This window comes from Pseudomonadota bacterium (genome assembly GCA_039815145.1).
Taxonomy (GTDB): domain Bacteria; phylum Pseudomonadota; class Gammaproteobacteria; order Steroidobacterales; family JBCBZW01; genus JBCBZW01.
In genome coordinates, this window is record JBCBZW010000019.1 from 1 (window position 1) to 56,651 (window position 56,651).

Annotated in this window: 54 protein-coding genes (1 of these 54 running past the window's edge); 33 read left to right on the forward strand and 21 right to left on the reverse strand. The window is 66.3% G+C overall.

The window, feature by feature from the left end; translation table 11 throughout:
- Positions 1–158: 158 nt before the first annotated feature.
- The 3 genes from AAF184_07450 to AAF184_07460 are packed head-to-tail and all read right to left on the reverse strand — an operon-like array spanning position 159 to position 4,051.
- The gene (locus AAF184_07450; GenBank protein ID MEO0422154.1) at positions 159–1,745 is read right to left on the reverse strand and encodes a beta-galactosidase; all 1,587 of its coding nucleotides are present in this window, start codon (positions 1,743–1,745) and stop codon (positions 159–161) included.
- Positions 1,732–2,688, reverse strand: coding sequence for a hypothetical protein (locus AAF184_07455; GenBank protein ID MEO0422155.1), 957 nt, complete (start codon positions 2,686–2,688; stop codon positions 1,732–1,734). Before AAF184_07455 ends, AAF184_07450 begins: the two co-directional genes overlap by 14 nt.
- Positions 2,689–2,701: 13 nt before the next feature.
- Complete coding sequence (locus AAF184_07460) at positions 2,702–4,051, reverse strand: lipopolysaccharide biosynthesis protein (GenBank protein ID MEO0422156.1); 1,350 nt, start codon at positions 4,049–4,051, stop codon at positions 2,702–2,704.
- A gap of 190 nt (positions 4,052–4,241) precedes the next feature.
- On the opposite strand from AAF184_07460, the gene AAF184_07465 reads away from it, so the two are divergent.
- Complete coding sequence (locus tag AAF184_07465) at positions 4,242–5,177, forward strand: alpha/beta hydrolase (protein ID MEO0422157.1); 936 nt, start codon at positions 4,242–4,244, stop codon at positions 5,175–5,177.
- A 42-nt stretch (positions 5,178–5,219) separates the two neighbouring features.
- Here the strand turns inward: AAF184_07465 and AAF184_07470 are convergent, their stop codons facing one another.
- Together AAF184_07470 and AAF184_07475 are read right to left on the reverse strand one after the other, a co-directional pair.
- Positions 5,220–5,558, reverse strand: coding sequence for a hypothetical protein (locus AAF184_07470; protein MEO0422158.1), 339 nt, complete (start codon positions 5,556–5,558; stop codon positions 5,220–5,222).
- Positions 5,559–5,586: 28 nt separating this feature from the next.
- Complete coding sequence (locus AAF184_07475) at positions 5,587–6,648, reverse strand: XdhC family protein (GenBank protein MEO0422159.1); 1,062 nt, start codon at positions 6,646–6,648, stop codon at positions 5,587–5,589.
- Between the two features lie 117 nt (positions 6,649–6,765).
- On the opposite strand from AAF184_07475, the gene AAF184_07480 reads away from it, so the two are divergent.
- The 11 genes from AAF184_07480 to AAF184_07530 all read left to right on the forward strand — a co-directional run bounded on the left by AAF184_07480 (position 6,766) and on the right by AAF184_07530 (position 14,750).
- On the forward strand, positions 6,766–7,383 hold the full coding sequence (locus AAF184_07480) for a hypothetical protein (protein MEO0422160.1): 618 nt from the start codon (positions 6,766–6,768) through the stop codon (positions 7,381–7,383).
- Positions 7,384–7,457: 74 nt separating this feature from the next.
- Positions 7,458–8,030 carry a cytochrome c biogenesis heme-transporting ATPase CcmA gene (gene ccmA, locus AAF184_07485; protein ID MEO0422161.1) on the forward strand — a complete coding sequence of 191 codons (573 nt, stop codon included), beginning with the start codon at positions 7,458–7,460 and terminating at the stop codon, positions 8,028–8,030.
- Positions 8,031–8,046: 16 nt separating this feature from the next.
- Positions 8,047–8,712 carry a heme exporter protein CcmB gene (gene ccmB / locus AAF184_07490; protein MEO0422162.1) on the forward strand — a complete coding sequence of 222 codons (666 nt, stop codon included), beginning with the start codon at positions 8,047–8,049 and terminating at the stop codon, positions 8,710–8,712.
- A gap of 118 nt (positions 8,713–8,830) precedes the next feature.
- Positions 8,831–9,661 carry a heme ABC transporter permease CcmC gene (gene ccmC / locus AAF184_07495; protein ID MEO0422163.1) on the forward strand — a complete coding sequence of 277 codons (831 nt, stop codon included), beginning with the start codon at positions 8,831–8,833 and terminating at the stop codon, positions 9,659–9,661.
- Between the two features lies 1 nt (position 9,662).
- Positions 9,663–9,827, forward strand: a complete 165-nt coding sequence (gene ccmD / locus AAF184_07500; protein ID MEO0422164.1) for a heme exporter protein CcmD — start codon at positions 9,663–9,665, stop codon at positions 9,825–9,827.
- Positions 9,824–10,261, forward strand: a complete 438-nt coding sequence (gene ccmE, locus AAF184_07505; GenBank protein MEO0422165.1) for a cytochrome c maturation protein CcmE — start codon at positions 9,824–9,826, stop codon at positions 10,259–10,261. Before ccmD ends, ccmE begins: the two co-directional genes overlap by 4 nt.
- Positions 10,258–12,240 (forward strand): heme lyase CcmF/NrfE family subunit, encoded by a 1,983-nt coding sequence (locus tag AAF184_07510; GenBank protein ID MEO0422166.1) that lies wholly within the window; start codon positions 10,258–10,260, stop codon positions 12,238–12,240. Before ccmE ends, AAF184_07510 begins: the two co-directional genes overlap by 4 nt.
- Positions 12,240–12,794 (forward strand): DsbE family thiol:disulfide interchange protein, encoded by a 555-nt coding sequence (locus tag AAF184_07515; GenBank protein ID MEO0422167.1) that lies wholly within the window; start codon positions 12,240–12,242, stop codon positions 12,792–12,794. The genes AAF184_07510 and AAF184_07515 overlap by 1 nt, the downstream gene beginning before the upstream one ends.
- Complete coding sequence (locus tag AAF184_07520; protein MEO0422168.1) at positions 12,791–13,285, forward strand: cytochrome c-type biogenesis protein; 495 nt, start codon at positions 12,791–12,793, stop codon at positions 13,283–13,285. Before AAF184_07515 ends, AAF184_07520 begins: the two co-directional genes overlap by 4 nt.
- Positions 13,282–14,439: a hypothetical protein gene (locus tag AAF184_07525; protein MEO0422169.1), complete on the forward strand. Its 1,158-nt coding sequence runs from the start codon at positions 13,282–13,284 to the stop codon at positions 14,437–14,439. Before AAF184_07520 ends, AAF184_07525 begins: the two co-directional genes overlap by 4 nt.
- Before the next feature lie 44 nt (positions 14,440–14,483).
- The gene (locus tag AAF184_07530; protein ID MEO0422170.1) at positions 14,484–14,750 is read left to right on the forward strand and encodes an acyl-CoA-binding protein; all 267 of its coding nucleotides are present in this window, start codon (positions 14,484–14,486) and stop codon (positions 14,748–14,750) included.
- Positions 14,751–14,787: 37 nt separating this feature from the next.
- Here AAF184_07530 and AAF184_07535 read toward each other — a convergent pair whose 3' ends face one another.
- Entirely contained in the window at positions 14,788–15,717 is a 930-nt protein-coding gene (locus AAF184_07535) for a PDZ domain-containing protein (protein MEO0422171.1), read from the reverse strand.
- Between the two features lie 10 nt (positions 15,718–15,727).
- Positions 15,728–17,569 (reverse strand): retropepsin-like aspartic protease, encoded by a 1,842-nt coding sequence (locus AAF184_07540; protein ID MEO0422172.1) that lies wholly within the window; start codon positions 17,567–17,569, stop codon positions 15,728–15,730.
- A 120-nt stretch (positions 17,570–17,689) separates the two neighbouring features.
- Here AAF184_07540 and AAF184_07545 point away from each other — a divergent pair, with 120 nt between their 5' ends.
- A complete protein-coding gene (locus AAF184_07545; GenBank protein ID MEO0422173.1) occupies positions 17,690–18,592 on the forward strand; it encodes a DUF72 domain-containing protein in 903 nt (300 codons plus the stop codon).
- 142 nt (positions 18,593–18,734) lie between these two features.
- On the forward strand, positions 18,735–19,025 hold the full coding sequence (locus AAF184_07550) for a hypothetical protein (protein ID MEO0422174.1): 291 nt from the start codon (positions 18,735–18,737) through the stop codon (positions 19,023–19,025).
- Positions 19,026–19,036: 11 nt separating this feature from the next.
- On the opposite strand, the gene AAF184_07555 is transcribed toward AAF184_07550, so the two are convergent.
- Entirely contained in the window at positions 19,037–19,876 is an 840-nt protein-coding gene (locus tag AAF184_07555) for a M23 family metallopeptidase (GenBank protein MEO0422175.1), read from the reverse strand.
- A gap of 342 nt (positions 19,877–20,218) precedes the next feature.
- On the opposite strand from AAF184_07555, the gene AAF184_07560 reads away from it, so the two are divergent.
- On the forward strand, positions 20,219–21,562 hold the full coding sequence (locus tag AAF184_07560) for a hypothetical protein (GenBank protein MEO0422176.1): 1,344 nt from the start codon (positions 20,219–20,221) through the stop codon (positions 21,560–21,562).
- Between the two features lie 4 nt (positions 21,563–21,566).
- Here the strand turns inward: AAF184_07560 and AAF184_07565 are convergent, their stop codons facing one another.
- The gene (locus tag AAF184_07565) at positions 21,567–22,163 is read right to left on the reverse strand and encodes a sigma-70 family RNA polymerase sigma factor (GenBank protein MEO0422177.1); all 597 of its coding nucleotides are present in this window, start codon (positions 22,161–22,163) and stop codon (positions 21,567–21,569) included.
- Between the two features lie 231 nt (positions 22,164–22,394).
- Here AAF184_07565 and AAF184_07570 point away from each other — a divergent pair, with 231 nt between their 5' ends.
- A complete protein-coding gene (locus AAF184_07570) occupies positions 22,395–25,325 on the forward strand; it encodes a DUF349 domain-containing protein (GenBank protein ID MEO0422178.1) in 2,931 nt (976 codons plus the stop codon).
- 10 nt (positions 25,326–25,335) lie between these two features.
- Here AAF184_07570 and AAF184_07575 read toward each other — a convergent pair whose 3' ends face one another.
- Both AAF184_07575 and aceA read right to left on the reverse strand, forming a co-directional pair.
- A complete protein-coding gene (locus AAF184_07575; protein MEO0422179.1) occupies positions 25,336–26,289 on the reverse strand; it encodes a M23 family metallopeptidase in 954 nt (317 codons plus the stop codon).
- Between the two features lie 232 nt (positions 26,290–26,521).
- Entirely contained in the window at positions 26,522–27,823 is a 1,302-nt protein-coding gene (gene aceA / locus AAF184_07580; GenBank protein MEO0422180.1) for an isocitrate lyase, read from the reverse strand.
- Between the two features lie 257 nt (positions 27,824–28,080).
- Here aceA and AAF184_07585 point away from each other — a divergent pair, with 257 nt between their 5' ends.
- The 5 genes from AAF184_07585 (at position 28,081) to AAF184_07605 (ending at position 32,861) form a co-directional block, all read left to right on the forward strand.
- Entirely contained in the window at positions 28,081–29,673 is a 1,593-nt protein-coding gene (locus AAF184_07585) for a DUF3612 domain-containing protein (GenBank protein MEO0422181.1), read from the forward strand.
- A gap of 194 nt (positions 29,674–29,867) precedes the next feature.
- Entirely contained in the window at positions 29,868–30,332 is a 465-nt protein-coding gene (locus AAF184_07590) for a hypothetical protein (protein MEO0422182.1), read from the forward strand.
- A gap of 210 nt (positions 30,333–30,542) precedes the next feature.
- Positions 30,543–30,968: a GtrA family protein gene (locus tag AAF184_07595; protein MEO0422183.1), complete on the forward strand. Its 426-nt coding sequence runs from the start codon at positions 30,543–30,545 to the stop codon at positions 30,966–30,968.
- A 157-nt stretch (positions 30,969–31,125) separates the two neighbouring features.
- Positions 31,126–32,040 (forward strand): DMT family transporter, encoded by a 915-nt coding sequence (locus AAF184_07600; protein MEO0422184.1) that lies wholly within the window; start codon positions 31,126–31,128, stop codon positions 32,038–32,040.
- An 89-nt stretch (positions 32,041–32,129) separates the two neighbouring features.
- Positions 32,130–32,861, forward strand: coding sequence for an aspartyl/asparaginyl beta-hydroxylase domain-containing protein (locus AAF184_07605; GenBank protein MEO0422185.1), 732 nt, complete (start codon positions 32,130–32,132; stop codon positions 32,859–32,861).
- 5 nt (positions 32,862–32,866) lie between these two features.
- Here the strand turns inward: AAF184_07605 and dmeF are convergent, their stop codons facing one another.
- Both dmeF and AAF184_07615 read right to left on the reverse strand, forming a co-directional pair.
- Entirely contained in the window at positions 32,867–33,832 is a 966-nt protein-coding gene (dmeF, locus tag AAF184_07610) for a CDF family Co(II)/Ni(II) efflux transporter DmeF (GenBank protein MEO0422186.1), read from the reverse strand.
- Positions 33,833–33,885: 53 nt separating this feature from the next.
- Positions 33,886–34,482 (reverse strand): molybdopterin-dependent oxidoreductase, encoded by a 597-nt coding sequence (locus tag AAF184_07615; GenBank protein ID MEO0422187.1) that lies wholly within the window; start codon positions 34,480–34,482, stop codon positions 33,886–33,888.
- A 298-nt stretch (positions 34,483–34,780) separates the two neighbouring features.
- Here AAF184_07615 and lon point away from each other — a divergent pair, with 298 nt between their 5' ends.
- Positions 34,781–37,216, forward strand: a complete 2,436-nt coding sequence (lon, locus tag AAF184_07620) for an endopeptidase La (GenBank protein MEO0422188.1) — start codon at positions 34,781–34,783, stop codon at positions 37,214–37,216.
- Positions 37,217–37,352: 136 nt separating this feature from the next.
- Here lon and AAF184_07625 read toward each other — a convergent pair whose 3' ends face one another.
- The gene (locus AAF184_07625; GenBank protein ID MEO0422189.1) at positions 37,353–37,961 is read right to left on the reverse strand and encodes an NAD(P)H-dependent oxidoreductase; all 609 of its coding nucleotides are present in this window, start codon (positions 37,959–37,961) and stop codon (positions 37,353–37,355) included.
- 241 nt (positions 37,962–38,202) lie between these two features.
- Here AAF184_07625 and AAF184_07630 point away from each other — a divergent pair, with 241 nt between their 5' ends.
- Positions 38,203–38,481, forward strand: coding sequence for a hypothetical protein (locus AAF184_07630; protein MEO0422190.1), 279 nt, complete (start codon positions 38,203–38,205; stop codon positions 38,479–38,481).
- A gap of 99 nt (positions 38,482–38,580) precedes the next feature.
- Here AAF184_07630 and acs read toward each other — a convergent pair whose 3' ends face one another.
- The 3 genes from acs to AAF184_07645 form a co-directional block, all read right to left on the reverse strand.
- Positions 38,581–40,527, reverse strand: a complete 1,947-nt coding sequence (gene acs, locus AAF184_07635; protein ID MEO0422191.1) for an acetate--CoA ligase — start codon at positions 40,525–40,527, stop codon at positions 38,581–38,583.
- 119 nt (positions 40,528–40,646) lie between these two features.
- A complete protein-coding gene (gene cydB / locus AAF184_07640; GenBank protein MEO0422192.1) occupies positions 40,647–41,654 on the reverse strand; it encodes a cytochrome d ubiquinol oxidase subunit II in 1,008 nt (335 codons plus the stop codon).
- A gap of 4 nt (positions 41,655–41,658) precedes the next feature.
- Positions 41,659–43,065, reverse strand: a complete 1,407-nt coding sequence (locus AAF184_07645) for a cytochrome ubiquinol oxidase subunit I (protein MEO0422193.1) — start codon at positions 43,063–43,065, stop codon at positions 41,659–41,661.
- 137 nt (positions 43,066–43,202) lie between these two features.
- Here AAF184_07645 and AAF184_07650 point away from each other — a divergent pair, with 137 nt between their 5' ends.
- Complete coding sequence (locus AAF184_07650; protein ID MEO0422194.1) at positions 43,203–44,078, forward strand: hypothetical protein; 876 nt, start codon at positions 43,203–43,205, stop codon at positions 44,076–44,078.
- A gap of 7 nt (positions 44,079–44,085) precedes the next feature.
- On the opposite strand, the gene AAF184_07655 is transcribed toward AAF184_07650, so the two are convergent.
- Positions 44,086–44,715 carry a glutathione S-transferase family protein gene (locus tag AAF184_07655; GenBank protein MEO0422195.1) on the reverse strand — a complete coding sequence of 210 codons (630 nt, stop codon included), beginning with the start codon at positions 44,713–44,715 and terminating at the stop codon, positions 44,086–44,088.
- A gap of 22 nt (positions 44,716–44,737) precedes the next feature.
- Positions 44,738–45,754 (reverse strand): tryptophan--tRNA ligase, encoded by a 1,017-nt coding sequence (gene trpS, locus AAF184_07660; GenBank protein MEO0422196.1) that lies wholly within the window; start codon positions 45,752–45,754, stop codon positions 44,738–44,740.
- Here trpS and AAF184_07665 point away from each other — a divergent pair.
- The 9 genes from AAF184_07665 (at position 45,710) to AAF184_07705 (ending at position 54,903) form a co-directional block, all read left to right on the forward strand.
- Positions 45,710–46,822 carry a PaaX family transcriptional regulator C-terminal domain-containing protein gene (locus tag AAF184_07665; protein ID MEO0422197.1) on the forward strand — a complete coding sequence of 371 codons (1,113 nt, stop codon included), beginning with the start codon at positions 45,710–45,712 and terminating at the stop codon, positions 46,820–46,822. The two genes, trpS and AAF184_07665, sit on opposite strands and share 45 nt — an antisense overlap.
- A gap of 47 nt (positions 46,823–46,869) precedes the next feature.
- Positions 46,870–47,655 (forward strand): 2-(1,2-epoxy-1,2-dihydrophenyl)acetyl-CoA isomerase PaaG, encoded by a 786-nt coding sequence (paaG, locus tag AAF184_07670; GenBank protein MEO0422198.1) that lies wholly within the window; start codon positions 46,870–46,872, stop codon positions 47,653–47,655.
- 109 nt (positions 47,656–47,764) lie between these two features.
- Positions 47,765–48,766, forward strand: a complete 1,002-nt coding sequence (paaA, locus tag AAF184_07675; GenBank protein MEO0422199.1) for a 1,2-phenylacetyl-CoA epoxidase subunit PaaA — start codon at positions 47,765–47,767, stop codon at positions 48,764–48,766.
- Between the two features lie 36 nt (positions 48,767–48,802).
- Positions 48,803–49,105: a 1,2-phenylacetyl-CoA epoxidase subunit PaaB gene (paaB, locus tag AAF184_07680; protein ID MEO0422200.1), complete on the forward strand. Its 303-nt coding sequence runs from the start codon at positions 48,803–48,805 to the stop codon at positions 49,103–49,105.
- Positions 49,105–49,896 carry a 1,2-phenylacetyl-CoA epoxidase subunit PaaC gene (gene paaC, locus AAF184_07685; protein MEO0422201.1) on the forward strand — a complete coding sequence of 264 codons (792 nt, stop codon included), beginning with the start codon at positions 49,105–49,107 and terminating at the stop codon, positions 49,894–49,896. The genes paaB and paaC overlap by 1 nt, the downstream gene beginning before the upstream one ends.
- Entirely contained in the window at positions 49,893–50,405 is a 513-nt protein-coding gene (gene paaD, locus AAF184_07690) for a 1,2-phenylacetyl-CoA epoxidase subunit PaaD (protein ID MEO0422202.1), read from the forward strand. Before paaC ends, paaD begins: the two co-directional genes overlap by 4 nt.
- Positions 50,406–50,429: 24 nt before the next feature.
- Complete coding sequence (locus AAF184_07695) at positions 50,430–51,518, forward strand: 2Fe-2S iron-sulfur cluster-binding protein (GenBank protein ID MEO0422203.1); 1,089 nt, start codon at positions 50,430–50,432, stop codon at positions 51,516–51,518.
- A gap of 11 nt (positions 51,519–51,529) precedes the next feature.
- Positions 51,530–53,647, forward strand: coding sequence for a 3-hydroxyacyl-CoA dehydrogenase NAD-binding domain-containing protein (locus AAF184_07700; protein MEO0422204.1), 2,118 nt, complete (start codon positions 51,530–51,532; stop codon positions 53,645–53,647).
- Between the two features lie 47 nt (positions 53,648–53,694).
- Positions 53,695–54,903 (forward strand): amino acid aminotransferase, encoded by a 1,209-nt coding sequence (locus AAF184_07705; GenBank protein ID MEO0422205.1) that lies wholly within the window; start codon positions 53,695–53,697, stop codon positions 54,901–54,903.
- Between the two features lie 24 nt (positions 54,904–54,927).
- Here the strand turns inward: AAF184_07705 and AAF184_07710 are convergent, their stop codons facing one another.
- Both AAF184_07710 and AAF184_07715 read right to left on the reverse strand, forming a co-directional pair.
- Positions 54,928–56,247 carry a dihydrolipoamide acetyltransferase family protein gene (locus AAF184_07710; protein ID MEO0422206.1) on the reverse strand — a complete coding sequence of 440 codons (1,320 nt, stop codon included), beginning with the start codon at positions 56,245–56,247 and terminating at the stop codon, positions 54,928–54,930.
- Positions 56,248–56,249: 2 nt separating this feature from the next.
- Positions 56,250–56,651 carry the end of a transketolase C-terminal domain-containing protein gene (locus AAF184_07715; GenBank protein ID MEO0422207.1) on the reverse strand. It continues 1,617 nt past the right edge of the window, so the window shows 402 of its 2,019 coding nt (coding positions 1,618–2,019); the start codon falls outside the window, past its right edge — the gene reads right to left on this strand; the stop codon is at positions 56,250–56,252.

Genomic DNA, 56,651 nt, shown 5'->3' on the forward strand with positions numbered 1-56,651 from the left:
CGGTGGTACGCCGAAGTCGTGGTCAGGGCGGGCGAGGGTAGCTTTCACCTGCTCGCCCGCGAGGAGCGGCGGAGGCAGCACGCGCTGTGCCACCTGATCCGTGCCGATGGTGGCTGCCAGTAGCCGTTCCAGCGGGTCGCGGTGCGTGCGCTTGCTCGTCATGGCGGTGATTGCGCTCGGGTGAGTTCGATCAGGTGGAGATCGACGGGGTGATCCAGGGTCTCCACGTGCAGGGGCCATAGAGCGGCCTCTGCATTGTTTGGAATTAACGTGATCCGCAGGGCGTGCCAAGCGCCGCCACCGGGCACGGTCAGTTGTGCCGAGCGTTGGCCGAGACCGCTCAGTCCCAGCGAGGCGGGGCCGTCCTGCGTAGCGCGTGCGAGGACGGTGAGTTGGAGGGCGTCGGTCCCCGCGTCGGCCAGGAAGTCCTCGTTGAAGTGCACCTCGCAGGTATCGCGCGAGCGCAATCGCGTCGCCCACAGGCCGTAGGGCTGGTCCGCGGGGCCGACCCCGGTGACGCGTTCGCCACAGCCTCGGGCGAGGGCGAGCACGCCGTAGTCACCTGGGATGAAATCGCCGCGGCGAAAGGCGATCCAGGCGCCGCCGCTAGCACTGGGACTCAGGTGGGCGCCCAAGTGGCGCCGCGCGAAGGCGAGGCCGAGGGCGACGCCTGGGTCCTGCGAGCGAATGAGATCCAAGCGATTGACCGCGAGTCGGCTCACGCCGAGGTGCAGATCGGACAGCACTCGCCAATAAAACCATTGGGTAGCCGAGGGGGCGGCCGTGGCGGGGTAGTCCGTGCGTCGATCGGCGGCGAGGGTGATGGCCTCGGCGTAGCAGATGCGTCGGCCCTCGCGGCATTGGGTGCGCATGGTCTCGTACACGTCTCGGCTGAAACCAGAATTGCGCGGTTGGATATCGCTCGAGGTATGGAACACCCCAGCACGACCTGCATCCAGCAAGGGTTGTAGCCGGGTGCGTAGGCGGGCCCCTTGGGCACCCTTACCCAGGCGGCTCTGATCCTCCTGAAAGACGGCTCGGCGCACGAGCAGGAACGCGACCGGCGCTACCTTATCGATGTATTGATCGATGACACCTTCCGCGTAGTTCACCGCACGCTCGGGCGTCCAGTCCGTGCCGGGGGCGACGCCTGGCCCGCGCTCCCACGCGCTGGCCTCACGATAACCCTCGGGAATGGTGAGGCCCTCCGTGCCGACGGCGTTGTAGCTAAGGCGCACGGCGGCAATCGTGTCGCGATGGGGATGGGTGCGAATCCAGCGCGCCAGCGCGTCGATCAGGGCGAGTTGGGCGGACAGGTAGGTCGGGTGCCAGTACATGGGAGTGCCGCGTTCCGAGCGCACCGTGTGCAGTTGGAGCGGCAGGTAGGGCACCCGATCGAAGAGCCATGCAGGGTGGTCGTTCGCGTTGAGCTGCACAGTGGCTTGGCGCCCCGCGTTGCGGATCGCCTCGAGGCGCTCGTCGAGCAAGCTGAAGTCGTACTCGCCGGGTGCCGGCTCCACCTGGGCCCACAAGGCCCATACCTGACCACCGACCACCGCTGGCGAAGCGAAGACATCCTGACGCGTCCCGTGCCAGACGGCGTAGATCCCCACGGGAAACTGGTTCGCCAGGGAAGCGGACGGCGGGGGCGAGGCTACGTCCTGGGCGTCCTCCGGCGTCGCGCATGCGGCCAACAACGCCAGCGCCCCGAGAATACCCACGAAGAGGCGCTCAACGCCGTGCAAGGTAGCGGCTCGCCGCGTCGGTGGGGCCATCACGACCGGGTATGTAGAGGTCGTTGCCGAAGCGCTCGAGCACATCGCCGATGCACACGAGGTCTTGCCGCCGCAGGGCGAAGCGCCACCGGGGACTGCCTGCATTCATGGCGCCCTTCGCCCCCTGATCGGCTTGCTGCGAGGGTTCAGCGAGCACCTTGGCGGAGGGCAGGGAGGGGAGATCCAGCTGTGCCGTCAACCGCGACCATTCCGCCTCGGCGTTGGCGCCGATGAGGTGTTCGTAGAAATGTACGGAGAATCGGCTCGACTCCCAGTCGTGCAGGGCCACCGCGTGTTGAATGCACCATATTGCGGTGTGCCCGCGAATCTCGTCGGCGATTCGCCCGGTGCTGTCGAGCAAGGGAGCCCCGAGAAGGGTAGCCACGTGCTCGTTGGCGAGGTAGCGCTCGAGGGTGGGGCGCCAGGGCCACCCACGGCGGACTCGCGAGGCGACCACCGCACCCGGGTGGCGAATAACGAAGGCGATCCGCGCATCGTAGTGGCGTTCGAGCCAACCCAGCATGAGGCTCGCCCGCACCAGCTTGTAGATCCAACCGCCCTCAGGACTCGGTCGGCCGTAGCGCCAATAGTTGCTGACGGCGGCGCTCAGCTTGCGCACGACCTTCGGCAGGGAGTGTTGCGCGCCCGGCCGTAGCTCCTGGCGGTAGGTGCGCGCCAGGGTCCACAAGTTGCGGTACGCACCGTTGAACAGGTCATCGAAGAAGGTGCGCGCGTGGGCGATGTCGTCGGTCTCGGCGAAGCGTTGGTTGGCCAGGGGAATGGCTTGTGGAATGGCGTCGGGGTTAAGGGGCTCGAAGAGCGTGCCGGCGCGGTTGGCCGTGCTCAGCGCATCCACCACCCACGTGGTGCCGCTGCGGGCAGAGCCGGCGATGATTCGAGGTTGCAGGTCCATTCGGCAGGGGATCCTAGGCGCGGTGCAGGTTTTGGTCGTGACGCCACGCCAGCCACAGGGCGAAGGCAAGCTGGAGCATATTGGCGAGGACGCCGGCGATTGCCAAGCTCCCCACGAGCATGAGTACGTCGTGCGGTGCCCTGGCGCGCGCCGACAGCACGGCGAGCGCGAACAGTCCAAGGCGCACGCACGAGAGGCCTAACATCCAGCGCTGCTCTTCCAATGCCTGAAACACAGCGCTCGTGGGGCCGACCAGGAGCATGCTGAACGCCCACGGCGCGAGCGGTGGCGCGTAGGGCCCCGCATTCGCCCATTTCTCGCCGAGCAAGAGCACCAACAGGGGCTCGCCCATTAGGTAAAGCATGACGAAGGGCAGGGCGGTGGCGGCCGCGAGGATCACCGTGGCTCGCCAAAGCGGGCCGAACAAGGGTTCTCCGCGCCGCCGACGACCCGCCGTCCTCGGCAACGCGACCTGACGTCCTGCCTGCCCGATGGCACGTGCCGGCGTCAGGACCAGGCGCTGAGCGGCGGCGTACAGGCCCACGATCGCCGGGGCAAAGAACGTCCCGATGAGCAGGAGGGGGAGTTGCTGCGTGAGTGCGCGGATGAGGGTGCTGGGCAGGCCGAACAGGGCGAAGCCGGCGTAGCGTCGGGCGGCCGCGCCCACCGTGGCCGGTTCTGTCGCATCAGGCGGAGCGGTGGTCTTCGGCGTGGTGGCCGACGGCTGCACGGGTGGGGACGCGCTCGGGAGGCGAGTCAGGTACCAGGCGCGCACGATCAGCCCACTCACGTACGGGACTAGCAGCCCAGGCAGCGTGGGGCCTAGGCCGAGCCCCCAGCCCACTCGGCCGGCGCTGGTGAGGCCTTGCTGCGCCAGTGTGCTGCGCGCGATCACGCCGAAGGACTTACGGCGCACCGCCCACGCTTGCAGCACGTTGTTGAGGCCCAAGAGGCCGACGATAGCGGCCAGCAACAGCCACCACGCTGGCATCTGGCTGAGGCTTGCGGGTAGCCAGTGCGTCGGCCATTGCCATGCCACCAGGGCGAGGACCGAGCAGAACATCAGCAGAAGGATGAGGGACAGGCGTGAGACCTGCCGGGCGCCATGGCCTTGCCGGGGCAGCGCGATAGCGCCCTCATAGCCGAAGGAACTGGCTTGGTTGAGGGTGGTGGCGAGGGCGACCAGCAGGCTCACGCGTCCGTAATCGGCGGGGTCGAACAGGCGCGTGATCACGGGGATGGTCAGCACCTGGATAAGCCTCGCGCCGACCACGCCGCTGAGCAACGACGCCAGGTCACGGAGCGCACGACCCTCGCCGAGCTGCCTGCGCAGCGATCGCACCGCCGAGCGGAGGCGGCTCATGAGCGGACCTGGGCCGTCGAGCGCAAGGCACTGCGGAACCTCGCCCCCACGGTCGAACTCATGAAGCCATCGCTCGGTGACGCGTGAGTTGTGACGTGGTCGACATATCGGCGATACGAGTGGGTCACTTGCGTGCTAATTTGTGTGGTGACGTCTCGTAAGCACTGAGACGCGAGGAGGCAGCGGTCCGGTGACGGGTGAGGCGGTTCAACACTTCAGCGGCTCTGGCGCCAACGGCGCGTCGTTGCCCCCGGCGATCGATGCCAGTCGGCTCACGGTCGACGGACGGTCTGGCGCGCTCAGCTACTACCACGCGGGATCCGGAACTCCCGTCTTGCTGGTCCATAGTATCAACGCGGCCGCCTCCGCCTTCGAGATGCGCCCCATCTTCGAGCATCTCCGAGGTAAGCGCAGCACCTACGCGATGGATCTCCCCGGCTTTGGTTTCTCCTCGCGCGTCGATCGCCGCTACGACGTACCGCTGTACGCCACCGCGATCGAGGACATGCTGGACGTCATCGCCCAAGATCTGCCCGATCGCCCCGTGGACGTCATCGCCCTGTCGCTCTCCTGTGAATTCGTCGCCAGGGTCGGCGCCGAACACGGGCACCGCATTCGCAAGCTCGTCATGATCAACCCGACCGGCTTCAACCGCTTGGGAGCCCAGGCCAACGGACCGCCACTGGCCAACCGGGAGATCCCCGGTATGCACGCCTTGCTTTCGGCGCCCCTGTGGCGTGAGTCGCTCTACCGGGCCTTGACCCGCCCAGGCACCATCCGCTATTTCCTGCGGCGCACCTACGGCAGCGATCAGGTGGACGAGGACATGGTGAACTACGACTATCTCACCGCCCGCCAGGAAGGGGCCAGCCGCGCCCCGCTCGCGTTCTTGAGTGGACGGCTGTTCAGTCGCGACGTGCGACGTCTGTACGAAGAGCTGACCATGCCCATCTGGGTGCCCCACGGCACCCGTGGCGACTTCAAGGACTTCTCTCACGCGGAGTGGGCCCGCAAACGGTCCAACTGGCACTTCAGTGCGTTCAGCACCGGGGCCATGCCCCACTTCGAGCGGCGCATCGAGTTCACCGCCGAGCTGGACAACTTCCTCGACATCCACGCTCCCTGAGAGCCGTTCGGCGCGAGCGCCCGCCCGTCAGTTTGGGTCCTCTTAAAATACATAGGACGTGGCGTAGTCGCTGAACTCGAAATACACCTTCTTGCGCCGCTCCTCATCGTCGATGGTGCCGTTCAGGTTGGCGTCGAAGAAACCGTAGCCGAAGCGATAAGGTCTCGCCTGGGAACCGCTGGTGCCACGCGCTGTCGTCAGCTTGTCGATGCCCATGAAGCGGCGTACCAGCTTGTCCCCCGCGTAGATCTCCAGCACCCCGTCGGTGCCGGTCCAGTTCTGTACCGCGCGGCCGAGGTTGTTCTGCGTCTCCTGGGTGCACGCGCCGAGCAAAGCGATAGCAAGGCTGAGTGCGAGTATGGCTGTGAGGCGACTGTTCATCGGATTAAGTACCCTCTTCGGTAGAGTGTCAGGGAGTGCTCGGTGGCGTGGTGCGCCCGCGTAGCGTCGCGGTGATCTGCGCCAGAATGGCGAGGGCGATTTCGGCGGGGTTACGCGCGCCGATATCCAAGCCGACGGGGCCGTGGATGCGAGCGATCTGCTTAGGTTCATGGCCGCCTTCGACGAGGCGTGCCTGGCGCTTAGCCTGCGTGCGTCGACTGCCGAGGGCGCCAATGTAGAAGGCGTCGGACCGTAGCGCTGCCTGGAGGGCGGGGTCGTCCAGCTTCGGATCGTGGGTCAGGGTCACCACGGCGCTACGAGCGTCGAGGGCGAGCGTTTTGAGCGCATCGTCAGGCCAGTCACCGCAGGTGGCGACGCCACGGAATCGATCGCGCAGAAACGCCTCTCGCGGGTCGACCACGATCACCTCGTAATTGCATCGCTGGGCGATCGCCGCCAAGTGCTGCGCTACGTGTACGGCACCCACGATCACCAGGCGCAGGCGCGGATTGAAAACTTTCATGAAATGCTCGCCGTCACGGCCACTTCGGTCGGCCAGGGCGCAAGCCGACGCGCGCGCCCCGAGTGAGTGATCCTGCCCGGGGCGGCCGGGTGAAGGCTTGTGCAGTTCGCAGATGCCGGTGTGGAGGTCGCAGCTCAACACGGCCGGGATGCGTCGCTCCAGGCAGTCCAGGGCGTCCTGGAGCAGGGCTGGCGCCAGTGCGTGCGTCGAGCCCTCGGCGAGGCCTTGCAGCCAGATCTCGACCGTGCCTCCACACGCGAGGCCGACCTCGATTGCCGCCTCGTCGCTCACCCCGTAGGTGAGGAGTCGGGGCGCGGCGGGTTCGTCGCCCCCGCCGAGCATGGCGACGGCCTCGGCGATCACTGCGCTCTCGACGCAGCCGCCGGACACCGACCCTTCGAAGTGCATGTCGTCGCGGACCAACAGCTGGCTACCCGCCGGGCATGGGGCGGATCCCCAGGTGGAGACGACGCTCGCGATAGCGACGCGGTGGCCGCTGGCGTGCCAGGCGAGGCCCTGTCGCAGGTGTGCGAGATCCGCGGAGGTTTGCTCGGTGCTCTTGTCCATGTGCGCGCGTAGTGTACCGGAGCTGTCGGTGGGCTCGGCTCCCGTTGGGCGGCGAGCGGCCGGTGTAACGCATGCGTTATCCTAGGGGGATACGCAGATCAAGGAAGGAGATCCACAATGAGCGCACCGCATTCGCTTCGCCAGCGCATGAGCCAACTGTTGGTGCTCACGCTGCTCGGGGCTGGGCTGCTGCTCGCTGGAGGGGAGTCGGCGCAGGCCGGCTTCTTCGCCACCGCTTCCGAGAAGCGCGCCAAGGTCGATGCACTGGCCGAGGAGACCTTGAATCGTCTGTTCCGCGAAAGCCCGAAGGCAAAGGCTTTGTTCGATCGGTCCGTGGGCTACGCCGTGTTCGACGCCACGAAGGTCTCCCTGCTGGTCACCGGCGGCGGAGGCACCGGGGTGGCTGTCGATCGAGGCACCGCTCAGCGAACGTATATGCACATGGGGACCGGTGGGCTGAACCTGGGCATCGGCGGCCAGGTGCTGCGCCTGGTGTTTCTCTTCGGTGATTACGAGACGATGTCCGACTTCGTCAACGGGGGCTGGGGCGCTGGAGGGGGTGCCGCAGCCGTGGCCGGTCGCCATGCGGCGGCAGCGGAGACCAGCTTCATTAACGGCGTGGCCGTCTTCCAGCTGACCGACGCGGGCCTCCTGCTCGTGGCCGAAGTGACGGGCACCAAGTTCTGGCGTAGCCGCAAGTTGAATATTCCCGCCGTGCTGGAGACCAGCAACTGACAGCGCTCGCTAAGGAACAGCTCGCCGACGACGGGTTAGTCGCCGAGGCGCTCGAGCTCTGGCGGGGCGAACGCCTGCTCTTCGCCCGCCTCAGCTTTCAGGTTCAGGCCGGCGAGGTACTTCACGTCACCGGTCCGAACGGCATCGGTAAGTCCAGCCTGCTGCGGGTGCTGGCGGGGTTGACTCGCCCCGAGACCGGTACGGTGCGCTGGGGCGGTCAGGACGTTTTCAAAGATACCTACGACTTCTATTCAGCATTGTCCTATCTCGGCCACCGCGATGGTCTCAAGGGCGAACTCAGCGCGATCGATAACCTCACCTTCGCGAGTGCGCTGCGACCCGAGGGGGCCACGCGCACGGAGATCGGCGAGGCGCTGGCGGCGGTCGGGCTGACGGCGGTCGGGGGGCTCCCCCTGCGTCTCCTGTCGGCAGGGCAGCGCCGACGCGTGGCCATCTGCCGTTCACTCCTCGCACGGGGAGCCCTATGGATCCTCGACGAACCGTTCTCTAACCTGGACGTGGCCGGTCGCGAGTGGGGGCACCAGCGGGTGGCGCAGCACCTCGAGGCGGGCGGTCTGGCCATCATCACCTCCCACCACGCGCTCACCGTGCCGGGCGTTGCCGTGCGCGAGTTGGCCCTCGGATGAGCCAGGCGAGGCGCCCATGAGCGCGTTCGTGGCGGTCCTTCAGCGCGAGCTGCGCTTGGCGTTGCGACGCCCGGGGCAACTGGTCAACCCGCTGGTGTTCTTCGCCGTGGTGTTGGTGCTGTTCCCCTTGGGCCTCGACCCCGGTGCCGAGCTACTGCAGCGCATCGCGCCCGGGGTGATGTGGGTGGCAGCGCTGCTCGCCATGCTGCTGTCGCAGGAGACCCTGTTTCAGGGCGATTTCGACGACGGCAGCCTGGAACAAATGGCCCTGCAACCGCAGCCGCTCTGGTGGCTGGCCCTGGCCAAGGTGTTGGCGCACTGGCTGCTTACGGGGCTGCCCCTGGTGTTGGTGAGTCCCCTCGGGGCAGGGGCGTTCTTCGTGCCAGCCTCCGCTGTGCCCGTGTTGATGCTGGCCCTGCTCCTCGGCACGGCGATTTTGAGCCTGCTCGGTGGGGTCGGCGCGGCGCTCACGGTCGGTTTGCACCGCGGAGGCGTGCTGATCGCGATTCTGATCGTGCCCCTGCTGGTGCCCACCATGTTGCTGGGCACGCGTGCCATCGAACAGGCCATGATCGGCCTTTCCCCAGAGGGCGTGCTCCTGTGGCTCGCCGCGCTCCTGGCATTTCTGGCCTGCGTCACGCCGTTCGCGATCGGCGCCGCCCTACGCATACATCTGGACTGAGTATTCGCGGGTCGAACGCGGTCCACATTCGCCGACGACGTCGTTTGGTATGGGCTCCAGGCGAAGCATACAATTGACGGGTTTCGTGCGGGCAAGGCGCCGCTGGAGAGTTGGATTTATGTGGAAGTGGTTTCACAAGCTGGGCTCGCCGCCACACTTCTACCGGATCGCTGGCGCCTGGGCGCCGTGGTTCGGCTGGGGCGCGGCGCTGCTGATCGCGGCCGGCCTGTACGGTGGCTTGGTGCTGGCACCGCCCGACGAGGAGATGGGCGAGGGCTTTCGCATCCTCTACGTGCATGTGCCTGCGGCGTGGATGTCGCTGTTCGCGTACACCTACATGGCCGTTTTGGCCGCGATCGGACTCATCTGGCGCATGAAGCTGGCCCATGCCGTAGCCAGCGCCTGCGCCGTGCTCGGCGCCTCCTTCACGTTCCTGGCGCTGGTCACCGGCGCCATCTGGGGCAAGCCCATGTGGGGTGCGTTCTGGGTGTGGGATGCGCGGCTCACCTCGGAGCTGCTGCTGCTGTTCCTCTTCCTCGGATACCTGGCCTTGCGTGAGGCCTTCGACGATGTGGGCCAGGCGGATCGGGCGAGCGCGGTGCTCGCCATCGTCGGCGTGGTGAACGTCCCGATCATCCACTACTCCGTGGAGTGGTGGCGCACCTTGCACCAACCGCCCACGGTGATCACCAGCGAGGGGCCGCGGATCGCCGCGAGCATGGCCACGCCTTTGATCATGATGGCGCTCGGCTACACCTTGCTCTTCGCCTCACTGGTGTGTGTGCGCGTGCGTACGGAGGTGCTGCGTCGCGAACGCCAGAAGGCCTGGGTCAAGGCCCTGGTGCTGGGCGAAGACAACGACCCGGGACAGCAGGCGACGCGGAACCCCGCCGGCCCGAGTGCCTCCAACCCTACGCCGAGTCCGAGCGGCGCACCGGGAGCTGGATGACATGGCCGAGTTCTTTGCGATGGGCGGCTACGCGAGCTACGTCTGGAGCGCCGTAGGCATTTCGGCCCTCGTGATAGCGCTGAACATATGGGCGGCCCATCGGGGCCATCGGCAGATGTTGATCACCTTGCGTCGGCGGGCGCAGGTAGAGAGGGACAGAGGATGACGCCTAGACGACAGCGAATGCTGGCCGTGGCGCTGGTCTTGGTCGGGGCCGTGTCGGCCACCGCACTCGGGTTGGTCGCTGCCAGAAAGAACTTGCTCTACTTCTACAGCCCCACCCAGATCGTCAACGGCGAGGCGCCGGCCGATCGCCGCGTGCGTCTCGGGGGCATGGTCACCGAGGGCAGCGTAGAACGCGAGGAGGGCTCCCTGGAGGTCGCCTTCGTGCTCACGGACACGGCCGAGGAAGTGCGGGTGACCTACGAGGGGATCTTGCCGGACCTGTTCCGGGAGGGGCAGGGCATCATCGTCCACGGCACGGTCGGGGCGGGTGGTGCTTTCGTCGCGGACGAGGTGCTCGCCAAGCACGACGAGAGCTACATGCCGCCAGAGGTTGCCGAGAGCATGAAGGTGGCACGCGAGGCACGCGGCGAATGATCCCAGAGCTCGGCCACTTCGCCCTGGTGCTGGCCCTCGCCCTGGCGCTGATCCAGGCATTGATGGGGCTTGCGGGTGGTCAGAGCGGTCGCGCCGAGTGGATCGCGGCCGTGCGCCCAGCGGCCTACGGGCAGTTCGCCTTTGTCGCGCTAGCCTTCGCAGCGCTCACCTGGTCCTTCGTGCAGAACGACTTCACCGTTCACTACGTCGCCTCAAACAGCAACACGGCGTTGCCGGTGCCGTACCGTATCGCGGCCGTGTGGGGGGCGCACGAGGGGTCCTTGCTGTTCTGGATCCTGGTGCTCAGCATCTGGACCGTGGCCGTCGCCATCTTCAGCAACCGGCTCCCCGCGGCCTACGCAGCGCGCGTGTTAGGTGTGCTCGGGCTGATCAGTGTTGGCTTCGCCCTGTTCACCCTGGAGACGTCCAATCCCTTCGTGCGCCTGCCGCCCGGCGTGCTCGAGGGGCGGGACCTGAACCCCGTGCTGCAGGACCCAGCCCTCGCGATACACCCTCCGATGCTATACACGGGCTACGTGGGCTTTGCGGTCGCCTTCGCCTTCGCCATCGCGGCGATGCTCGAAGGCCGGTTGGATAGCGCCTGGTCCCGCTGGACCCGACCCTGGACGACCATCGCCTGGTCGTTCCTGACCGTCGGCATCGCCCTCGGCAGCTGGTGGGCCTACTACGAACTCGGTTGGGGCGGCTGGTGGTTCTGGGATCCGGTGGAGAACGCGTCCTTCATGCCGTGGTTGGCCGGGACGGCGCTCATCCATTCGCTCGCCGTGAGTGAGAAGCGAGGGCTGTTCAAGAGCTGGACCTTGCTGCTCGCCATCAGCGCCTTTTCCCTGAGCTTGCTCGGCACGTTTCTGGTGCGCTCGGGTGTGTTGGTGTCGGTGCATTCGTTCGCGTCGGACCCGACCCGGGGCACGTTCATCCTCGCCTTCTTGCTGATCGTGGTGGGTGGGGCGCTCGTGCTCTACGCGTGGCGTGCGCCCCAGCTCGACTCCGATGCGCGCTTTGCGGCGTCCTCGCGCGAGACCTTTATCCTCGCCAACAACCTGCTGCTGGTGGTGGCCACCGCGGTGATCTTGCTCGGCACGCTGTTCCCGCTCTTCTACGAGGCCTTCGGGCCGGAGAAGATCTCGGTCGGGGTGCCGTACTTCGAGTACGGATTCGCCATCGCCATGACGCCGTTGATCACGATTCTGGCCGTCGGTATGCACGCGGCCTGGAAGAAGGCCCGGCCGGAGGATCTGCTGCGTACCCTGCGCTGGCCCCTCGGACTTGCCGTTGTGCTCGGTATCGCCCTGCCATTGCTGGTGTTCGGGCGCCTCGGCCCATCGACGGCGTTCGCCATCATCATGGGGCTGTGGATCGTCTTCTCGGCGCTTCTCGAGCCGCTGACGCGCCTGCGTCGCGGGCGGGGCGTGCCCGCCACCGTGCTGGGGATGACGCTCGCGCACATCGGCGTAGGAGTGTTCACCCTTGGCGTTGCCGTCACCAAGACCTACAGCGTGGAGCTGGACACGGCCATGCAGGTGGGTGAGGTGCAGGAGATCGGCGAGCTCGGCTTCCGCTTCGACGGAGTGGTGCCCGCCGAGGGCCCCAACTACCAGGCCGTGGTGGGCACGGTGACCGTGCTGCGCGGCGATGAGGTGCTTACCACCCTCTACCCCGAGAAGCGCGTGTACCGGGTGCAGAAGAGCCCGATGACAGAAGCCGACATCGACGGCACCCTGGCGCGGGACTTGTTCGCTGCCCTCGGTGAAGATCTCGGTGCATCGGCCTGGAGTGTGCGTCTGCAGTTCAAACCGCTGATTCGCATGATCTGGCTGGGCGCGCTGCTGATGGCCATCGGCGGTGTCGTCGCGGCTTCGGACCGGCGCTACCGCGCGCGTGCGACCGCCCGCGCTCCAAGCAGCTCGGTGCCGGATGCGGCGCCGGCGGTGGGTGCGAGCCAAGGGGCGTCGGGCTGATGGTGCGCTTCTACGTGCCCGTGGTGGCCCTGGTCGTGCTCGCAGGGTTCCTGTGGGCAGGCCTGCAACGGGACCCCGGGGAGCTGCCGTCGCCCTTTATCGGCAAGCCGGCACCCGCGTTCACGTTGCCGTCGCTCTACGATGAGACGGTCACCTTCAGTCAAGCGGACCTAACGGGTCGCGTGGCCCTCGTGAACGTGTGGGGTACCTGGTGTCCTGGCTGTCAGACCGAACACCCCGTGTTGATGCGAATGGCCGAGGCCGGGGTACCGATCTACAGCATCAACTGGAAAGACGACGATGCCTTGGCCAAGCGTTGGCTGGCGCAGTTGGGCGATCCCTACGTACTCACCGGCGCCGACCGCGCCGGGCAGGCGGCGATCGACTGGGGCGTCTACGGCGCGCCGGAGACCTTCGTGATCGACGCCGGGGGGGTCGTGCGCTACAAGCACATCGGCCCGATCACCGATGCCCTTTGGCAAGAGGTGTTGCTGCCTGCCATGCGCGAGGCCGGTGAGGCCACCACGGCGCAAGCTGCAACGGGCCGGCGATGATGGCCAGGCGGCAGGTGTGGATGCGCGTGGGTGCGGTGCTGGGGCTGCTGAGCCTCATGGGCTCGGTTAGCTGGGCGATCGACGATCACACGCTCTTCGAGGATCCTGAACTTCAGACGCGCTACGATCGCCTAACGGAAGAGTTGCGCTGCGTGAAGTGCCAGAACCAGACCATCGGCGACTCGAACGCTGGAATCGCCAAGGACCTTCGCCTGAAGGTGCGCGAGATGCTGCTCGCGGGGCGCAGCGACGAGGAGATACTCGAGTACATGGTCGATCGCTACGGCCAGTTCGTGCTCTATCGCCCGCCCTTCAACGCGAGCACGGCCCTGCTGTGGTTGGCCCCCTTCCTGCTACTCGGTGCTGGGGCGGCAGTGGTGGCGGGGACGGTCCGGCGACGGGTCGCCGTGGGCGATGACCTGATGGCCTTGGAGCCGGATGACGAGCCACCCGTGGTGGGTGGCGACCACGAGGCTGACAGGGACACGTGAGCATCAACCCAGTTTTTCTCGGGCTCGTCGTGCTGATGACGGGCGTCGCCGTTTGTCTGGTCATCCTGCCCGTGCTCCGATCCGTTGGCACCGAGGGCCGCACGCGTGCCATTACCGCCGGCGTGCTGTTGCTTTTGGTGCCGCTGATCGTGCTGCTCTCCTACCCCAGGCTCAGCAACTTCGATTGGGGGACCCTGGGCACGGCGCAGACGGTGCGGGCGGCCGCGGAGGATGCCGCAGCGGGCGGCGGCGAACCGGACATCGTGGAGGCGCTGGCGCAGCGTCTGCGCAGCGATGGCGGCAGCCTCGAGGAGTGGCGCCTGTTGGGCCGCTCCTACTTCAACCTAGGGCGCTTCGATGGCGCCGAGCAGGCCTTCCGCGAGGCCTACCGCCAGAGTGCCCAGGGCGAGGATAGCCAGCTCACCGCCGAGGTGGCCGCCGAGTACGCTGAGGCGATGATCCTGAACGATCAGCGCTCGCTCCTCGGCGAGGCAGGTGACCTGTTGGAGCGCGCACTGACGACGTTGCCGGATAACCCTCGCGCCCTGTGGTGGGGTGGCCTGCGCACCTTTGAGCAGGGCGAGTACGCCACGGCCCAGGGGCGCTGGGAGAGGCTCCTCGCCGCGCCGCAGCTGGCCGATCAGGATCAGATGCGCGAGGTGCTCGAGCAGCGCATCGCCATGGCCACCCAACTCGCGGCCCAGAATGCGCCCCCGCCCGCGCAGATCCGCGAATCCATGGCAGCTGCTGGCGCCACACCGCCCGATCCCGCCGCGGAGGGCACGGCGGCGGATGACGCGGCGCACAGCACTCGCCTGCAGGTGCGGGTCGAACTGGCTGACAGTCTGCGCACCGAACTCGCCGCGCAAGACCAGGTGTTGTTCATCATCGCCCGCACCCCTGGCGGCGGCGGACCGCCCCTCGCCGTGGTGCGGCGGCGCAGTTCGGAGCTTCCCCTCGACGTCGAACTGAGCGACGCAAACGCGATGATTCCCGGACGAGGGATCTCATCGGTGAGCCAAGTCGAGGTGGTGGCGAGGGTGTCGGCGAGTGGCAACCCGATCGCCGCGCCCGGGGATCTGTGGGGCAGTCAGGAGGTGGCCGTGAGCGATGGCGGCGCGATCACCGTGACCATCGACCAGGTGACTCGGTAAGCTCTGGCCCTGCCGATACCAACAACACGCTAGGGGGAATTGCCGTGAGTGATCTGGAACAGGCCTTCGCGCAGGCGCAACAAGACGTCAAAGCGCTGACCAAGCGCCCGAGTGATGATGAGATGCTGAAGCTGTACGCCCTGTACAAGCAGGCCTCGTCGGGGGATATCAGCGGCAAGCGCCCCGGCATGCTCGATATGGTCGGTCGGGCCAAGTACGACGCGTGGGCCAAGGTCAGCGGACTGGATCGGAACGACGCCATGGAGAGCTACATCAACACCGTCAAGTCGCTGGTCAGCAGCTCCGGCTGAGCCGCTCAGTGCGCACCAGCAGCACCTGGCGAGTTGGTTAGCTGCCTTCCTCAGGGCGCTGGGTCGAGGAGCGCATGTTGAGGCCCAGGGGGCCGCGCGGGATGTAGAGCACCAGGCGCTCACCGTCGCGCTCCACCTCGATGGAGGTGGGGGTGCCGAAGGAGCCCCCTTGGGTCATGGTGACCAGGGAGCGCGTGTCGAACACGCGCGAGCCGTCGTAGCTCAGGATGGCATCCCCGGGCTGCAGTCCTGCTTCCTGCGCAGGCCCGCCGGTCAGGGTCGTGCGCACCAGTACGCGGTTCGGTCGGCCCGTGGCGTAGAGGAAGCGGTCGTAGTCGTCGTCGCCGAGCTCCGAACGCAGCTGCTCCACCCCCTCGTTGATCTGAGCCAGCTCCGTGCGATAGCGCTCGGAGCCCATCCAGCCTTCGCGCCGTGCCTGATCGCGCAGGAACAGGCGCTGCAAGGACAGCTCATCCTGGCGCGCCTTCAGGTCTGCCGCTCGGTCCGGTGCGAAGCCTGCGTCGATGAAACGTCGCAGCTCGCGTTCGTCCGGGCTGGCCGCCGCCACCGTTTCGAGTTCCGCCAGGGTCTGCGACAGGGCCGCTTCGGCCAGGGCGTCCGGATCCAGCTCAGGGCTGCTGTTGCCAGCGAGACGCTGCTCGAGCGCCTCCACCTGGTCCTGCAAGGATGCGATCTGCTCCATTAGGGCTTCGCGCGCGCGGGTCTCTGCGGTCAGGCGTTGGCTGAGCGCATTCAGGCTCTCATCGGCGGGGGCAGCCGTAGATCGACTGCCACGCTCCCAAGGTGCGCGGTTTGTGGTGTCGTCGAAGGTGCCGCTGGGGAAATCGGTGAGCGTGGCGTCGTCGCCACCGGCGAAGCGACCGCCGATCACGACGCCGATCAGCAACGCGAGAACGGTCGGCAGCACCTGCCGGGTGAGGGTATGGGCGAAGGTCTTCTGCGTCATCGAACGTGCCTTAGCGCAAGCGCAGGGTCATCTCGTTGCGGTTGCGATCCAGTTCCATGTTGAAGTGATCGAGGAATGACAGGCCGAGGAGCCCATCGTAGCTAGCCAGGGAGTCGAGCACGACCACGTCCAGCTGCGCCACACGGGCGCCGGCCACGTCCAGGGTCGGCAGGGTCACCAAGGGGGCGTCGACCTGGCCGTTCGCGGTGGTCAGACGCACGGTACCGCGGCTCGTAAGACCCGGGAGCTGAGCGGCCACCCGGGGTGAGATGGCGGTGATGCTGGCCCCGGTGTCCAGGATGAATCGGAAGGTGCCGGCCGTCCCGGGGATGGTGCCGTTGACGAACAGCGTCGCGCCCTGGCTGAAGATGGGCACCACGGTGATGTCCGGGGCGTAGAGGCGCTCTTCCGCCAGGCTGATGAGGGAGGCGAACTCGGCGCCGTAGCGGGCGCCGTCCAAGGCCCGAGCGCGGTACAAGGGCGGTAGGGCATCGCGGTATCGCGCCTGCTCGAACAGGAGGCGCCCGAGGTCTGCATGGTACGGCGCGTGGTCCGGATCCCACTGGAGCTGTGCCTGGAGCAGGGCGATGCCGTCTTGGGGTTCGAGCTGCTGGCTCGCCAGAAGATCGCTCAGGAGCCGGCGTGCGGCATCGCGCAGGCTCGCCTGGGTCTGCGGATCTGACTGGGCCTCCTGCTGCGCGGCGTTGAGCTGGGCGAGGGCGCCAGCGACATCCCCTTGGGCCCGGGCGACGCGGGCCGCGAGCACCCGTCGCGACGCACTCCATCCCAACAGGTCCGACGCCTCGGCGAGAATACGCTCCGCGCGTCGCACACCGTCGCTGCTTGCCAGCGCGTCGGCGATGGTCACCTGAAAGGCCTGCTCGAGGAGGGGGCGTACGCGATCGGCGATCGGATACGATAGGTACATCAGTTCCGAGCCGGCGGCGATGACGCTCTGCCAGGCGCCTCCCTGGGCGGCGAGCTCCACGCTGAGGAGGCGGCCGATGTCGCTACTGTCGAAGAAGCTGCCAACGAACGCGTCGAGGCTGCGAGCCAGTGCCGGATCGGGGCCGAGCAGGGGCGTCAGCGCTTGCAGATCGAGGCCAGCGCGGACGTTGGGCGTGTCGATCCCAGTCGGTGAGCGCACAGCGATACCGATCAGGTCGCCTCGCTCATCCACGATCGCCGCCGGGGTGGTCACCGCCGAGGCCGCTGCGCTCAGTGCGTACCAGTAGCCGCCGAGTTCGCTGCGCTGGGCCGAGGAGTCCACGTAGGCAGTTTCGCGAACGTCGCCTAACCCCAGCAGGGCGAGCGTACGCCCCAGGTACAGCCCTGCATCGGTGCCCTCAGACGGGCTCAGGCCGACCAAGGACGATTCCGATGCGTCGTCGATCCCGAGCATGACCAACTGGGCCTCCGGGGCCACGGCCAAGACCTCTTGCACGCGCAGGGCACGCCCTCGACCGACAGGTATCAGGACTTGGGTGGCATCGATCAGGGCGGGTAGGGCGGTGACGATGCCAATGCGGCCATCGCGAAGGGCGATCGTGATCGCGGACAGGCGCACCGGTGCCCGCTCAGCGTAGCTCACGTTGAGTTCCAGCACGGCGGGCAGTCGGCCCCGAGCGGCGTTGGGCGCTTTGCGCTGCAGGCCCGCGGCCGGGTCCGTTGCGCTCACGCGTTGGGGCGGTGCCAACTCGGGGACCCACAGGCCGGCGCTTATCGCCAGCCACACTCCTGCGACGCCGATGGCCGCCCCAAGCACGAGGATCAGCAGGTGACTGCTGAGCGAGCCACGTTCGCGCGACGGTGGGTTTTTGCGTGAAGCGAGCGGCAGGTATGCTCTCGCCATGATCGGTCTTCCTCAGGCGGGGGCGCGCGAGCGCCGCCGACAACTTGTTCGCACCATGCCTTCGACCACGCGCGAAGGAGAAGGATCCTCAGCACCCCGCCACGGCCGCGGCGACGGCCGATGAGCACGCCCCTCGCGTACGGGCTCGGCTGCCCCCTGTGGGCCCTGGCCGATTGGGAAGGCGGACTGTACCGCGCTGGTAGTACGTCCGGCGACTACCTGCGCCAGTACGCCAGCGTTTTCAACGCGGTCGAAGGCAACACCACCTTCTACGCGACACCGGCTGCGAACACGGTGGCCCGCTGGATGGACCAGGTGCCCGAGCACTTCCGTTTCTGCTTCAAGTTCCCGCGGGTGGTGACCCACGACGCTCGCCTGCGCGGATGTGAGGCCCCGGCTCGCGCCTTCATCGATCGCTTGCGGCCTCTACGCGGCCAGATGGGGCCCTTGATGATCCAGCTGCCAGCGTCCTTCGGGCCTGCCTCGCTCAAGGTGCTGTTCGACTTTCTTCAGGGGCTACCCGAGGACTTCTCGTACGCGGTCGAGTTGCGGCAACGTCGTTTCTTCGACGACGAAATCCTCGCCGACGAGGTGGACGAGCAACTGCAAGCGCTCGGCGTCGAACGCATCGTTCTGGACTCGCGCCCCATGCGCAGCGGTGATGCGAACCATCCAGATGTGTTAGCTGCCGAGCATGCCAAGCCGAACCTCCCGGTGCGCCCCCTGGCCCTGACGTCGACGCCCATCGTGCGCTTGATCGCCCATCCCGACGCAGCCGTCACAGCGCCCTGGCTCATGCACTGGGCGCGAATAATTCGCGATTGGCTTAACGCAGGCCGGCGCCCGATGATGTTCATGCACTGCCCGAACAACGCGCACAGCCCGACGTTCGCCCGCCTGTTTCATCAGGCCCTGGTGGCCGTGTGCGATGAGCACTGTCGTGATGTTGGCGCCTTGCCCGCTTGGCCCGGAGAAGAGGCGGTTCTTGGTGGGGCGAGCGCCGGGCAACTGTCACTGCTGTAGAGGCAGCGATCGTGCCTATGTCGAAGCGCGGATGAAAATGTTAACTGCGTCTGCGTACCCGCGGCGCCAGCTGATTACGGTAAGGCAGACGTCGGGTCACGCGCAGGCGGACCCCCTACCAGAACCGACGCGGAGACCTCCGATGAACCAGTCCAAAGGCATGCCCAGTGCGCCGGCAAACCCAACCGAACGTCGCGTTAAGGAACGTACGCGCGTGAATTTTTTGCTCACGGAAGATGGTTTCAGCAAGCTCAATCGCGGCGGTGAGAGCGACCCCTGGTCGTGCACGCGGCGTGCGTCCGGCAACGGCCCGCGTTGGGAAGCCTTCGAGAAGTGGCAGTCCGAGGCACGTAACTCCCAGGCCAAGGTGGTGGATGGCGTGAAGCGCCTCCCGCGCAAGCTGTCCTTGAAGGCGATGCTCAAGAGCATGTAGCCGATGAGGTGTTACGGGTAGGCTGTCAGCCACGCGCCCTGTTCTGGGACGACTGGCTTACCCGCAGTTCCCTCGAACACGAAGGGCACCGACACGGCCTCCCCACCGGCGTTGCGAAGGATCGCGAAATGCAGGTGGGGGCCGGTGCTGAAGCCGGTATTCCCCGACGCTGCGATCAACTCCCCCCGGCGCACTCGCTGACCCGGTCTCACGCGCACCGAAGCGCGATCCAGATGCACGTAGATGGCGTAGGTACCATCGTCGTGTCCGATGCGCACGAGGTTGGCAGGCGGTGGTCGTGTCGGTGCGTCTGCAAGGCCGGCGAAGTTGGCGTACGCGATCTCCACCACCACCCCCTCACGGGCGGCCATGATCCCGGTGCCGATCGGCATGGCGATGTCCACCGCATAAGTGCTCGACGGATCCAGGTGCGTGATGCCCCCGTTAAAGCCCTGGCTCACGCGCTGGCGTGATGCCGCCGCAAACGGTACGCGGTAGGGGCGGGGAGGTTGGTGCTCCGCTTCAGGGTCACCGAGCTGGTAGGCATGCTCGAGGGTGGCGTCCGCGGAAACGCCCTCGATGGACACGGTCTCAGTCTCTAGCGCGCCAACGACCGTGACGAAACGCTCGCCACTACTGGCGACCACGAGCACCTGAACCGGTATCGAGAAGCCGTTTTTGAGCGCCACGGACTGTGCATCCACGCGCTGCAGCTCCACCGATGGCGACAGGGTTTCGCGGCCCAGGGTCTGGCGCGTCGCCTCCCCGGTCGCCGGTGGCTTGTCGGAGAAGTGCCAGTTCCCCTGCTCGTCCTGATAGCGGTAGAGATCGCCGGCGTAGGCCGCCGTCATACACGCTAACCAAGTCGCGCAACACCACGCCGTGTGCGCGAGACTCGCCGCTCGGAAACTTAGGATCGCCACCCGAACCTCCAGATTGGGAAACTTTCCCCAAAATATTCGATATGATGAAGCCGTGACCCCAACGATCGACGGTGCCGGTCTCGGCCAGCACCTGCTTCCCTACTTCGCACGAGGCGTCGCAGGTCCGTGACAGCTTACTTTCCAGACCCTGTGCGCAAGCATCCAGATCCAGGAGTTCTGAACTGGATCAACCTCGAGGGTGACGAGCGGCCAGCGGTCGCGGGCCGGGACGCTCTGCTTTGCTTCTTCTCCAGTAGTTCCGTCCCGTGCTTGCAGACTCTGAGGTTGCTCAACGAGTTGCTGCCCGCGTACGGGAGCGAGTTGCTCGTCGCTGGCGTATGTTCGCCACGCTTCGATCGTGAGCGAGACACGCAGAACGTGCGACGCGCTATCGCCAGGCTATCCCTGCGCATGCCGGTGCTCCACGATCGCAGCGGCGAACTGCGCCGCGATTACGCGGTAGACACGCTTCCCACCCTGGTCTCGCTCCGCGCAGACGGCACGTTCTCGCGCCACGTGGGTGAACCCGACGTACGGCGCCTGCGCAGCGTTCTGGAGGAACTGCGCGCCACCGCGGTGGCCGAGACGGGTCCGGTGCGGATTCTGGCGCCAGGTGTCGCCCCGGCAGTGCCAGTACCCCCCGTGGCGCCGCCGATGTTCCACGGCGCCCTGCGCTTTCCGACGGTGATCAAACCGCTCCCGGGGACACGCCAGCGTTGGGCGGTCGCTGATTGCGGACATCATCAGATCGTGCTGCTGGATGACGCGGGCGTGGAGCAGGCGCGCTTCGGTGCTGGCGTACCAGGCCATCGCGACGGCAGCGCTGCGCAAGCCTGCTTCTACAGTCCGCACGGCCTGGTCTGTAGCGCCGACGCCATCTACGTTGCGGACACCGGCAATCATGCGATCCGGCGCATCGACGTGACAGAACATCGGGTCACCACCGTGGCCGGTACGGGACGGCGTGGCTACGGCCTGCCACGCGAGCCGCGCAACGCGCTCAGCTGTGCGCTCTCCTCACCCTGGGATCTGGAGCTCGACGGCGGATCGGTCTACTTCACCAATGCCGGCAGCCATCAGCTGGGTGTCTACAGTCGCGTGGACGACAGCGTTCGGCGCCTTGCCGGCACCGGTGAAGCAGGACGCCAGGATGGCCCAGCCGGTCGCTCGCGCCTTTCCCAGCCAGCGCATCTAGCGTTGGAGGAGTCTGGGGATCGCCTGTTCTTCACCGATAGTGACAGCGGCCTCGTCCGCTCCCTCACCCTGGATGAGACAGGCAGTGTGCGGACCCTTGCGGGGTGCGAACACGATGAGGCCGCAGGCGCGAGGCCAGAGGCCAGCGACCTTCAGTATCCGTTAGGTATCGCATGGGTGGACGGGCGGCTGCTGATTGCCGATTGCTACAACGATCGAATCATGCAGGTTGCGGTGGGCGAGGGCGGCGGCGGCAGGATCGACACGCCCCCGTGGGCGGAACGCCTGGCGCCCCTGTGTGAGCCGATGGGGATCTACGCGGAGGATGCCGACAGGGTCTTGCTGGTCGACACGAATAACCACCGCATCGTGCACTATCTGGCGGGCCCGGATGGGGCCGTCGAACAGTGGCCGCGGTGAGTGATCAGTCGTCGTCGGCGGCGGTCAGCGTGGCGTGCAACAAGGCCCGGCCCATGCGGAGTTCTCGATGCACGGTGGCCGGCGAGATGGAGAGCGCTTCGGCGATCTCATCGTAGGTGAGGCCGCCGAAGAAATGCAGTTCGACCACGTCGGCTTTGCGCGGATCGAGTTGTTGCAGGTGGGTGAGCGCTTCGTCGAGGGCGAGCAGTTCGACGTTTTCGGCCACGGCGATTTGCATCGAGGTGTCGATGTGCAGGGTGGTCTCGTTACCGCCGCGCTTGACCCGGTGCTTGGCCTTGGCGTGATCGACGAGGATACGGCGCATCATGCGCGCCGCGACGGCGAAGAAGTGGGCCCGGTCCTGCCAGGAGACATCCACCTTCATCATGCGCACGAACGCTTGGTTGACCACTTCCGTAGCCTGCATGGTGTGCCCGGGACGTTCCCGTGACATGTAGTGGCGAGCCAGGCGGCGCAGCTCGTCGTAGACGATAGGAGCGAGGCGATCCAGTGCCGCTGGCTCCCCCGCGCGCCAGGCGCCGAGCAGCTGGGTAACCTCGTCGCGCCGGTCCTCGTTGCTATCGCTGTCAATATCGCTCATTTGGGGCCTACGTTACTCCAGGCGAGGGGGTGGCGTCTGCCCCAGGTGCCGTCTGCTGCCGCCGCAGAATACCGTCGTCGGGAGTGGCGTCCAGTGGTTCCTGTCAAATGTCGCGGATCTCCTGGGACGCCTTACTACCCCTGTCATCTCCTTGTCGAAGCAGATTGCTATACTCCGCCGCCGTCAAAAGAACACGTCTCCTGACCCCCACCCAAGGACGGACTGACACACATGTTTCGCCAGATCTTCGGCTCCAAACTTCAAAGCCCCGACCCGGAGCTGCGCCTGCAGGCCATCGATGAGATCGGCGCCGCCGATCCCCGCTTGCAGGAGCTTGCCCTCGGTGATGAGGACGGGACCGTGCGTAAGGCTGCCCTTCGCAAGCTGGAGGCACTGGAGGCATTGAGTCAGGCCGCGCAGTCGGACGCCGACGCCGAGGCGCGCGAGTGTGCCAGGCAGCGGCTCGTGGAGGTAATCGCTACGCCGGCCGCCTCCGACGAGGTTCGCGCCGAACGCGAAGCCTGCCTGTCCCGCTTCGCGGGGGATCAGAGCGTCGTGGAAGGGGTACTGACGCAGGCGAGCGACAGCGCGCTTCGAAGCGCGGCCTTGGGGCTCGTGAGCAACCAGGCGCTACTGGCTAAGGTGGCGGCGAGCGATCCCGCAGGTCAGCTTCGTAGCGCCGCCCTGGAGCGCGTCGAGGAGGAGTCCCTCCTGGAGGAGATCGCTCGCTCGGCCCGCAATCGGGACAAGGGCGTGGCGCGCCTGGCACGGGAACGCGCCGATGGGGCACGCATCGCTCGGGAGCGTGCCGAGGAGGCGGACCGCCTGTGCTCGGAGATCGACCGTCTCGCCGAGTCGGCGCTGGACGCGATCGACACGGCGGCCTACGTCAAGCTGGATCAGGAGTGGGAGCAGTGGGCCGGCGGTGATGCCGATGACTTTGCCGAGGCCAGGTCGCGCTACGCGGTGGCCCGCGAGCGCATCCAGGCCCGGCTGACGGGTCGCTCCGAGGCGCGCCGGCGAGGGGACGAGATCCTCGCCCTGATCGAGCGCGAGCTTGCTGCCGATAGCGGTGGCGCGGATCTCGCAGGGTTGCGCGCGGAGTGGTCCGCCCTGACCGATGCTGCTGGCCCAGACTACGGCCTCGACGCCTTCGAGGAGGTAGCCGGGCGCCTCGAGGCGATGCGCTCGCGCCGTGCGGAAGATCAGCGCCGGGTGACGGCGCTCGAGGCATGGCTCGAGGAACGCGAGGGGCAAGAGGGGACCGTCGCTGATGAGTCCCTCAACAGCGCTTGGGAGAGCCTCGCCAAGCCCAGCGACGACTCGATGCTCAAATCACTGCTCGCGCGCTTCCAGGCCCTGGGGGCGAGTACCGAAGGAGCTGTTGGCGCGAAAGCGGCAGGCGAAGCAACCGAACCTAGCGAGAACGATAGCAAGGGTGACGATAAGGGGGAAGGTGCTAAGCCCGCACTGGACCCGGCCGAGCTCGCGAAGCGCCTGGAGCAACTCAACAAGCGCCTGGACGAGGCCGATGCTCACATTGCGGCGGGCGACCTCAAGCCCGCCACGGCTGCCTTCGATGCGGCGCGGGTCATCGGTGAGCAGCTCGGCAAGGCGCGAGGCAACGCCGCGATTCGCACGGCGCGCGAGCGACTCGGCGCCACCGGCCCGAAGCTGAACGAACTGCGCTCGTGGCGCCGCTGGAGCACCGACCGGGCCCGCGAACGGTTGTGCGACGAGGTCGAACAGCTGCTGAGCAGCGAGGGTCAGGACCCCGCGGCGCTGGCGCGTACGATCCGCGGCTACCGCGAGAGTTGGAAGAAGCTGGACAAGGCCGAAGGCGGTGCGGCGAAGGCGCTATGGGAGCGTTTCAACACCGCCTGCACCAAGGCCTACGAACCCTGCCGCAAGCACTTCGCCGCCGAGGCGGACCAACGCAACGAGAACCTCGCGCGCAAGGTCGCGCTCGTGGAGCACCTCGAAGCGTTGGCGGCCGAGACGGACTGGGAGGGCGAGGTGGACTGGCGCGGCCTCGACAAGTCGATGGGACAGTTCCGCCGCGACTGGCGTGCCGTCGGCCCTGTCAACCGACGCGACAACAAGCCCCTGATGGAGCGTCACGATAAGGTGCGAGCCATTTTCGATGGGCGCCTCATTCCCGTGCGCGAGGAGGATCTCGAGCGACGTCGTCAGGTGGTGAGAGATCTGGCGGAATTGGCCGAGCGCGATGATCTGCGCGGCGCGGCCGATCAGGCCAAGCGTGCTCAGGCGGAGTGGACGCCGCGCGTACGCGGACCGCGCAAGGTGGAACAAGCGCTGTGGACCGATTTTCGTGCGGCGTGCGATCGCATCTTCGAGCGCCTGCGCGAGCAGCGCGAGGTGGCGCAGGGCGCGCGTGACGGTTCGCTCAAGTGTGCGCAGGAGGCCTGTGAACGAATCGATAAGGTTGCCGCGGAACTCGGTGCCCTCGGGTTCCGAGCCGAAGATCGTGCGCGGGAGGACGAGCTCGTGCGGGCCTACAGCGAGGCGCGCAGCGCCTACGCCGATGCGGGTGAGGTGCCACGGGCGAAGGAAGGGGCGCTGAAGTCCCGCTATCGCAAGGCCTGCGACAGCTTCGATACCGCCCGACGCCAACGTCGCGATGCACGCCAGCTGCAGGGGCTCAGCGCCCTGGCCGATCGCGCTGCGCTGGCTGGGGAGCTCGAGCAGGCCGTACTCGACGACGCTGCGGATCTCGCCCAGCTAGCGGAAACGGTGAGCGGCCGTTGGGACGCCTTGGAGCGCATCACCGACAAGGGCCTGGAAGCGGTGGCCGCGCGCTACGAACGCGCCTTGGCCAGCGCCGGCGGGGACGCGGCAGCGACGCAGAACCTGAGGGACTCGGTCGCCGAGAATCTACGCGAGCGCGAGCAACTGTGCCTCGAGCTGGAGATCGCCACCGGCGTCGACTCGCCCGCGCACCTGAAGGCGCAGCGCATGGCGTTCCAGATCGACCGTCTGCAGGCGTCGATGAGTGGCACGGAGAAACCGTCCAGCGCCCAGATCGAGGGCATGTTGCGTCGTTGGCATTCGCTGGGTGCGGTCAGCGTGGAGCATCGCGAGGGCTTGGAGGCCCGCTTCCAACGGGTGAGTGCGGCAGCCCTCGGCGCGAAGCGGCGCTGAGATCGATCGCCTACTGACCGGGGGTCGAGGTGGTCGGGTCTTTCTTGGCGTTGATGAATGCCAAGGGGTCGACCGCGCGACCGTCACGGTGCACCTCGAAGTGCAGGTGAGGGCCCGTCGCGCGGCCCGTCTGCCCCATCAGGGCGATTTGCTCACCGCGCTCGACCGTGGCGCCCACGGCGACCAGGTTCTTCTGGTTGTGCCCGTAGCGGGTGACCAGGCCCGCCCCGTGATTGATCTCCACCAGATTGCCGTAACCGTAGCGGGGTCCGGAGTAGACCACGACGCCCGACGCCACGGCCACGATCGGCGATCCCTCCCGGCCAGCGAAATCGATGCCGCGGTGATGCGCGCGGCGACCGGTGAAGGGGTCGTTGCGGCGACCGAAGAACGAGGAAATCCACCCCCGCGCCACGGGCATGCCTTCGGGCGTTGCCGCTTCCACCACGGCGCGCGACTGCAGTAAATCCGACAGGGCGGAGAGCTGGAGTTCTTGCTCGCCGGCGTCGCGAAGGGCGCCGGTGAGTTGATCTTGCAGGCCCGTGGACTCTTCCGGCGGCTCGAGCCACTCGATGGCCGGACCGCCCTGGGAGGGATTGTGGGCGAAGTCGAACTCCGCCGGGTCCAGCGCGGCCTGCTGCACGAGGCGGCTGCCGAGGGCGTCCAGGCGCAGCATCCTCGCTTGCAGTTCGCCCAGATGGCGGGAAAACGCCTCGTGCTCGCCAGCGCGCAGCTCGCGCAGGTCATCGAGCTGCTCGTGCGCTTCCGAAAGGGACAGGTGGAGCTGATGCTGGGTGCTGTTGAACCAGCGGGCCTGAGCCAGCATGCCGAAGGCGAAGGAAACCGCTAGGAGTCCGAGCATGAACGGACCGATCAGGCCCGTAAAGCGTAGCGCTTGCGCCGGCTCGCGTAGGTCGAACCGTCGGGTTCGCGCCCCGCGGGCGGTGACCAGCATCACTTTCATCCGTCGCTCTCCGCTCAAATCAAGGCAGTACCGTGGCCGCCATGGGGCGCAGGACTGCTCAAGTTTTAGCCTGTCACGGAGCCGCCCCGGCAACGAGGAACCGGGTCGCGAAATCGAGCGGAATCAAGGGGAAACTGGAGGCGCGGTCACGAAACCGAGCCGATCGGAGGGGGCGGGGTGAACCCGAGAGCGCCGGTGTCGGCGGTGACGCCGGCGCTCTGCAGTGAAGCCCTCAGCTGGCCGTCTTGAACTGCGCCTCTTCGGTGCTGCCGGCCAGTGCGGTGGTGGAGGAGGTGCCCGAGGTCACTACCGTCTGCACGGCGTCGAAGTAGCCGGTGCCGACGAAGGACTGGTGCTTGGTGGCGCGGAACCCGTTCTCCTCTTGCGCGAATTCACGCTGCTGCATCTGGGAGTAGGCGTACATACCGTCCTTCGCGTAGGCCTTGCTGAGCTCGAACATGCCGAGGTTCAGGTTATGCCAGCCAGCGAGGGTGATGAACTGGAACTTGTAGCCCATGCGGCCCAGTTCCTCGCGGAAGGTGCGCATGGTGTCGTCGTCGAGGTTCTTCTTCCAGTTGAAGGACGGCGAGCAGTTGTAGGCCAGCAGCTGATCGGGGTATTCGGCGTGGATCGCGTCCGCGAAGCGACGGGCCTGTTCGAGATCGGGCTTGGAGGTCTCACACCAGATCAGGTCGGCGTAGGGGGCGTAGGCGAGACCGCGTGCGATCGCCTGATCCATGCCGTTGTTGACGTTGAAGAACCCTTCGTGGGTGCGTCCACCGGACAGGAACGGCTTGTCGCGATCGTCGACGTCGGAGGTGAGCAGGTTGGCGGCGTCGGCATCCGTGCGCGCGATCACCAGCGTGGGGACTCCCATCACATCCGTCGCCAGGCGCGCTGCGACCAACTTGTTGATCGCCTCCTGGGTCGGCACCAGTACCTTGCCGCCGAGGTGACCGCACTTCTTCGCCGAGGAGAGCTGGTCCTCGAAGTGCACGCCCGCGACGCCTGCTTTGATCATCGCTTTCATCAGCTCGAAGGCATTCAGGTTGCCCCCGAAGCCGGCCTCAGCGTCGGCCACGATCGGCACCAGCCAGTCCACGGAGCTGTCGCCGTTGAGGGCGTAGATCTCGTCGGTGCGCAGGAGAGCGTTGTTGATGCGCTCCACCATCTTCGGCACGGAATCCACGGGGTAGAGGCTCTGGTCCGGGTAGACCTCACCAGCGCTGTTGCCGTCGCCGGCCACCTGCCAGCCGGAGCAGTAGATGGCGCGGAGCCCGGCCTGCACCTCTTGAATCGCCTGGTTGCCGGTCATCGCCCCGAGGCCGCAAAGGGGCTGTTCCTCGTGAATCTGCTGCCACATCTTCTCAGCGCCCAGGCGTGAGAGGGTGTACTCGATCTGCACGTGGCCGCGCAGCTTGACGACGTCCTCGGCGCTGTAGGGGCGCTCAACATTCTTCCAGCGAGGGTTGTCGCGCCATTCGGCTTCGAGTTGGCGAATTTGCTCATCACGGGAGGGGGTGGGGTTGGTCATAGGACATCGGCTCCGGGAGGGGTTCTGTAGGACCAGCAGGACTCATTCATCGCGTCGATCCGAGCGCCCGACGGTCGAAGCACGCAGCGGGGCACGGAAACATCAAGCGTCACCTTACCGCTGTCTTTCCGAAAACTTCACAATGAAAATTTCACAGTGTAAATTTAACTACAGGATGCTCAACGCTACGAATGGCTGACCCCAGCGATGCTTATGCTGGCTGTGACGCCGGTCCACCTACTTGATCGGATTTAACGATGTCGACGCTACTCAGACGCGCGCATTTTTTGGGCGCCAAGCTACGGACCCTGCGCAAGCGGCACACCTGGACCCTGGAAGAGGTGTCCACGCGCTGTTCCCGCCTGGATCCCAGCAACGCCCCCTCCGTGTCCTACCTGAGCATGATCGAAACCGGCAAACGGGTACCGTCCCGGGCGCTGCTCGATCTGCTGGCGGACGTTTTCCAAAAGCCCGCCGCTTGGTTCCTGGATGAGTCCGAGACAGCAGGCGAAGCGACCACGGGCGCGCCGGCGCTCGGCAGCGGTGCCAGCGATGTCCTGACGAGCTTCAGCCTCGAACCCCGCGCTCTGTTCTCGGAGGGACAACTCGAGCACGCCATTCCGGAACTGCTGAGCCAAACCGGCACCACAGGCTATCAGTTCGCTCAGCTACTGATTCGCACCTTCCAGGAAGCACGGCACAACAGCCTGCCCGACCTGGAACGTGCGGCAGAGGCGGTGGGGGGCAAACGCTTCCCCTTGCAGACGGACGATCTGTTCGCGCTGGCAGATCAGGTCGGCTTACGGATTCGCTGGTTCGATCGCTCACCCTTCGAGACAGGCAGCCAAGAGCAGGGGGCCGCCCACCATGCGTTGGTGCGCTCGTTCTTCGATCCCCCGAATACGATCTATCTCAACCGCCAACTCGAACGCGCCCCGGCGCGCGTAAAGTACGATGTGGCTACGCACATCGGACACAAGGTGCTGCACGGTGGCGATGGCAAGCGTTCCTTTCACACCACTGGTGGCTGGGGCGGCGGCTCGGCGCTGCAGGACGCCTACGGGATCGCTTCGCAAGAGGTGCTGTTCGCCTGGCGAGACTTCGAGTGTGGCTTCTTCGCGGACGCGCTCCTGTGCCCGCGCACGGCCTACCGCGACTTCCTTCTGCGTCATGAGTACGACATGCAAGTGGGGGTGGAGCGCCTGGATCTCACCCTGTCTGTGCTGATGCGTCGCGCCACCGCCGTCTCGCCCTATCAACACTGGCACTACCTCGATGCCTACGATGAGGGTCAGTTGCGCCATGTGTACCGAGGCAACGGCATCGCCTTGCCCTGGGGCAACATGCGCATGGTGCTCAACCCCTGTCGCCAGTGGGCGGTGTTTCGCGTGATTCGGTCGGCGGACCGAACACCCTTTGCACAGATCAGCATCATGGAGCACGAGGGGCGACGCAGCCTCTACGCCTGCGAGACCCACCAGTCGCAAGACGCCGCGGGCAATCGCCACGTGATCTGCATGGGGGTCGATTTGGGCCCGGCGCTGCAGACGCAGGATGGGGATGCGGAGTCGGTGATTTCGAGTATCGCCGAGGCGTGCCATGCCGCCGGCGGCGAGGCGCCCGTGCCCGACGAGGCGGCTGACCAGTTGGCGCGGGCGGCACGCGTGCTCAACATCGGCTGGGTGCGCCATGGCCTGCGGCGGCCGGCCAATGTGATTTGCGCGAGGAATAGCCATTGCCCGCGGAGCGCTCCGTGCCAGGGCAATCGCGCGCCGCAACCGCGTCCGTTGCTGGAGCGCGTTCGCGAGGAGATCCTGAGCGAAGTACATGCTCAACAGGTGGACGGGTAAGCCATCCCCAGTGAGCAGATCCGATAGGTTCGCGGCACAGCGGCGCAATAGAAGTCGTCTAATCGCGCTCGTGTAACCGCTCGCCGCAACCAACCGCAGCAGCGATGCAAGCGGGAGGCGCCTGCGGCATACTGGGCGGGCGCAAGCGAGGTCGTCACCTCAGCAGTCAGTAGCAGCCCCGGGGGGAAGCGGTCATGACGATTCAGCAACACGCGGTTCGATTCCTGGTGCTGTGCATGCTCGGTGCGAGCGGCACACTCGCCGCAGCAACAGCGGCGGAGGGCTGTGCTGCGGAGCGCGGCAACGAGTGTTCCGAGGAGGCACAGGCGGCAGCTGAGACGTCCGCGGGTAGCGGGGACGCTGCCGTGCCAGGCGAGGCCGATGGTGCCGCGGCTTACTCTTGGGAAGACCTTGTGGAGCTTGTGCCTGAGCTTCGCGACTACAAACTGTCCTATCAGGGCGATGCTGGGGGGGAGGGCGAGGACAACTACCTCGTGTGCCGCAAATTCAAGGTGACGGGCACCCACATCCCGAAGCGGCGCTGCGCCCCACTTCTGCAGTTCATGGCCTACAAGCTGGCGCAACGACGACGCGCGGAAGCCACCAGAGTGAACATCCTATTGCTCCCGAGTAAGCCACCGCCGGTAATCCTCCAGTAGGCGGCGCCCCCCGCATCGCCCGGTGACCCTCCCGGCAGGGCGAATCTGGTCGCGGGCGTCCCGCGCCTGAACGGCGGCGTTTCGATCGTCCTGCCTTGAGCAGAGCGGACGCTACAGTGGTAGCATCCCGACCCCAAGTGGGTGTAAGCGACGGACATAACAACGATTTCCAGTCGCCGCCCGAGATCCCCACGGGCCAGGACGCGCAGATTGGACGGCGATACCGCACACAACGTACCCAGCGAGCTGTCGCGCCTGCGACGCTTCACCGCGATCGGCATCTTCAACACCGGCGTGGACCTGGCGGTCTTCTCTTTACTGCGGCTGGTGTTGGAATCCCCCTTGTTGGTGGCGAACTCCGCGGGCTTCAGCTGTGCCGTTACCACCGGCTTCTTCCTGAACCGGCGCTGGACCTTCGCCGATCGCCGCCACCACCACCCGATGGCGCGTCAGTACCTGGTGTTCCTGGTCTTGGCGATCGGCGGGCTGACCGTGTCCAACGCGGTCGTCTGGTGGTTGTCGCAGAGCATTCCGGACATGACGGCCAAGCTGGCGTCCTTCGTGTTCATCTTCGCCTGGAACTACACCACCTCGCGACTGATCGTCTTCCGGCGCAATCCTGACTTCTGCGCCTAGTTGCCAAGCGGCTCACTAGCGCGACCTGAAGGCGCCCTCGACCCCGCAGCACGCAAGAATCGGACAGCGTTGCCCGCAATGCACCGGTACGCTGCGCCGTGGTGAGAGACGCCGGGGGAGGAGGGCAACCGTCGTGAGTAGCGCAGCAATTCGACCGATGACCCCACGCGAGTGGGCGATGCTCCTGGCCCTGTCGGTGCTGTGGGGCGGGTCGTACTTCTTCATCGAGCTCGCCGTCACTGCCTTGCCGCCTATGACCGTTGTGGCCGCACGCTTGGTGCTGGCGGCGATGATCTTGCTCCTGGCGCTACGCGTGGCGGGGCTGCGTCTCCCGCGGGAGCCCGAACTCTGGGGGGCTCTCCTGTGCATGGGAGCGCTGAACAACGTGGTGCCCTTCACCCTGATCGTCTGGGGGCAGACGCACATCACTAGCGGCCTCGCTTCGATCCTCAACGGTACGGCGCCGCTCTTCACGGTGGTGATCGCCCACGCGGTCACCTCAGATGAGAAGCTCACGGCCTCGAGGTTGGTGGGCGTGCTACTGGGGCTGGTAGGCGTGGCCGAGATGGTGGGCGTGTCGTCCCTGCGCTCCCTCGGGGTGACCAACCTCGCCCAGCTGGCCGTGTTAGGGGCGGCCCTCTCCTACGCTTGTGCCGGCATCTACGGCCGTCGCTTCAAGGCGGCGGGTATCGGTCCGCTGGCCACCGCCACCGGGCAGGTGATCGCGTCCAGCCTGGTCATGGTGCCCCTGGCGTTGGTGGTGGATCAGCCCTGGTCCCTGCCTTGGCCGGTACCGCTCACAGCCCTCGGGGCCGTGGTCGCCCTCGCCGTGCTGTCCACGGCGCTCGCCTACATTCTGTACTTCCGAATTCTGGCGACGGCGGGGCCGACCAACCTGATCCTCGTGACCTTCCTGATCCCAGTCACTGCCATCGTCCTGGGTGTCGCGATCCTGGGCGAGCACCTGTACCGCCGGGAAGTGCTCGGCATGCTACTGATCGGCGGAGGATTGGCGGCCATCGACGGACGGCCGCTGCGCTGGGTGCAGCAGGGGCTGCTGGCGAGACGGTGACGGACCGGGATGAAGGCCCCCCGTAGGACCGCCGCGCCGTTCCGTGTAAGCTGCGCGGCGAAATCAACTTACGCACGGAGAGCGCAGGGATGCGCAAGTACATCATCAAGGGCGGTAAGCACCTGCTTCGCTGGTTCGGGGAGTTCCAGGCCAAGCACTCCAAGGTGCCGACAACACCGTTCATCGACAACGCCGTATTTCCCTGGGTGCCGGCGCTCGAGGCCGAGTCGAGGGCGATTCGCGCGGAACTCGATCAGCTCCTGGAGCACCCCGAAGACATTCCCGCCTTCCACCAGCTCTCGCCGGACCAGAAGCGCATCTCGAAGGGCAATAACTGGAAGACCTTCGGCTTCTACGTGATGGGCAACCGCCTGGAGGAGAACTGTGCCGTGTGCCCGCAGACGGCGGCCGCGCTGGAGCGGATCCCTGATCTGCAGAACGCTTGGTTCTCGATCCTCGCGCCTGAGTTCCACATCCTGCCCCACCGGGGCCCGACGCGGGCGTTGGTCCGCGTGCACTTAGCCCTGCGCGTGCCCGAGCGCGCCGAGGACTGCTGGATTCGCGTCGACGAGGAGCGCTACCACTGGCGCGAGGGCGAGGTCGTACTCTTCGATGACACCTACGAACATGAGGTCTACAACAACACCGATGAAGTGCGTGTGGTGCTGTTCATCGACGTGCTGCGACCTATGGATCGCGTTGGGCAATGGGTCAACGGCACCTTGCTGGCGCTGTTGAAGTCATCCACCTACGTGAAGAAGCCGCTAGAGAATCTGCGGGAGTGGAATCGCACGCATCCGCCGCGCGGCAACGCTGGCTGACCGCCTCAGGCCGGACTCGCGCCGCAGGGGTGGAGCTCGACGGTGGTGTGCACGAGGCCCAGCTCCTGCGGTAGTCGGGCCTTCACTTGGTCGGGCGTCAACCCATCGTGGCTGACCAGTACGATCTCTGCCGCGTAGATTCCCGGGCCGACGCTCCAGACGTGCAGGTCGCCCACTCGGTCGTCGCTCTGGCCTTCTAGGGAGCTGCGCACCTGCTCGGCGAGGTCACGCGCCTGCGTGTCCAGTAGCGTGGCACTCGTCGTGCGCAGGAGCCCGATCGACCAGCGGGCGACGAGAACGGCGCCTACGATGCCCATCAACGGGTCCATCCACGCCCAACCGAGGAACTTGCCGGCCACGAGCGCCGCGATGGCGAGGAGGGAGGTTAGGGCGTCCGCCAGGACGTGGAAGTAGGCCGCCCGCAGGTTGTGGTCCGACCCGCCGTGGTGGTGATGATGGTGGCCATGGGCATCGTGGTGATGGTCATGCGAGTGGCCGTGCTCATGGTGATGATCGTTAGCTCCAAGGACGAAGACCGAGAGTCCGTTGACGACCAGACCGACGCAGGCCACGGCGATCGCCTGATCGAAGGCGATGGGAATGGGCACCACCAAGCGTGTGACGCTCTCCCATGCCATCGTCGCGCTGAACACGGCGAGCAGCATCGCGCCCGCGAAGCCCCCGAGGGCGTTCACCTTCCCGGTGCCGAAGCTGAAGCGGGCGTCCGCGGCGTGCCGACGCGCGTAAGCGTAGGCGAACGCCGTGATCCCCAAGGCCACGGTGTGGGACGCCATGTGTAGGCCGTCAGCGAGCAAGGCCATGGAGCCTGACAGGATGCCCGTGGTGACCTCGACCACCATGGTGATGGCGGTGAGGGCGATGACGATCAGGGTGCGGTTCTCGCCGGGGCGCTTCGCGTCCTGGCCGAAGACGTGGGCGTGGGAGAACCGGTGCATGTTATGGGTATGCATGTCGCTGTACGGCGCTGGCCACTTAGTCGCTGCTGGATAAGTCAGATCCTACCCTAGGGCTCTCGCGGCTGTCGGTCGCCGTCCCGCTCCTCGTCGGGAGCTTCTTGAGTGGTGTGGCGGAGTAGGGCGCCTTCGAAGGTGGCTGCGGTGCGAGCGATGAAGGGGCGATAGAGGTAGCGCAGCACCCTGCCGGGCACCCAGCGCCCCCGCTCTTCGAGTGCGACGCGTGCACGAGGATGGTCCAGCAAGGCACGGATGCCGCGTTTGATGCGCGGTAGCTGTGAGTGGTACTCGATGCGCTCCAGGTGCTTCAGGTTCTTGTAGCCGTAGTGGGCGGGTGCGATCAGGCGTACCGGAGCGCCGTGGCGCGTGTCCAGCGCTGCGCCGTTGAGCTCGGTGGCGAGCAGCACATCCTCGTGGAGTACGTCCTCGAGGGGCAACGAGGTCCTGTAGCCGTCCTGCCCGAAGAACACGAGCCCTGCGCGTGCGCCCGGTGTGTCGACGCTGTCCTGGATGACGCGCGCGAAGACATCGCGAAAGCGAACACCGGTCCAGCGGTTGTGCAGGTGGCTCCAGGTGGTCACGCAGTGCAAGGCGCGCTCGAGGGTCGCCCTAGGCAACGAGTCGACACGCAGGTCGAGCTCTGCCAACGGGCAGCCGTCCGCCTGAATAGCGATGATTGGTTTCGCGCCGGGCCGTGGAAATCGGTTGGCGTAAGGCGGTAAGCCGAAGCGTGGAAAGTCAGGTCGCGGTCGCTGACCGGGGGGTAACGGCGGGGGGGCCATCGTCAGGAATTCTCCCATCCCGTGGAATCTCTCACCCATCCATTATTTGACATAATATACATTATGCGCAGTTGGGTGATCTTGAAAGGGTTCGCCGCCGGGACCATGTCCCGCTCATGTTTAGCAAGCCGCACGCCCTGCGCGTGCTAGGACAAGAAAACGCATGAGCGACATCTATGAACACCAGCAGCAGGACGACGATGGTAACCCCGTGAGCCAGGCGGTCCGCGTGCCAGATGACGTGCTGTTGGTGTTACCCCTGCGAGACCAGGTGGTGTTCCCGGGCGCGGTCACCCAGGTCTCCCTTGGCCGCGACGTCTCGGTGGCGGCCGCGCGCGAAGCCGTTCAGCACCAGCGCAAGCTCGGCCTGGTGCTTCAACGCGATCCTCAGGTCGATCTGCCCGGCGCCGACGACCTCTACGACGTGGGCACGATCGTCAGCGTCGTTCGCTACATCACGGCGCCCAACGGCATGCACCACCTGATCGTGCAAGCTGAGCAACGCTTTCGAGTGCTGGACTACGTACCGGGGCTCGCGTTCCTCGCGGCGCGCTTCGAGCCGATGAGTGAGACGGTGGCGCGCGGCCCGGAGATCGAAGCCTTCGCTGCGGCACTGCGGCAGAAGGCAACCAACGCCGTGGAGTTGCTGCCGCAGGTGTCGTCCGAGATCCCTCAGGCCTTGGCCAACATCGAGTCGCCGAGCGCGTTGGCAGATCTCGTCGCGGGACTGATCGACGTCAAGGGCATCGAGAAGCAGGAACTGCTCGAGACCACCGATGTCCGGGTGCGCCTCGAGCGCCTGGTGGACATGGTGTCGCGGCGCCTGGAGGTGCTGAAGCTATCCCGCGAGATCGAGGAGCAGACGCAGGAGAAGGTCAACGAGCGCCAACGCGAGTACATGCTGCGCGAACAGCTGAAGACCATCCAGCGCGAACTCGGTGAGGACGACGCGGTGGACAGCGAGGATCTCGACGCGCAGATCCGCGAAGCGAAGATGCCCGAGGAGGCCGAACAGCAAGCCCTGCGCGAGCTGCGACGGATGCGCAGCATTCCGGAGGCCTCCGCCGAGTACTCCCTCGTGCGCACCTATCTGGAATGGTTGGTCGCCCTGCCCTGGAGCCGCACGGACGAGGAGCAGATCGACATCGCCCGGGCTCGGGAGATCCTGGACGAAGATCACTACGGCCTCGAGAAGGTGAAGAAGCGCATCCTCGAGTACCTCGCCGTGCGCAAGCTCAACCCGACCGGTCGCAGCCCGATCCTGTGCTTCGTCGGCCCGCCCGGGGTGGGCAAGACCTCACTCGGGCGCAGCATCGCCCGGGCGTTGGGCCTGGAGTTCGTGCGCGCGAGCCTCGGCGGTGTGCACGATGAGGCGGAGATCCGTGGCCACCGAAGGACCTACGTGGGCGCCCTCCCCGGCTCGATCATCCAGAGCATCCGCCGGGCCAGCACGCGCAATCCGGTCTTCATGCTGGACGAGATGGACAAGCTCGGCGTGGGCTTCCATGGCGATCCCTCCTCCGCCCTGCTCGAGGTGTTGGATCCGCAACAGAACGGCACCTTCCGCGACCACTACCTCGATCTGCCCTTCGATCTCGGTCAGGTGCTGTTCGTGGCCACCGCCAACGTGCTCGATGCGATTCCCGGTCCCCTGCGCGATCGCATGGAGGTGATCGAGCTCCCGGGCTACACGCAGGAGGAGAAGCTGCAGATCGCACGGCGCTACCTCGTGCAGCGCCAGCGCGAGGCGAATGGGCTCGATGGCTACGACGTCTCGGTCACGGATGCTGCCATCGAAGCGGTCATCGACGGCTACACCCGCGAGGCCGGCGTGCGCAACCTCGAGCGGGAGTTAGGTGCGGTGCTGCGTGACGCGGCCGTTCGCGTGAGCGAGGGCCAGGAGGGTGCGATCGAGATCGATGTGGACGACGTCTCGCGTATCCTTGGACAACCGAAATTCGAGAACGAGTTGCGCCTGCGCACGAGCGTGCCCGGTGTCGCCACCGGCCTCGCCTGGACGCCGGTGGGCGGTGATCTCCTGTTCATGGAGGCCACGCAGGTGCCAGGGCACGGCAAACTCATTCTCACCGGTCAGCTCGGCGATGTGATGCGTGAGAGCGCGCAGGCGGCAGTCAGCCTGGCGAAATCGCGCCTCACACAGCTCGGATCCTCGCCCACGGCGCTGGAAGGGACGGACCTGCACATCCACGTGCCGGCGGGCGCGATACCGAAGGACGGCCCGAGCGCGGGCGTGGCTATCTACGTGGCCCTGGCTTCCCTCCTGAGCAATCGCCAGGTGCGAAGCGATATCGCGATGACCGGGGAGATCTCCCTGCGCGGATTGGTGTTACCCGTCGGTGGGATTAAGGAGAAGGTGCTGGCGGCCGCACGCGCGGGCCTGCGCACGGTGATGTTGCCTGAACGCAATGCCAAGGACCTGCAGGAGATCCCGGCATCTGCCCGGGAGCAGCTCGAGATCATCTGGATTGGTGATGTGGATCAGGCACTGGCGATCGCCCTCGGCGATCCGGACGGCGCACCCCGAGACGATACGGATGACGAGGTGAGTAGCGCAGAGCGCGGCGGCCTGCTGGTCTGAGCCAGCCTTCGATCGGCAGCGGAACTTCAGCGAAGGAGGGGCCGTCGCCCCTCCATTCCAAGGCTGAGAAGACCGTTGGCCTACCACTCCCAACCGCCTATCGGTGACCAGAGGCGATCGGCCTGTCGCCACGCAACTACATACCGTTTCCGTAGTCTTTACTGATTAGGATGCTGCGGTCCATAGTGGCCATGGCCTTTGCGTACTCAGCGAGTCCGCGAAGGGCAAAGTCGCTGCGGCCACGAATGTAGCTGTCCTCTTCCCCCTGGGGCTCCCCATCGTTCATCACCTCGCCGACGCTACGCACGATGAGGTGCTCGGGGACAAAGCAAAGGCGACAGTTCTTGTAGGCGCTCGCCCGCAGCTCGACCACCGGATACGCGCCTCCACGGGAGCCGGATACAGCGGTAACCATGGCGGGCTTGTGCCCAACGGTGGCGGAGGTGAAGAACAGGAACAGGTTCTTCAGGCGCGATGGAACGGTGCCGTGCCACTCCGGGCTTACGACGATGTAAGCCGCTGCGTTACGTAAGTTGGTGTTCAGGGATGAGAGCTCAGTTTTCCATTGTTCATGATTCGGATCGAAGGCGCCCTCGTCCCAGAACGGCAGTGTGCTCTCGCTAAGGTCCAGGATCTCGCTGCTCGTGAACAGCTGCAGGTCGACGGATCGTTGCGCCAGATAGCGGGCAACCTTCGAGGATTGTGAGCCTTTTCGATGACTTCCACTGATCACGAGTAACTGCATCGTTGCTATGTCCTTGGGAAAATTATTGGTTGAATACGAAACTAGTAAGCAGCACGGCGATCAAAAACTAAGCACTACAAACGGTTCCATGAACCGAATAGTTTCATGTTACACTTTCATGACCGATCTAGAAGGGCTGTTCAGTGCCGGGCAAGACGCGTTGGCATCCCCGGAAACCACGGACGGTAGATCGGGATATGAAGAGAGAACTTCTTAACCATGACCGGTGAGTTTACAAATTATGAAAAAGAGCAAGCTGATTTCAGCAGTCGATAACGTCAAGACCTACAAGTGGCCCTCCCCGCAGAAGCGCGCCGTGATCACGGCCCTCGCCCTCGGCGAGTCGGGCAACAGCAGCCACCTGTCAGAGTTGCTCGGTATCCCCCTGCGCACCCTGCACGTGCTCTGGTCCTCCCTGCGCGCAGAAGGCTGGGTGTACTGGGACGGCGATCAGTACGCCGTGTCCGAGGACGTCACGGAGATCGTGAACCTCTGGATCAAGCTGGCTGACGCCTCCTAAGGCACAGCACTTGTCGGGGCCCTGCGCAGCGAAGCTTGTCGCAGGGTCCATCCAGGCAGAGGCCGCGGCCGCGGTACCCTGCCCCGCTACGACGTCTCGTTAGCGAATCCGCTCCTCCACCAATCGATCCACCACCGCAGGTTCCGCCAGGGTGGAGGTATCGCCGAGCTGGCTCACCTCGTTCTCCGCAATCTTGCGCAAGATACGGCGCATGATCTTGCCGGAACGGGTCTTCGGCAGGCCCCCTGCAAACTGGAGCTTGTCGATGGTGGCGATGGGGCCGATCTCCGCGCGAACGGCTTTTACCAACGCCGCCCGTAGCTCGTCAGTACCCTCGAGCCCCGCATTCAGGGTGACGTACGCGTAGATGCCCTGGCCCTTGATCTCGTGCGGATAGCCGACCACAGCGGCTTCCGACACGCTGTCCTGGAGCACCAGCGCGCTTTCGATCTCGGCCGTGCCCATGCGGTGGCCGGAGACGTTCAGCACATCGTCCACGCGCCCGGTGATCCAGTAGTAGCCGTCGCCGTCGCGACGGGCGCCGTCGCCGGTGAAGTACATGCCCGGAAAGGTCTTGAAGTAGGTGTCGATGAAGCGCTGGTGGTCGCCGTAGACCGTGCGCATCTGGCCCGGCCAGGAATCGACGAGCACGAGGTTGCCCTCGCCCTCCCCGTCGACGGGCTTGCCGTCGCCGTCAACGAGCGCCGGCTGGATGCCGAAGAAGGGCCGAGTGGCTGAGCCGGGCTTGAGCGGAGTCGCTCCCGGTAGGGGCGTGATCGCCACGCCGCCGGTCTCCGTTTGCCACCAGGTATCGACGATTGGGCGCGTCCCATCCCCGACCACGCTGTGATACCACCGCCAGGCCTCAGGGTTGATCGGTTCGCCCACGGTGCCGAGCACGCGAAGGCTGCTGCGACTCGAGGCCTTCACCGGCGCCTCACCGTCGCGCATGAGTGAGCGAATCACCGTGGGGGCGGTGTAGAAGATCTCCACCTGGTGCTTGTCGATGACTTCCCACAGGCGCTTGTTGCTAGGGTAGCCGGGCACCCCCTCGTACATCAGCGTTGTCGCACCGTTGGCCAACGGTCCGTACACGATGTAGCTGTGGCCGGTGATCCAGCCCACGTCGGCGGAGCACCAGTACACCTGGCCTGGTCGATAGTCGAAGACGAACTCGTGCGTCATCGAGGCGTACACGAGGTAGCCGCCGCTCGTGTGCAGCACACCCTTGGGCTTACCCGTCGACCCGGAGGTGTAGAGGATGAACAGCGGGTCTTCCGCGCTCATCGGCTCCGCTGCGCAGCTGTCGTTCACCTCTTCGCGCAACTCGTGCCACCAGCGATCGCGGGCGTCGTCCCAGGGCACCGCGCCTCCGGTTCGTCGCACAGTGAGTACGTGTCGTACCTCGTGGTCGCCGGCCACCTGGGCGATGGCAGCGTCTACGGTGCTCTTCATGGGCACGTGCTTGCCGCCGCGCACGCCCTCGTCGGCCGTGACGACGACGTGAGCGCCGCAGTCCACGATGCGGCTGGCCAGCGCCTCGGCGGAGAAGCCGCCGAACACCACCGAATGGACCGCCCCGATACGGGCGCAGGCCAACATGGCGTAGGCCGCTTCCGGGATCATGGGCAGGTAGAGCACTACCCGATCGCCGCGCTTGACGCCGCAAGCCTTCAAGGCATTCGCGAAGCGGCAGACCTCAACGTGGAGTTCGCGGTAGGTGATGTGGAGATCAACGCTCGGGTCGTCGGACTCCCAGATGATCGCCGTGTCGTCGGCGCGGGCGGGCAGGTGACGATCGATGCAGTTAGCGCAGACGTTAAGTACCCCGTCCGTAAACCAACCGATGTGGAGATCGTCCTCCTGGAAGGAGACATCGCGTACGCGGGTGTAGGGCTCGAGCCAATCGAGGCGTTTGCCGTGCTCGTCCCAGAAGCCTTCGGAGTTGGTGACGGACTGCTCGTAGAGCGTCCGGTAGCGATCCTCGGTGCACCCAGTGCTGTCGAGAATATGCTGAGGGACCGGAAACACCTCGGCGGTGCTCACGCCCTTCTCACTCCCCCCCATACAAGCCCCCAGACTCAGATGTCGTAAGTAAACGCCAAACCTTAATGGATACGCGCCTGCCGCGCTACAACCCACTAGTCATGCGCTGCGCGGGAACCTCAATGGTAGCCATCATCGGGCGCGACCTTGCCTCGGAACACCCAGTAGCTGTAGCTCGTGTAGAGGAGGATCAGGGGAATGAGGACGGCCGCGCCCACGAGCAGGAAGCTCAGACTCTTGTCCGGTGCAGCGGCGGCGCGGAAGCTCAGGTCGGGCGGCAGCAGGTTCGGATAGAAACTGATCGCGAGGCCGATGAAGCTCAGCACGAACAGGAGCATGGTGCCGAGGAAGGGGCCGACGTGCTGCCCGCTGCGCAGGCCTTGGAGTAATCCCAGGCCCACCATCACCGTGAGCACCGGTACGGGGGCCACGTAGTGGATCGAGGCGCCCGCGAACCAGCGCGCGTTGAACTCCGGGCGCATCAGCAGCATCCAGGCGCTGATCAGGCCGATGCAGACCAGCAGGGCGGGACACAGCCAGGTGGCGAGTTGGCGGGCACGTTGCTCGAGATCCTCCGTGCCCTTCATCACCAGCCAGGTGGCGCCGAGCGCTGCGTAGCCGACGACTAAGGCGATCCCCGTGACGACGCTCAGGGGCGATAGCCAGTCCCACCAGCCGCCGGCGTAGGCGCGCCCCTCGATGGCGATGCCATCGACCAATGCGCCGAGCGTAAGACCTTGGGAGAAAGCCGCGGTGAGTGACCCGAAGGTGAAGGCGAAATCCCACATCCAGCGCCCGCGCTCCGTGCGCCATCGGTACTCGAAGGCGACGCCCCTGAGGACCAGGCCGATCAGCATGGCGATGATCGGCGCGTACAGGGCCGTGAGGAGCACGGCGTAGGCGAGCGGGAACGCGGCGTAGAGCCCTCCGCCTCCCAGGATCAACCAGGTCTCGTTGCCGTCCCACACGGGAGCGACGGAGTTCATCGCTGCATCCCGTTGGCGCTTGCTCTTCAGCAAGGGGAACAGCAGGCCGACGCCGAGATCGAAGCCGTCCAGCAGCACGTAGGCCAATACCGCGAAAGCGATCAGCCCGGCCCAGACGAAGGGCAGGTCGAGCCCTGGCATCGGCCTAGTCTTGGCGCGGCGCGTTGAGCGCCGGCGTCATGGCGGACGCGGGGGTGATGCCCGCCGCGCGCGTGGGCACGCCGGTGGGTGGTTCACCCTCGTGCGCGCTGGGTGTCTTACCCATCAAGCGCAGAAGGTAGAACACGCCCGCCGTGAACACGAACAGGTAGGTGATGACGAAGGCGGCGAGGGAGAAGCCGACGGCTGGCGCCGCGATCGGTGACACCGCGTCAGCGGTTCGCAAGGCGCCGTAGACCACCCAAGGTTGGCGTCCCGCTTCCGTCACCACCCAGCCGCTGACCACGGCGACGAAGCCCGCCGGGCCCATCAGCACACTGGCCCGCTGCAGCCACTTGGCGTCGTAGAGCTTGCCTCGTCGGCGACGCCACAGAGACCAGGCCCCGAGCGCGACGATCGCCACACCTATCCCCACCATGATGCGGAAGGCCCAGAACACGAGCGGCACGTTCGGCCAGTCCTCGCGCGGCCACTCCTCGAGCCCCTTCACCTCACCGTCCAGGTGATGGGTCAGGATCAAGCTCGCAAGGCCTGGCACCTCGACGGCGTACTTGGTCTCCCGCGCGTCGGAATCCGGTATACCGAAGAGGATGAGTGGCGCGCCCTCATGCGTCTCGTAGTGGCCCTCCATGGCCGCGATCTTCAGCGGTTGATGCTCCACCGTGTTCAGGCCGTGCATATCGCCGGCGATGATCTGCGCCGGGCCCACCACCGTGGCCATCCACAAGGCCATCGAGAACATGAGGCGGGCGCTGGCGTTTTGCCGATCCCGCAGCAGGTGAAACGCGCCCACCGCGCCCACCACCAGCGCGGTCGTCAGGTATGCCGCCAACACCATGTGCACGAGGCGGAACGGGAACGAGGGGTTGAAGATGACCTCCATCCAGCTCACGGGGATGAACTGGCCCACCTCGTTCACAGCGAAGCCCTGCGGGGTCTGCATCCAGCTGTTCACCGCCAGGATCCAGAACGCCGAGAAGAAGGTGCCGAAGGCGACCAACAGGGTGGCGGCGAAGTGCAGCATGGGCGGCACGCGCTTCATGCCGAACAACATGACGCCGAGAAATCCCGCCTCCAGGAAGAAGGCGGACAGCACTTCGTAACCCATGAGCGGACCGATGACCGGCCCGGTCTTGTCCGAGAACACGCTCCAGTTGGTGCCGAACTGGTAGCTCATGACGAGGCCCGACACGACCCCCATACCGAAGGCGACGGCGAAGATCTTCAGCCAGAACTTGTAGGTGTTCAGATAGACTTCCTGGCGCCGCCACAACCACAGGCCCTCCAGCACGGCCAGGTAGCTGGCGAGGCCGATCGAGAAGGCGGGGAACACGATGTGGAAAGCCACCGTAAAGGCGAACTGAATGCGGGCGAGATCGAGGGCGTCGAGCACGAAGGTTCTCCGTCGGGGCCCGAGAGGTCGGGGACGCGCGGGCGATACGCGTATTGTACCGGCTGGCGCTATGCGAGAGTGAGGACTGTGAGGCCCGATCAGCAGCCCAATCGGGCGCTGCTGAAGGCGCGACTCTGATGGTAGAAGACGCTCACACACGGCTCCCGAAGAAAGCCCTCGTGGCCTTCGTACACATCGAGAAGGCCGCCGGCACCACCTTGCTGTATCTGCTGCGGCGGAACTTCCTCGGCCGCTACCTGGATGTGCGTCCCTACGCCCAGCGTGAGCCGAAGGGCACGTTCATGGCGGACGACCTGCGCGTTGCCCTACGCATCAATCCCCTCCTCCGCGCCGTCGGTGGCCACGCGGTGACGCCGTGCTCCGATCTGTCCGCCCGCTCTGCCCGGCCTGTGCGCTACATCACCGTGCTGCGTGAGCCCGTAGCGCGCTACCTCTCGCAATTCCGCTACTGGAACCGGGTGATGGGCAAGGACTGGAGCTTCGAGCGCTTCCTCGATCACGAGCCGTCCTTCGATCTGCAAACCCGCAAGCTGAGCGGTGGGCGAGACGCTGGCGCGGCGCTCGCCACCCTACGAGATGAGTTCGCTCTGGTCGGCACGGTCGAAGCGCTGGATGAGTTCCTCGTGCAGTTTGCCGCGATCAGCGCCCTACCGTTCGACCCCCACTACCGGGCTCGCAACACGGGCGAGTCGGACCGTGCCGAGGTGGATGAGTTGATGCAGAAGTTCGGTGATGAAGTTGTGGCGCGCAACCAATCGGACCTGGCCCTGTACGAGCAGGTGACCGACGTGTTGCTCCCCGAGCAGCGCGCGCGCTACCCAGGAGACTCGCAGGCGGCGCTGGCGCAATTCGTCGCCCGCCAGGCCCTCGGGGGTGCGCCCAAGGTGGATATCCGACTGCTGCTCGACGCGGCCCTGCGTAAAGGGTGGTACGAGCCGCTGACCGGATGGTTGCGACGGCGAGCGGGGATGCCCTCGCGTGGGTCCTACTGAGCGCTGTCTAGTGCTGCTGGCGAGCCGCCTCCTCGCGGGCGCGGGCCGCTGCGAAGCAGGGCCGTTCCAGCACCCGTGCCCGGTAGTCACTCACCGCCGGTGAGTCCACGGCGCACTTCGCTGACACCGCCCAGTTGAGCGTGTGCGCGGCCAGGATGTCGACCAGGGTGAACTGCTCACCCATGGCGTAGGGCCCGTCACCGAAGAGTCGCTCGAAGCCCGCCAGGGCGCGGGCAAACTCCGCCCTGGCCACGGGTTTGATCGCCTCCACGCGAGCTTCCTTAGGCATCACGAAACTGTGCTTGCCGAGGGTCCAGAGCGGTTGCTCCAGCTCAGTCACGACGAACCAGAGCAACTGGTCGTGTCGCGCGCGCTCATCCGATCCCTCGGCGGGCAGCAGGGTCCCCTGGCCGTGGCGCGAGGCGAGGAACTGACAGATAGCGGCCGACTCGATCAAGCTGAGATCGCCGTACTTCAGCACGGGTGTCTTCGCCATACAGTGCAGCTCTTTGGCCAGATCCGTGCCCGGCATCATGGGACGGAAGTCGTAGTCGAGGCCCAGTTCCTCGAGCGTAGCGGTGACGCGTATGCCGCGGCTGGCGGGGATCGCGTAGAGCGTAATCGGCGGTTGAGACATCGTACTGCTTCGCTCCGAGGGGTTAGGGCGTGGTGTGGCGTCGTTGCCAGAAGCCCATGCGTTCGCTCACCTCCTCGACCACCTTGGCGGCGATCGACTCGGCCCGTTCGGCGCCGCGATTCAGCAGGCTGTCGAGCTCTGCCGGGTCGGCCAGAAGCTCGCGCAGGCGGGCCGCGATCGGCGCCAGATGGTCCACCGTGGCCTCCGCCATCACGGGCTTGAAGGCGGAGAAGTTCTGGCCGGCGAACTCTTGCAGCACCGACTCGGGAGTGCGTTGGGTGATGGCGGCGAAGATGTTGATCAGGTTGCGCGCTTCCGGGCGGCCCTCGAGGCCGTCTGGCGAGTCCGGTAGCGGCTCCGGATCCGTCTTGGCCTTGCGGATCTTCTGCGCGATGGCGTCGGCATCGTCCGTCAGGTTGATGCGGGTCATATCCGACTCCGCAGATTTGCTCATCTTCTCCTGGCCGTTACGCAAGCTCATCACGCGGGTGGCGGCGCCGAGGATCAGCGGTTCCGGCTCGGGCAGGCATTCGCACTCGTAGCGGAAGTTGAAGGTGCGCGCGATCTCCCGGGTCAACTCCAGGTGCTGCTTCTGGTCCTCCCCGACCGGCACGTGAGTGGCCTTGTAGACGAGGATGTCCGCCGCCATCAGCACGGGGTAGGCGAACAAGCCGAGGGCGGCCCGCTCTCGGTGCTTGCCGGATTTCTCCTTGAACTGGGTCATGCGGTTGAGCTCGCCCATCTGCGCCAAGCTGGCGAGCAGCCACATGAGTTGTGCATGGGAGGGCACGGCCGACTGGGCGAAGACGATAGACCGCTCCGGATCCACCCCCGCCGCGATGTAGGTAGCGGCGACCTCGCGGGTCGCCTCGGCGAGACGCGCGGGGTCGTAGGGCTGGGTGATCGCGTGGAGGTCCACCACGCAGTAGATGCACTCGTCCATCTCGTCCTGCAGGCCGACCCAGTTGCGAAGGGCGCCGAGGTAGTTGCCGAGGTGGAGTTGATTGGTGGGCTGCATGCCCGAGAACACGCGCTTCATCTGGTGTTTCGAATCGCTGACGGTTGGGAAAACTCGGGGCACTATACCGAGAACCTCGATACCGGCAACCGCACCGGAGACCTGATACAGGAATCTCCCGAGATCTGGTATTTTTGTCGAGTGAAAACGGCCAGCCCCGACACGCGTCTGCACACCCTAGCCCGGGAGCTGGTCGCGCAATTCCACACTCAACGCCCGCTGCGCTCCGGGTCGTTGCTGATCACCGTATTCGGCGACGTGCTCTACCCGCGCGGGGGCGCGGTGTGGCTGTCCGATCTGCTCGCCCTGATGGAGCGTTTTCAGCTCAGTCAGCGTCTGGTGCGCACCAGCTTGACCCGCCTGGCCCAGGACGGGTGGTTCGCCATCGAGCAGGTGGGCCGCCGCAGCGTCTACCGCTTGAGCGAAATCGGCGCCGCACGGATTCGCGACGCCTCGCCCAGGATCTACGGTGACCCCCGTCGCGATGACTGGGATGGCAGCTGGACCCTCGTGATGCTGGCCGACGTGCCGGCTGACGCGCGTGACGACCTACGCCGCCAACTAGGGGCGCTGGGCATGCGTCCCGCGACGCCGAACACCTTTATGGCCCCTGAGGGAAATCCTCATCTCAAGACTGCGCTGACCGCGCTCCAGGAGCTGTTTCCACTGGTTGTCCTGTCCGGCGCGGCGCCCGACGATCAGTCTCGTGAGCAGTTCACGAAGATGGTCCATGGCGCTTGGGATATTCGTCATATTTCAAAAGGGTATAACGATTTCATAGAGCAATTTCAGGGTTTGGTGAGCGCGCCGGGATTTCACGGCGCCGATATCGACGCGCTTCTGACTCGCATCATGCTCTTGCACCAGTACCGACGCCTCATCCTGCGTGACCCCGGTTTGCCGGCGGCGATCCTGACCGATCACTGGAGTGGCCTGCGCGCGTACCAACTCGTGCGAAGCGCATACGGTCCACTGCTCGGCCCCTCGGAACGGGCCGTTGACGATCTATTGGGCACGCCCTGGGGCGCCCTTCCCCCGCGCACCAGCTCATCCCCAGGCGTGGATTCCAATCCTTTTAATTCAATTTAGATCAGTATCTTGTGACTGATACCTGATTACTTATGGAGAAGCTCTCGATGGACACGATCTCCTTCTCAGTAACGGACGGCGTCGCCACGTTGCAATTCAACCGGCCGGATCGCCTGAATGCATTCACCGCCCAGATGCACGCGGAGGTGCACCGGGCGCTCCAGCTGGCCGCCAAAGACGAGTCCGTACGCGCTCTGCTGATTTGCGCTGCTGGCCGCGGCTTCTGCGCAGGACAGGATCTCAACGACCGCCAAGTCTCGGCAGGCGGGCAAGGTACCGATCTCGGAGATACCTTAGATACTCTCTATAACCCGATGATAAAAAAAATAAAAAGTTTAGAGCTTCCGGTGGTGGCGGCGGTCAACGGTGTGGCCGCCGGAGCGGGTGCCAACATTGCCCTGGCCTGCGACATCGTGCTCGCTGGGCGCTCCGCCTCCTTCATCCAGTCCTTTTGCCGCCTGGGTCTGGTGCCCGATTCCGGCGGCACCTGGCACCTGCCGAGACTCGTCGGCCCGGCAAGGGCGGCGGGGCTTGCCCTGCTGGGGGATCGGTTGGACGCCGAGACCGCCGAGCGCTGGGGCCTGATCTGGCGCTGCGTCGATGACGATGCCCTGGTGCCCGAAGCCACCGCCCTGTGCCAGCACTTCGCGCGTCAACCCACCGCCGGGCTTGCTCGCATCAAGCGGGCGCTCGCCGCGTCGTGGAGCAACACACTCGCGGAGCAGCTCGATCTGGAGCGTGATTTCCAACGGGGGGCCGGGCGCAGCGAGGACTATCGCGAAGGCGTGCAGGCATTTCTGGAGAAGCGGGAGGCGAACTTCACCGGCCGCTGATGGTTAATGTGATTCAACTATTCGCTAGAGAGGCGAGAAGTCGTATCATGTCTGCAGACCCGCACCGCGCTCGCCGCGCCCCCCACACCCAGAGCCATTGGATCGACGCATGTACACCCAAGGTCTAGACCAGCAGCAACCCACCGTGCGCCCCGCTGGCGGCAGCGAGACGCCCGCCCAACTCGATGCCTTTCAGCAGCGGGTCGATGCGGAAGAGAAGATCGAGCCGCGCGACTGGATGCCGGCCCGGTACCGCAAGACGCTCGTTCGCCAGATCGCGCAGCATGCGCACTCGGAGATCGTCGGCATGCTGCCCGAGGGCAATTGGATCACCCGCGCGCCCTCCCTTCGGCGAAAAGCGATCTTGCTGGCCAAGGTGCAGGACGAGGCGGGCCATGGCCTCTACCTCTACGCCGCTGCGGAAACGCTCGGCACCAGCCGCGAGGCGCTCGTCGATCAATTGCTGGACGGCACGGCCAAGTACTCCAGCATCTTCAACTACCCCACCCTCACGTGGGCCGATGTCGGGGCCATCGGGTGGCTCGTCGACGGGGCGGCCATCATGAACCAGGTGCCCCTGTGCCGTTGCTCCTACGGTCCCTACGCCCGGGCCATGGTGCGCGTGTGCAAGGAGGAGAGCTTTCACCAGCGCCAGGGCTTCGAGCTGATGCACGTGTTGGCGAACGGTACGCAGGCGCAGCGCGAGATGGCTCAGGACGCGCTCAACCGCTGGTGGTGGCCTGCACTGATGATGTTCGGCCCCAACGACGCCGAGTCCGTGCATACGGCGCAGAACATGGCCTGGAAGATCAAGCGCTTCACCAACGACGAGCTGCGCCAGAAGTTCGTCGACGTCACGGTGCCCCAAGCCCACTACCTCGGCCTGGAGGTGCCCGACCCGGCCCTCACCTTCGACGAGGCCAGCAGCCATTGGCGCTTCGGTGAGATCGACTGGTCGGAGTTCCACGCGGTGCTGCGCGGCGACGGCCCTTGCAACCGCGAGCGCCTCGAGGCGCGGCGCCACGCACACGCGCAAGGCGCCTGGGTGCGCGAGGCGGCCGAGGCCTACGCGCAGAAGCATCGCAGCGCCCAGTCTCCCGCCGCGGCCTGACGGCGAGCCAGGGATCAGCAGCAGGAGTCATTACGTATGAGCGAAGCGGACGCGACAACGCCAACCACCCAACTGTTCGAGGTCTTCGTGCGATCCAAGGCCGGCCTGCACCATCGACACGTCGGCAGCGTGCACGCGACCGACGCCACCATGGCCCTCGACCACGCTCGGGACGTCTACACGCGTCGCCAGGAAGGGGTAAGCCTGTGGGTGGTGCCCTCGAATGCCATCATCGCCTCGCAATCGAACGAGTCGGCCGAGCTGTTCGATCCGGCGGACGACAAGATCTACCGCCATCCCACCTTTTACGAGGTGCCGGACGGGGTGGAGAATCTATGATGGCCCCGGCAGCAGGTGCGGACGCTGCACCCGGGCCCAAGGAGGTCTTGCTGGAAGCCGTGCTGCGCCTCGGCGACAACGCCCTGGTGCTCGGTCAACGGCTATCCCAGTGGGTCGGTCAAGGACCCACCCTCGAAGAGGAGATGGCCCTCGCCAACCTGGCCCTGGACCTCGTCGGTGAGGCGCGGATGTTCCTTGCCTACGCGGGTGAGATCGAGGGCGCCGGCCGCGATGAGGACGCCCTGGCATTCCTGCGTGACGACCGCGCTTTGCGCAACCTCAACCTGCTCGAGCAACCCAACGGCGACTTTGGCGACACGATCGTGCGCCAGGTGCTGTTCGAGGCGTGGCACGTCGAGCTGCTCGCCGCGTTGTCGGGTTGCCGGGATCACCGAGTCGCCGAGATCTCACAGCGATGCGTCAAGGAGGCGCGCTATCACCTGCGCCACGCAGGGCACTGGCTGGTGCGCCTCGGCGATGGTACGCAGGAGAGTCATGCGCGCGTGAGCGCGTCGCTTGTGCGCCTATGGCCGCTGACCGCTGAGATGTTCACAGGGGATGGCCAGGATTCAGCCTTCCAGCAACATTTCGAGGGTCCGGACCTCGGCGAGCTCGAAGCTCGTTCGCGCGCAAGCCTGGCGCCCTTGTTCGCCGAGGCCAAGCTCGAACTGCCCGCCGCCGCCGCTCCCAACATCGCCCAGGGCAAGCAGGGGGTGCACAGCGAGCACCTAGGGTATCTGCTCGCCGAGATGCAACACCTTCACCGGTCGCACCCGGGCGCCAGCTGGTGAGTCAGGCCCTGGAAGTGCCTGCGGTCCCGACTCAGGGGGATCGCGAACTCATCGACCGCGCGTGGTCTGTGCTCGGCGACGTGCTGGATCCGGAAGTGCCGGTGCTGAGCGTGGTGGACCTGGGGGTGATCCGACGCCTGGAGGTGGGTGCGCAGCGCATCACCGTCGGCGTGGCGCCCACCTACAGCGGCTGCCCGGCGGTGGAGGTCATCGAGCGCTCTATCAAACTTGCCTTGGAGCGGGCCGGGTGGCGCGAGGTGGCCGTTGAGCGACTCCTCGCACCGCCGTGGACCACCGAGTGGATCAACGCCCAGGGCCGGGAGAAGTTGCGCGCCTACGGTATCGCCCCGCCTCCCCGCCTCACCGGCGCGGCGTCGATGCCCATCCCCTGCCCTCGCTGTCACAGCGAGCGGACGGAGCGACTCAGTGAGTTCGGCGCCACGCCATGCAAGGCGCTGTACCGTTGCCAGCAATGCTTGGAGCCCTTCGAGCACTTCAAGTGCCTGTAAGCGTTTGAGGATCCCGTTGTCGCCATGAAGCACTTTCAGCCCCTCACCGTGGTGTCGGTGCGCACGCAAGGCCAGGAGGCCGTACGCCTGCGCCTGGATGCGCCCCCTGAGCAGCGCGAGCAATTCACCTTCCGCGCCGGCCAGCACGTGCCGGTGCGCGCGCGCGTGGGGGGACGCACGGTCCAGCGCACCTACAGCATCTGCTCGCCGCCCGGTGTGTGGCCCCTTGAATTGGGCGTTCGCGTGCAAGCGGGAGGGCGATTCTCCGAGTGGGCGGCGCAAACTCTGCAGGTGGGCGATGAGCTCCTGGCCCTACCGCCGGTCGGTGCCTTCGTGGCCGATGAGTCCCTGGGCGCAGGCCATCGGGTCGCCATCGCCGCGGGCAGCGGCATCACGCCGATCCTCGCCATCATCACGGAACTACTGGAGGACCCGACCCAGCGCGTCACCCTCCTCTACGGCAACCGGACCCTGGCCAGCACGATGTTCGTCGAGGAGCTGTGGGCGCTTAAGAACCGTCACCTCGACCGCCTCGCGCTGCACTTCGTCTTCAGCCGCGAGCCCCAGGGAGAGGGCATCTACGAGGGCCGCCTCGACGGCGAGCGGGTGGGCGCCCTGTGGCAGGCATTTTGCGTGTCGACGGACGTGCCCGTGCGTGAGGTGTTCGTCTGCGGTCCGGGCGATATCGCGGAAGTCGCTACGGCCGCGTTGGAGGCCCTCGGGGTGAACCCGGCCATCGTCAAGAGCGAACGCTTCACGGCTGCGCGACGGCCCAAGGGCGAAGACGTCGCAGCACCGGCGGCCGTACCGTCTCCGGCCGCGGCGGAAGCGCAGGTCGAAGTCGAGCTGATCATGGACGGCAAGCGCCGTCAGTTCACGATGCCGGCGAATGGCAGTACGGTGCTCGAGGGCGCGGAGCGGGCTGGCCTCGATCTCCCGTTTTCGTGCCGAGGCGGCGTGTGCGCCACTTGTCGCACCCACGTGCGCGAAGGCAGCGTCGAGATGGCGGTCAACTACGGTCTGGAGCCCTGGGAGCTGGAACGAGGATTTGTCCTCGCGTGCCAGGCCGCCCCCACGAGCGAGCGTATCGTGCTCGACTACGACTTGACCTGACGGGGACCCCTATGACGCAACCTACCCCGACCTCACCAGCAGTCCACCTCAGCTTTGAGTACGATCCGTCGCTCGCCCTGATCACGATCGACAACCCACCGGTGAATGGAATCTCCCAGGCGGTGCGCGAGGGGTTGCAGGGAGCGCTCAGCCAAGCGGCGCAAGCTCCAGCGGCCCGGGCCGTGCTCATCGTGTGCGCGGGCGACAACTTCCTCTCGGGGCAGGATATCCGGGAGTTCGGCGCACCCAGTGCTGCGCCTAGCCTGCGAGAGTTGTTCGGCCAGATGGATTCGCTGCCGATTCCGATCGTCGTGGCCGCCCACGGCGTGGCCCTGGGCGGGGGGATGGAACTGATGCTCTGCGCCGATCACCGTGTGGTAGCGAATGACACCTGGCTGGGCTTCCCCGAGATCAACTACGGATTGGTTCCGGGCGCCGGTGGCACGCAGCGATTGCCCCGCCTGATCGGCGCCCAGGCGGCGCTGGAACTGATGGCGGGCGGTAAGCGGATCCCGGCGAGCAAGGCGCTGGCACTGGGCCTGGTGGATGCGCTCTACGACTGTGGACGTTCTCCAGCGGCGGCTGCCGTCGACGCCGCACGCGAGCTGTTGCAGCAAGGCGCCCTGCGCCGGCGCGTCAGCGATCGCGGCGTAGACGCGCAGAGCGCGGGCGAGGCCTTCGACCGAGCCGCGGCAAAGCTGCTCGCGCGCAGCCGCGGGTATCGCACGCCGGGGCGTTTGGTCAGCTGCGTGCGCGCGGCGAGCGCCGCCACCTTCGAGGATGGCTTGGCGGTGGAGGCGGCCGAGCACGAGGCTTGTAGTGAGGATCTGCAGCATACGGCCATGCTGCACATGTTCTTCGCCGAGCGCCGGGCACGACAGCTGCCCGCCGCCGCGCACGGCGCGGCCGACGCGCTGGAGAAGGTGGCGGTCATCGGCGCTGGCACCATGGGGATCGGCATCGCCCTCGCCTCCCTGCACGCAGGGCTCGAGGTCACGCTCTATGACCAGAACGACGAGGCCACCCAGCGCGCACGGCAACAGATCGACAGGCTGCTGAGTCGCGACGTGGAGCGGCAGCGCCTCACCCAGGACCAGGCGGATGCGCGCAAGGCGCGCTTGCGGATCACCGACGAACTCGCGCAGCTCGGGGCGCCACAGGTGGTGATCGAGGCGGTGTTCGAGGACCTCGCCTTGAAGCAACAGGTGTTTCGCGACCTCGACGCAGCCCTGCCCGACGCGGCGCTTCTCGCCAGTAATACATCGACCCTCGATGTGGCTGCGATCGCCCAGGCGACGACGCGACCCGAGCGAGTGGTCGGCTTGCATTTCTTCTCGCCCGCGCACCTGATGCCCCTGGTCGAGGTGGTCGCCGGGGACTGGAACCACGAGGCCAGCGCACATCTCGCCAGGGATCTCACCCGCCGCCTGAACAAGGTGGGCGTGGTGGTCGGCAATGGCTTCGGCTTTGTCGGCAACCGAATGCTCTACGCCTACGGGCGCGAGAATCAGCTAATGCTGCTGGAAGGCGCCGAGCCACAGCAGATCGATGAAGTGCTCGAACACTTCGGCTTCGCCATGGGACCAAACGCCGTGGGCGACCTGGCCGGTCTCGATGTGGGTTACCGGGCTCGCCGCGCGTGGACCGAGCGCCCTGACGATCCGCGCTTCTATCGGGTGGCCGATGCATTGGTGGAAGCGGGGCGCCTCGGGCAGAAGACCGGGGCCGGCTGCTACCGCTACGAGGCGGGAAGCCGTAAGCCCCTCCCCGACCCCGCCACGGACGCCCTCATTCGCCAGGAGGCGCAGCGCCTGGGCGTTGCCCAGCGCGAGATCACCGATGAGGAGATCCTCGAGCGCTGCCTCTTCGCGCTGGCGGTGGAGGGAAGCCGTCTGCTGGAGATGGGCATAGCCGGCTCCGCCTCCGATATCGATGTCATCTGGTGCAACGGCTACGGTTTTCCTCGCCACCACGGTGGCCCGATGCACTTCGCTGAGCAATGCGGGCTCGATGAGGTGATCGAGGCCGCTGAACGCTACGGTGTCGCGACGGGGCAGGAGGATGAGTGGCGAATCCCGGCAAGCCTGCGAGCGGCCGCGCAGGGCGCAGGGCGCTTCACGGAGCGGTAGACTACGGCGTTTGCTTCACCCCAGCCCTTGCCGCGGAGCCCGCGCCCATGATGTTCGACGCCCTCACTCCCAACCCGCCCGATCCCATCCTGGCGCTCATGGAGCGCTACCGCGCGGACACCAGCCCGCAAAAGCTCGACCTCGGCATCGGCGTCTACACAGATGAGCACGGCGTGACCCCCGTGTTTCCCTCCGTCCTCGAGGGTGAGCGACGGGTGCTGGCGAAGCAGACCACCAAGACCTACGTGGGCATCGCTGGGGATCCGCAGTTCTGCGATCTGCACCAGGCCCTGACCTTTGGCGAGGATCACCCCGCCCGCCGCGATGGCCGCTTGCGCACGATTCAAACCCCCGGTGGCTCAGGCGGGTTACGGGTGGCCGCGGAACTGCTCAACCGCGCGGCGAAGCCGCCCACGGTGTGGGTGAGCACGCCGACCTGGGCCAACCACGTGCCGCTGCTGAGCTCCGTCGGCGTGCAGCTGAAGAAGTACCGCTACTACGACGAGACCACCCACGCGGTGAACATCGAGGGCATGCTCGAGGACATCGCCGAGGCGCACGCCGGGGATCTCATCCTGCTCCACGGCTGCTGCCACAACCCCACAGGCGCCGACCTCACGCAAGCCCAGTGGACGCAGGTCACCGACCTCATCCTGGAACGCAATCTGGTTCCCTTCGTCGACCTGGCCTACCAGGGCTTCGGTCGCGACGTGGACGGCGACGTGGCGGGCGTGCGCGCCATGGCCGAGCGCGTGCCCGAGATGCTGGTGGTGGCGTCCTGCTCGAAGAATTTCAGCCTCTACCGAGAGCGCACCGGCTCCCTCAGCGTGCTGTCGCGCGATGCGGCCACGGCCGGTGTCGTGGCCAGCAACATGTCGGCCGTGGCCCGCAGCATGTACTCGATGCCGCCCCACCACGGCGCCGGCATCGTGGCCGAGGTGCTGAGCGATGCGGATCTAAAAGCCCAGTGGCGTGGCGAAGTGACCGCCGTATGCAAGCGGGTCGCCGCCCTTCGCAGCACCTTGGCGGAGGCTCTGAACGCCCACGTGCCCGGCCGGGACTTCACGTTTCTTACCCAACAGCAGGGCATGTTCTCGCTGCTGGGCGTGCCTCGGGAGGTGATCGACCGCCTGAGCGACGAACATCACATCTACATCGTGGGCTCGGGGCGCATGAATCTGGCGGGGCTGCCGGCCCAGCGGGTGGGCGATCTGGCCGCCGCCGTGGCGGAGTCGATCGAAGCGACCGCCACCTAGGGCTGAAGATCGGTCGCCGGCGCCCTAGGCGTCCGGCCGTTCCGTGTTCCACCCCTCGAGGGTGGACACCACCTTGCCGAGAAAGCGGTTGGCCTGATACGCGTCCAACACGCGATGGTCGAGCGACAGGGTCAGGTAACACAGGGGGGCGATGCGGATCACGTCTTCGCCCTCGATCTCCCTGACCACCACCTCCTTGCGCAACTTGCCGATGCCGAGGATGGCCGACTGCGGTTGGTTGATGATCACCGGTGCCGCAAGCACGCTGCCGCTCACCCCGTGGTTGGAGATGGTGAACGTGCCGCCGTCCATGTCCTTTGCGGTCAGCGAGCGCGACCTGGCGCGGTCGGTCATGTCAGCGATGCCCTGGGCAATGCCGAATAGATTTCGTTGGTGCACGTCGCGGAGCACCGGCACCACCAGGCCCTCATCCCCCAGGGCCACAGCCAACCCGATGTGGATCTCCTCCCACAGGAGCAGGTCATCGCCGTCGAGGGAACTGTTCACCTCGGGCACCTCGCGCAGGGCCTGCGCCGTCGCCGCCACGAAGTACGCGCTCAGGGTGAGGTCCACGCCACGCTGGCGATAGTCGTCGCGGTGCGCCTTACGATGGGCGAGCACACGGGACATGTCGCATTCGAACACCGTGGTGACATGGGGCGCCGTGTGCAGCAGGCTGCGCGAGAGGTGCTCGGCGATGGCGCGACGCATGGGGCTGAGGGGAACCCGACGCGACGCGCCATCGTCGGCGCGGCTGGACGCAGGACGAGGGTCGCTCGTCACGCCCTGGGGATCATTGCTGTCGTTGTGGCGGCGGGCACCTGATTGGCGATCGAGGTAGCCGCGGACGTCGGCGGCGCTCAAGCGACCGTCGCGACCGGAGCCGCGCACGCTCGCCAGCAGGGTGGTGAGATCGAGGTGGTTCTCGGCCACCAGGCGCTTCACGGCGGGGCTCAGGCGACGGCTTGCATCAGGCCCACCGTTGCGTACGCCCACCGTTGGTGGGTCGCTTGCTTCCGTCACGGGTGTCGGGGAAGCGTCGGTGCCTTCCACGTCGCCGCCGCGCGAAAGGCGCGCGACCACGGCGCCGCCCGGCAGGTCATCACCCGGCTGGAAGCACCACTGCGCCAGGACGCCGTCGCAGGGGGCGGCGAGCTCCACTACCACCTTGTCCGTTTCCACTTCGGCGATGGGCTCGTGGGCCTGCACGGCATCACCCACGCCCTTCAGGCAGGTGCCGAGGACGGCGCGGGTCCCGTCCTGAAGGTCTTGCTCCATGCTCACGCAGACCAGGTCGTCGCCGGTCACAGTGCCATCGGCGATGGCCGGATCGTCCGTGTGCACGCTCAAAACTCCAGCAGCGCGCGCAGGGCGTGCTCGATATCCTTGGGCGTGGGTACCGCCGCCTCCAACAGCGCGGGACTGTGGGGGCTCGGGATGTCGGCCATGGCCAGGCGCCGTACCGGCGCGTCCAGGGCGAAGAAGGCCTCGTCCGTGATCGTCGCAGCGATCTCTGCACCGAAGCCTGCCGTTAGGTTGTCCTCGTGCACGATCAGGCAACGACCCGTACGCTGGACAGAACTCAGGACGCACTCGCGATCCCAGGGCACCAGGGTGCGAAGATCGATGACTTCCACCTCTCCCACGCCCGCCGCCGCCAGCGTGGTGCAGGCCTGCTCGGCGCGGGCCACCATCGCGCCCCAGGTGACGAGCGTCACGGCATCGCCTGGTCGCACCACACGCGCCTG

Excerpts from the sequence above, each read along its gene's own strand:
- AAF184_07455 (MEO0422155.1), bottom strand. The coding sequence starts at position 2,688 with ATGGACCTGCAACCTCGAATCATCGCCGGCTCTGCCCGCAGCGGCACC.
- AAF184_07460 (MEO0422156.1), bottom strand. The coding sequence starts at position 4,051 with ATGAGCCGCCTCCGCTCGGCGGTGCGATCGCTGCGCAGGCAGCTCGGC.
- AAF184_07470 (MEO0422158.1), bottom strand. The coding sequence starts at position 5,558 with ATGAACAGTCGCCTCACAGCCATACTCGCACTCAGCCTTGCTATCGCT.
- AAF184_07475 (MEO0422159.1), bottom strand. The coding sequence starts at position 6,648 with ATGGACAAGAGCACCGAGCAAACCTCCGCGGATCTCGCACACCTGCGA.
- AAF184_07480 (MEO0422160.1), top strand. The coding sequence starts at position 6,766 with ATGAGCGCACCGCATTCGCTTCGCCAGCGCATGAGCCAACTGTTGGTG.
- ccmB (MEO0422162.1), top strand. The coding sequence starts at position 8,047 with ATGAGCGCGTTCGTGGCGGTCCTTCAGCGCGAGCTGCGCTTGGCGTTG.
- ccmC (MEO0422163.1), top strand. The coding sequence starts at position 8,831 with ATGTGGAAGTGGTTTCACAAGCTGGGCTCGCCGCCACACTTCTACCGG.
- ccmD (MEO0422164.1), top strand. The coding sequence starts at position 9,663 with ATGGCCGAGTTCTTTGCGATGGGCGGCTACGCGAGCTACGTCTGGAGC.
- ccmE (MEO0422165.1), top strand. The coding sequence starts at position 9,824 with ATGACGCCTAGACGACAGCGAATGCTGGCCGTGGCGCTGGTCTTGGTC.
- AAF184_07510 (MEO0422166.1), top strand. The coding sequence starts at position 10,258 with ATGATCCCAGAGCTCGGCCACTTCGCCCTGGTGCTGGCCCTCGCCCTG.
- AAF184_07515 (MEO0422167.1), top strand. The coding sequence starts at position 12,240 with ATGGTGCGCTTCTACGTGCCCGTGGTGGCCCTGGTCGTGCTCGCAGGG.
- AAF184_07520 (MEO0422168.1), top strand. The coding sequence starts at position 12,791 with ATGATGGCCAGGCGGCAGGTGTGGATGCGCGTGGGTGCGGTGCTGGGG.
- AAF184_07535 (MEO0422171.1), bottom strand. The coding sequence starts at position 15,717 with ATGACGCAGAAGACCTTCGCCCATACCCTCACCCGGCAGGTGCTGCCG.
- AAF184_07540 (MEO0422172.1), bottom strand. The coding sequence starts at position 17,569 with ATGGCGAGAGCATACCTGCCGCTCGCTTCACGCAAAAACCCACCGTCG.
- AAF184_07545 (MEO0422173.1), top strand. The coding sequence starts at position 17,690 with ATGAGCACGCCCCTCGCGTACGGGCTCGGCTGCCCCCTGTGGGCCCTG.
- AAF184_07550 (MEO0422174.1), top strand. The coding sequence starts at position 18,735 with ATGAACCAGTCCAAAGGCATGCCCAGTGCGCCGGCAAACCCAACCGAA.
- AAF184_07555 (MEO0422175.1), bottom strand. The coding sequence starts at position 19,876 with ATGACGGCGGCCTACGCCGGCGATCTCTACCGCTATCAGGACGAGCAG.
- AAF184_07565 (MEO0422177.1), bottom strand. The coding sequence starts at position 22,163 with ATGAGCGATATTGACAGCGATAGCAACGAGGACCGGCGCGACGAGGTT.
- AAF184_07570 (MEO0422178.1), top strand. The coding sequence starts at position 22,395 with ATGTTTCGCCAGATCTTCGGCTCCAAACTTCAAAGCCCCGACCCGGAG.
- AAF184_07575 (MEO0422179.1), bottom strand. The coding sequence starts at position 26,289 with ATGAAAGTGATGCTGGTCACCGCCCGCGGGGCGCGAACCCGACGGTTC.
- aceA (MEO0422180.1), bottom strand. The coding sequence starts at position 27,823 with ATGACCAACCCCACCCCCTCCCGTGATGAGCAAATTCGCCAACTCGAA.
- AAF184_07585 (MEO0422181.1), top strand. The coding sequence starts at position 28,081 with ATGTCGACGCTACTCAGACGCGCGCATTTTTTGGGCGCCAAGCTACGG.
- AAF184_07590 (MEO0422182.1), top strand. The coding sequence starts at position 29,868 with ATGACGATTCAGCAACACGCGGTTCGATTCCTGGTGCTGTGCATGCTC.
- AAF184_07600 (MEO0422184.1), top strand. The coding sequence starts at position 31,126 with ATGACCCCACGCGAGTGGGCGATGCTCCTGGCCCTGTCGGTGCTGTGG.
- AAF184_07605 (MEO0422185.1), top strand. The coding sequence starts at position 32,130 with ATGCGCAAGTACATCATCAAGGGCGGTAAGCACCTGCTTCGCTGGTTC.
- dmeF (MEO0422186.1), bottom strand. The coding sequence starts at position 33,832 with ATGCATACCCATAACATGCACCGGTTCTCCCACGCCCACGTCTTCGGC.
- lon (MEO0422188.1), top strand. The coding sequence starts at position 34,781 with ATGAGCGACATCTATGAACACCAGCAGCAGGACGACGATGGTAACCCC.
- AAF184_07625 (MEO0422189.1), bottom strand. The coding sequence starts at position 37,961 with ATGCAGTTACTCGTGATCAGTGGAAGTCATCGAAAAGGCTCACAATCC.
- AAF184_07630 (MEO0422190.1), top strand. The coding sequence starts at position 38,203 with ATGAAAAAGAGCAAGCTGATTTCAGCAGTCGATAACGTCAAGACCTAC.
- cydB (MEO0422192.1), bottom strand. The coding sequence starts at position 41,654 with ATGCCAGGGCTCGACCTGCCCTTCGTCTGGGCCGGGCTGATCGCTTTC.
- AAF184_07650 (MEO0422194.1), top strand. The coding sequence starts at position 43,203 with ATGGTAGAAGACGCTCACACACGGCTCCCGAAGAAAGCCCTCGTGGCC.
- AAF184_07655 (MEO0422195.1), bottom strand. The coding sequence starts at position 44,715 with ATGTCTCAACCGCCGATTACGCTCTACGCGATCCCCGCCAGCCGCGGC.
- trpS (MEO0422196.1), bottom strand. The coding sequence starts at position 45,754 with ATGAAGCGCGTGTTCTCGGGCATGCAGCCCACCAATCAACTCCACCTC.
- paaG (MEO0422198.1), top strand. The coding sequence starts at position 46,870 with ATGGACACGATCTCCTTCTCAGTAACGGACGGCGTCGCCACGTTGCAA.
- paaA (MEO0422199.1), top strand. The coding sequence starts at position 47,765 with ATGTACACCCAAGGTCTAGACCAGCAGCAACCCACCGTGCGCCCCGCT.
- paaB (MEO0422200.1), top strand. The coding sequence starts at position 48,803 with ATGAGCGAAGCGGACGCGACAACGCCAACCACCCAACTGTTCGAGGTC.
- paaC (MEO0422201.1), top strand. The coding sequence starts at position 49,105 with ATGGCCCCGGCAGCAGGTGCGGACGCTGCACCCGGGCCCAAGGAGGTC.
- AAF184_07695 (MEO0422203.1), top strand. The coding sequence starts at position 50,430 with ATGAAGCACTTTCAGCCCCTCACCGTGGTGTCGGTGCGCACGCAAGGC.
- AAF184_07700 (MEO0422204.1), top strand. The coding sequence starts at position 51,530 with ATGACGCAACCTACCCCGACCTCACCAGCAGTCCACCTCAGCTTTGAG.
- AAF184_07705 (MEO0422205.1), top strand. The coding sequence starts at position 53,695 with ATGATGTTCGACGCCCTCACTCCCAACCCGCCCGATCCCATCCTGGCG.